This window comes from Chlorogloeopsis sp. ULAP01 (assembly GCF_030381805.1).
Lineage (GTDB): Bacteria > Cyanobacteriota > Cyanobacteriia > Cyanobacteriales > Nostocaceae > Chlorogloeopsis.
This window is the reverse complement of the sequence record NZ_JAUDRH010000003.1, coordinates 57,672-115,342: the sequence shown is the minus strand read 5'-3', so window position 1 is coordinate 115,342 and position 57,671 is coordinate 57,672. Positions and strand designations below refer to the sequence as shown.

The following is a 57,671-nucleotide window of genomic DNA, read 5'->3' as shown; positions in this document are numbered from 1 at the left end:
ACTGTAGTAGCCATACCCCTGAGTTTCAAGTGATATTTCATGAGCGTATAGGCGTATATATCCAATCATTAGCTGAAGATAAACTTAAAGAAGGAAGTAAATTTTTCCGGGCGATGGAGTCCGAATCAGATGAAGAGATAGGGCATGAAATTTTAGCTTTAAGAGATTTACAGCAATTGGGAGTTCAAAATTTTAATTCAATTACTGATATTTTTGATGAATCTAAAAACTTAATTTTTTCACAATCACAGTTATTAACTCAAAGTAATTTTCTTGGATTCTTAGGATACTCATCCTATATGGAATTTTTGTTTGCCAAACATATTGCTTATCAACTTAAGCTTTTAAGTGAAGTAGGAATCGCTAGAGATGCCCAAACATTTTTATACAATCACTATGTTATCGATTTAAGTCATGCTGGACATGATATTGAGCTACTTAACTTTTTTGTTGATAGTGATGAAATTGTGAGTGTAATCAACGAAAATATTAATGTTGTTCACTCATTGTACATGGGTATTCTTGCAAGAGCTTTCAATTAAGAATAGATTTGCCTGAAAAAGAAAATGAGTGAAAATAGCAATTCATCAAACTTGGTTGTACAAGCACATTCTTGTCACACACTGACAGTAGAGTTAGCGAATTTCAAGGACGATCGCCTAAATAATCACATGAACGCAGACATCCAGCTATCTCCATCGCTCTCAGTTGCTGAGGCAATTGTCAAGCTTTTAGAAGATTTGGGAGTCAAATACGCCTTTGGTGTTTCTGGCGGAGCAATGGCAAAGCTTTGGGGTTCGCTATCAAATAGTCAGATCCAAGTTCTTCACTTTCGCCACGAAGCTGGAGCAGCCTTTGCAGCAGTTGAAGCATCTTTAGCTAGCGATCGCCCTGTAGTTGTCTTCACCACAACAGGGCCGGGTATAACCAACGCCTTAACTGGTATAATGACAGCCCGTGGCGAAGCAGCCAAAGTAATTTTGCTATCTGCTTCGAGTTCGGCGTCACAGCGCGGCAGGTGTGCCATCCAAGAAACTAACGAGCAGACAATACTTAATGGGGGAATTTTGAAATCAGGGGCGTTGTTCCATTACGCAACTACTCTAGAGTGCGCCGAACAACTGCCACAAACTGCTCGTAGCATTGCCCTTGGCTTAACAAAACCAAATGGCTTCGTTGCTCATTTAAGTATTCCTACAGATATTCAATCAAGTTTGGTAAATCAATCTTTACCTCAACCAGATTTGTCTTTATGGCTGCCTATCCCTAGCAAAAAAACAATTAGCAAATGCATAGATTTGCTATCTGAAGGTAACTTTGTCATCTGGGTTGGTTTCGGTGCAAGAGGCGCTGCCAAAGAGATCCGCCAGCTTGCGGAAAGAACAGGAGTCGCAGTGATATGTTCGCCTCGTGGCAAAGGTATTTTTCCTGAAGAACATCCTCAGTTTGTGGGTGTTACAGGTTTAGGGGGGCATAGTTCTGTATTTACTTATATGCAGAAGCAATCTCCGTCACACATCTTAGTTTTGGGAACTCGCCTTGGAGAAGCCACTTCTTTCTGGAGTAGGCAAATGATTCCTCAGGCAGGATTTATTCACGTTGATGTCGATCCAGATGTCATAGGGATTGCCTATCCATCCGTGCCAACTTTTTCTGTCGTGTCTGATGTCAGAACTTTTGTGCAGTCACTGCTGCAATACTTGCCAGAGAAATCTCAACAATCAAAGATAAGTGTATTACCTCATCCTGAACGTCAGACTATTCAACCGAGCATCGGTGAACTAGTGCGCCCTGAAATCTTGATGCAAGAAATTCAGCAGGTGTTTATCAACAACAGCGATGCGATCGTCATGGCAGAATCAGGTAATTCATTTACTTGGGCAACCCACTTGCTGCGATTTACTCAACCCAACCGTTATCGAGTCAGCACTAGAGTAGGAGCGATGGGACATGCAGTGACGGGTGTTGTTGGTGCTGCTAAAGCTAGAAATGGAAAAGCGATCGCCATTGTTGGGGATGGGGCAATGTTGATGAATAATGAAATCAGCACTGCCGTGAAATACAAAATTCCTGCCGTCTGGATTGTCCTCAATGATGCACGCTACAATATGTGTGCTCAGGGAATGGCAATGCTAGAACTTGAGGGTGCAGATGCAACTATTCCCCAAACAGATTTTGTGATGATTGCTCGCGGCATGGGAGCTGATGGTATTCGCGTCGAAAAGGAATCTGACATTCGGATGGCGTTGGAGAAAGCCTTAGCAACATCTATCCCGTTTGTTGTTGATGTAACTATAGATCCAACTCGGCAAGCACCATCTCGTGGACGTAATCAAGGTTTACTTGCACAAGGAGTTGTAAATAGTCCTAACAAACACTTTTCATTCCCCTTGATACAGTAACCATTGGCAGAAGGCAGAGGGCAGAGAGAAGTTTGTAGGCGCGGAGCGACTTCCCGTAAGGGTGTGGAGGTTTCCTCCGAAAGCGTTGCTCCTCCACAAGGAGGCTCAAAGCTTCAAAGAGGCAGAAGGAAAGAGGAGTGGGGGAGTAAGAGATGAGGGAGATAGGGAGGATGGGGAAGAATTGACTCTTATCACTTACTCAACTCCTTGTATCCGTGTCCTCTTCTTCCCAGTACCCAATCCCCGATCCCCAGTAACCAATCCCCAATCACCAATCCCCGTAATCAATGGAGAAGCTATGAGAGTTTTTGAAAGTTTGAGAGCAACCAATCACGAGCAGATTCTCTTTTGTCACGATCGCGAAACAAATCTTAGAGCAATTATTGCCCTTCATGATACGAGTTTGGGATTAGCTATGGGCGCTACTCGTCTTTTCCCTTATAACAGTGAGGAAGATGCTTTGCGAGATGTTCTGCGCCTAAGTCGCGGGATGACATACAAAGCAGCTTGTGCCAATATTCCTGTGGGGGGTGCAAAAGCAGTTATTATTGCTAATCCAGAAGATAAAACCGATGCTTTGCTCAAATCTTATGGACGGTTTGTCGAAAGTTTGAATGGGCGCTTTGTTACAGGTCAAGATGTAAATTTGTCACCTGAAGATGTGCGGATAATCAACAAAGAGACTAATTATGTGGTGGGAGTGAAGGAATTAGGAGGAGGAGCAACATTAGCAACAGCGATCGGTGTTGTATTAGCAATCAAAGCGGCAGTAGAGTTTCATTGGCAAAGAAAAAATCTTGATGGACTAAAAGTAGCAATTCAAGGAGTAGGAAATGTTGGCAAGAATCTTTGCAAAATTCTTTATGCAAATGGTGCAAAACTTTTTGTCAGTGATTTAATTCGAGACAAAGCTGAAGAAATGGCAGACCTTTATGAGGCGACAATTATAGAACATCAAGATATTCATGCTTGGGATGTTGATGTTTTTTCTCCTTGTGCCTTAGGTGGAATTCTAAATAGTTCAACCATTCTCCAAATTAGAGCTTCTATTATTGCTGGTGCTGCCAACAATCAGCTAGAAAATGAAGAGTTACACAGTCAGCTTATTAAATCGAGAAAAATTCTTTATTGCCCAGATTATGTAATTAATTCTGGTGGATTAATTAATGTCTATAACGAAATGATAGGTAATGATGACGAGAAAGCCTTAAGCCACGTTCGTAAAATTTACGATACTGTTTTGGAGATTTTTGATAAAGCAGAGCGTGAAGAAATTACCACATATGCAGCATCTAAATTATTAGGAGAAGAACGCATTAAAAAGCAAAAACAACAGAAAAAACAGAAACATTTATTGATAGCTTAATTCAACCATCAGAACTGAAAGATATTAACCAATGGAAAGTAATACGTTTGCTACGTCTGCTTATATCGCAACCTCACCAGAAACGGCTTTTAAATTCTTGTGTCGATTGGAAACTTTAGACGAGTGGACAATTAATTGTCGAATGTTAGAGAAAGTAGATGATAATACTTGGATCGGAACTTGTGCTGGCTATCAAAATAATCTCTATTATCATCTCAAAAAAATAGAAAACCCTCTATTTATGGGTATTGAATGGTACTGTGGATTTACTCCTGATAACTACTTCCACTGGTATCCCGTTCTTCTTTTTCCGACAAACTATATAGAGCCTGAATCAAAAGAACAAGGAGTTTACTTCCATTGGATCAGCTTTGTAGATCCAAAGCGACGGACTCCTATGATTATGGAAGGAATTAGAACAGTACATATGTGTGAAAGCCGCTCTCTCAAAGCTAGTTTGGAGCGCAATCAAGGTATTAAAGAAGCAGCCCAAGGGCAATATACTGTTGATAGTGACACAATTTATATTGATGCTCCTATTGAATTAGCACTTGAATATTTAGCAGATATAAGGAACATTGAAAATTGGTCGCATATGCTGCGATCGCATGGTGAAATTGCTCACCAATCAGGTAATTTTTTGGATGAATATAACCAAACAGTAAAAATCACATTCCGAACTCATACTCTGAATAATTATTACCTAATTGAACAAGATTATTTATATCCTGATTATCAATTTTTGCAGCGTAGCCCAACTTTACTGATCCCTTGTTCGCGTGCTTTCAACGATCTATCAGCTCGTGGGTTTATTCTGCACCGAATTGCGTTCTGGCAGCTTGGCAAAGCTAATCGCCACGGCAAACTCCAAATAGAGGATTACGGGGCTGAAAACATGAACATCAAACGATTACTTGAAGCAAAAGCTGGCAATTTTGAAACCTTTGCTCGTGGTATAAGCTATATTCCAACAGTTGCTTGAGACAGCCCCTAAAACGCCTGGTACTGAAGTTCCTCTCTTACTAGCTTAAGTCCGTTAAAACAGACTGAAAATCTTACCTAGTCAATTAAAACTGACTTTAGCTTGAAGCCAAGAAATTTATTTCTTGGCGAACAAGACGTGAAAAGACAAAACTAAGAAAATAGAAGGTGCATCAGTTTATGGTGGTAGTAGCAGGAAATCCTTATTTAGAGGGAAACTTTGCTCCAGTAGATCAGGAATTAACAGTAGATCATCTCCAAGTCATTGGGGAAATACCTCCTGATCTTAACGGAATGTTGATTCGTAACGGCCCTAATCCCCTCTTTCCGTCTCAAGCTTGGTATCACTGGTTTGATGGACATGGGATGCTACACGGTGTTGAGATTAGTAATGGTAAAGCCAACTATCGCAACCGCTATGTACAAACCCAGGGATGGAAAATGGAAAAAGAGGCTGGGCGTGCAATTCATTCAGGTTTTTTAGCGCCACCTCAACAAGAAAATCCTTCTCCTCCGGTTAATACTGCCAATACAGCTGTTGTCTGGCATGGCGATCGCTTGTTAGCTCTTTGGGAAGGGGGAGAACCTTATCAAATCGAAGTACCTGAGTTAAAAACAGTCAGTCCCTATACTTATGGCGGTGACTTGAAAGGTGCTTTCACGGCTCATCCCAAAGTTGATTTTGCCACTGGCGAGATGATGTTTTTTGGCTACTCTTGGGTAGATTTGCCTTACCTGCAATATAGCGTTGTCTCACCAGAGGGCAAGCTGTTGCGAACAGTGCCAATAGACTTACCAGTAGGAGTGATGATGCACGATTTTGCTATCACCGCCCACTACACAATATTTATGAACTTGCCCCTAACATTCCGTTTGGAACGCGCCCAACAGGGAAAACCACCTTTACTGTTTGAAAAAGACATTCCCAGTCGTTTTGGTATTCTGCCACGTCACGGTGATAATAGCAGTATCCGCTGGTTTGAAGCACCTGCGTGTTATGTTGCTCATACCCTCAATGCCTACGAGGATGGAGATGAAGTAATACTCATTGCCTGTCGAATGCCAAGTACTACTATGCTTGGTCTTGCAGGCAGAGCGCAAGATACTCACAGCGATCTAGCCTTTTTGCATAAGTGGAGATTCAATCTCAAAACGGGTGCGGTAATTGAAGAACCCTTAGATAATATCCCCTCAGAATTTCCACGGGTGAACGAGCAATACTTGGGGCGCAAGACTAGATACGGTTACACTTCCCGCATGACACCTAATTCCGTACCTTTGTTCGACGGCTTAATTAAGTATGATTTTGTTAGTAATAGCTCTCAAATTCACAAATTAGGGCAAGGGCGTTATGGGGGCGAGGGGGTGTTTGTACCTCATACTCCCCATATCTCCCAGAGAGATGAAGATGACGGTTGGTTGCTTACCTTTATTTACGATGAAGTAGCAAAAATTTCTGAACTGCTTATATTAAATGCTAAGGAAATTATGGCTGAACCTGTCGCTCGTATCATCCTTCCCCAACGAGTTCCTTATGGGTTTCACGGCACTTGGATTGAGCAAACAAATCTAGAATTTAATTCATAAACAAAAAATTTAGTGGCTAATAGTCATTGGCTATTAGCCATTCCTGAGCAAACTTTTGGTAAGTAGCCTTCATAAACTGCGTACACTACGATCATAGAAAATTCCTCTTTACCTGTTTCCCATTCCCTGTCCCCTGTTCTTTTTTATGTCTAAGGCAAGATAGAAATTATTAAGATAGTAAGTTATTATATTTTATCTTCTGCTGTCTATTTAATATGCTGATTTGTTGTGATTAATCAAAATCAAGATAACTTACTCAGCAATCCAATTGAAAGGAAGTCTATTGAAGGTTATAAATTTAACTGGTTTGATTGGTTTTGTCTGTGGTATCCTCCGGGTTGGCTCATTTTATTCAATCGCCACTGGCAACATTACCATTTAGATCCAGATGGCTGGAATTGGTTTGAATATATATTATTTTTGATTCCTGGTGGTTTTTATCTAGCACTATTGATTCGTTGGTTACGTCTTGGATGTCGTTTACCGCATCAGGGAAATATTGAATTTGATCCCAACTATCAACAAGCCTTTCGACAAGAAATTATAGCTCCTATAGTTGAATATTATTTTCGTGGAGAACTACTACAAACTGAAAACTTGCCATCTACAGAGCCAATGATTGTAGCAATGAATCATGCAGGAATGTCTTTCCCGTGGGATTTTCTGAGCTTGGCTTATTTATTAAATAAAGAACGGGGATGGGTAGTAAAAGTTTTAGCTGGTGTACCTTTATTTGACCATGCTTGGATGATTTGGTGGTTACCACCTGGATGGTCAAAAGTTTTAGGTGGCGTGAGGGCAGAGTTAGAAGACTTTTCTGCTGTAGTGCAGGAGCGCAGAGTTGTTTTATACGCACCAGAAGGATTGCGAGGGCCGAGTAAAGGTTGGCGAAAACGTTATCAATTAGAGAAATTTGATCTCAGTTTTATGCAGTTAAGTCAACGTTTTCAAATTCCTATTTTACCTGTTGTTTGCATTGGCAACGAAAGCTTACATCCGTGGACAATTAATCTCCAAAAGTTACAGCAGTTATTTAATTTACCATTTTTGCCTGTATCACCTTTGATACCATTTTTTATTCTCTTTCCTTCAATGGGTGTTTGGGCAATGAGAAGTCGTCTGCATTATTTTATTCAACCACTGCAACGAGTAGTAAATAGTGAGCAGCAATCCAAGAATAAACGTTCATTTGCTTTTCAAAAAGCACAAATATTGCGAGAAAATATGCAAAGTCAGATTAATAATTTATTGAATAAAAATATTGAAAATAAAGCGTGAGCAGTTCTCATCAAGAGTCTGCACTAGCACCAAAGCGATATCCTTTACCGTATACGCTGTGAATCAGTTGTGTCTCTCCTGCAAACTCTATCTTACGACGTAATAGGCGTACCAGTGCAGCAATGACATTACTACTGGGTTGCTCATCATCTTTCCACAAATTTTGCATAATTTGAGTATGAGTAAGCAATTTACCAGTATTTCCCATAAAGTATTGCAGCAGTTGGCTTTCTTTTTCTGATAGTTCAATTACCCGTCCTTGCCGATAGGCGATTTGACTTTCACAATCAAGTTCTAAATCAGCTACCGTTAAGCGACTTGTCGGGGGGATATGCACTTGAGAACTAGAACGCCGCAACAAAGCCCTGACTCTTGCTAGTAACTCCCGCAGTTCAAAAGGTTTAACCAGATAGTCATCTGCACCCGCATCTAAGCCTTCTACGCGATCGTCAAGCGTATCTTTAGCAGTAAGAAACAGTACAGGAGTTGCAACACCTTGGCGACGCAATTCCTGACAAATCTCCAATCCCGTATTACCAGGCAACATCCAGTCTAAAATTAGTAAGTCGTAATTGCCTGTTTGTGCTAATTTGCGGCCATTTATTCCATCGTAGGCAGCATCTACACTGTATCCCTCACGAGTTAACACCCGACTCAAAGGATCGGTAAGTTCAGTTTCATCGTCAACTAGCAAAATTTTCATAATTAATTAGATTTTAAGATTTGAAAGCACCTTTTCAAATCAGCTATTTATAGAAAAATCCTACAACCAAGCATGAAAATCTAATACCCTATACCCTGTCACCCTTCGGGTTCGCCAGTCCCCTGTCATCTATTTTCAAATTTGACCCTAACAAGTAACCCCTTCAACTACAATCTAAAATCGGAAAACAAAAATTGCCATATGCTGACTGTCGCACTGCCAAAAGGGGAACTTCTCAAACATAGCATCCGCCTACTACAAACCGTGGGGTTGGATTTTAGTGCTTTTTTAGACTCAGGAAATCGACAACTGCAAATTACAGATATCAATGGTATAGCTAAAGGGCTTCTTGTGCGGGCGCAGGATGTCCCAGTTTACGTAGAGTACGGTCAAGCACAACTGGGTATAGTTGGTTACGACGTACTCCGAGAGAAAAAACCACAAGTAGCACAATTAGTTGATTTGCGCTTTGGTTATTGTCGGATGTCGGTAGCAGTCAAGCAATCAAGTTCTTACCGATCGCCTTTGGATTTACCCGCACATGGTAGAGTGGCATCTAAATATGTAAACTGTGCGCGTGAATATTTCCACAGCTTAGATTTACCTGTGGAAATTGTACCTTTATACGGTTCTGTGGAACTAGGGCCAATTACGGGTATGTCAGAAGCTATTGTTGATTTAGTTTCCACAGGGCGGACGTTGCGCGAAAATGGTTTGATGGAAATTGCGACACTGTATGAAAGTACGGCACGATTGATTGCCCATCCTTTGAGTTATCGGTTGAATACAGATAATCTCAGTAATTTGATTGCCAATGTTAGAGAGGCGATTTTGGCAGCAGTGTAAAAGAGTATTGTACATAGGAGACATTCGGCACATATCTGTTACAACCCGCCTATAAGAGCCAATTTACTGCCTTACTAACTCTACAGAGAACACTTTACAATAGAAACACTGTGGCTGGCTTACCCGAAGATGGCAAAGAAACCGATGCCTGCACTAAACCTCTACGAAACCGATTTTTACGCTTGGACACAGGAACAAGCAAGGTTGCTCCGCGACAAAAAGTGGAGCCAGATCGATCTGCCAAACTTGATAGAGGAGATTGAATCTTTGGGTAAGCAGCAACGCCAGGAACTTCGCAACCGTTTGAGCGTGTTGATTGGGCATTTGCTGAAATGGGAATACCAACCCCAACATCGTAGTCGTAGTTGGCTGGCAACCCTTCGCGTACAGCGCCGTGACACGTTACGATTACTGAAAGACAACCCCAGCCTCAAATCTTATCTTGATGATGCACTGCAAGAAGCGTATGAAAATGCTAGAGACTTAGCAATGGGAGAAGCCCTACCAGAGCAAACTTTTCCGCTTGCTTGTCCCTACAACTTAACCGAGATTATGAGCGATCGCTTTTATCCTGGTGAGCCGAGTGAATTAGTAGACAATTGGGGAGCGTGAACACCTCTAAATCAATCTATTTGCAATGCTCGCCACTCTGCTGCCTTTTTATCCATTTCTTTGATAAACCCATCTTTCCCATCCATGTAGCTCTCAATATAATCGGGATACTTCTTTGCAAGTTCGCGCTTGAGTTCGCTGTATTTCTGCGCATCTTCGGAATGGGCAATCATATAATCTCGAAACGCTAAGTGGCGCTCTATCTGTTCTGAACCAACTTCAAATGTGTGAATATGGTGTGTCCTTATACCTGCTTGATTATGCTTGCGGAAATAACGGCGTCCTGGTATACCATACTCACCCATTGCTTCATAACCCAATGCCTCTATTGCGGAACTCTGTTCATCAACTTTTGTAATATCTTTAACTTCAACCAAAATATCGATAATCGGCTTGGCATGAATTTGGGGAATGGCTGTGCTGCCAATATGATGTACAGCAACCAGATTTTCGCTCAATGCAAGTGTAATCTGCTTCGATTCAGTTGCAAATGCTTCTTGCCAATTTGGATCGTGGGGAACAACTTCTACTCTGAAGAAATTTACGTTCATTGACATGACTAATAATCTCTACAGGCTGCATTAGAAGAAAATACACCTAACACCCTCTTAATTCCAGATACTTTGCAAGGGGTACTAAGATTTCTGATGCTCCTCTGATTCCTCACAACTTCCTCAAGTTTTACTCTTAACCTTCAAAGTAGATTGGTACAAATAAAGTTGTCATTTGAAATATGCAATGTCAAAGCCACAAAGGTGATGAATCTAGCTTAGTTTAGAACTTACGCACGAGTTACGGAAGAATAAAACCACTCCAGGCACAGAGGACACGGAGGAATAAGAGTTAGAGAGGTATTTTGCGTAAGTTCTGTTAGTTATTCTACTAAATCTTATTCTCGCCAGAGTCAAAAGGCCGAGGAAAATGAAAACTAAAACTTTTGCAACCATAGATGGTAATGAAGCGGCTGCCCAAGTTGTCTACAAACTCAATGAAGTGATTGCAATTTATCCGATTACTCCCTCTTCACCTATGGCTGAGTGGGCAGATGCTTGGGCTTGTGAAGGCAAAGCTAATATTTGGGGAAATGTTCCGACAGTGGTGCAGATGCAAAGCGAAGGTGGTGTCGCAGGTGCAGTACATGGAGCTTTGCAAACTGGCTCGCTGACAACTACATTTACAGCATCACAGGGATTGTTGCTGATGATCCCAAATATGTACAAAATTGCCGGGGAATTAACGCCTACGGTTTTTCACGTAGCCGCGCGATCGCTTGCCGCCCAAGCCCTCTCCATTTTTGGCGATCATAGCGATGTGATGGCAACCCGTGCCACTGGCTTTGCCATGCTGTGTGCCGCCTCACCACAAGAAGCCCATGATTTTGCTTTAATCTCCACACGAGCAACTTTAGAATCAAGAGTGCCTTTTGTACACTTTTTTGATGGCTTCCGCACCTCCCACGAAATTAACAAACTCGAACTGTTAACTGAAGAAGATTTACGCAGCTTTATTCCAGATCAATTAGTACTGGCTCATCGGCAGCGCGCCCTCACTCCTGACAAACCCGTCTTACGCGGCACGGCACAAAACCCCGATGTTTACTTCCAAGCCAGGGAAACTGTTAATCCTTACTATTTAGCTTGCCCAGACATTACTCAAAAAGTCATGGACGAATTTGCCGCTATGACTGGGCGGCAGTACAAACTTTTTGAATACTATGGTGATGCCGCCGCCGAACGAGTAATTGTCCTTATGGGTTCTGGTTGCGAGGCAGTGCATGAAACAGTAGATTATCTTAATGCCCAAGGTGAGAAAGTCGGTGTAGTGAAAGTACTGTTGTATCGTCCGTTCGATAGCAAGCGCTTTGTCGCCGCCCTACCAGAAACAACAAAAGCGATCGCTGTTCTTGATCGCACTAAAGAACCAGGTGCAGCAGGTGAACCACTGTATTTGGATGTTGTCACTGCCCTCACAGAAAACCCGATGCCCAATGTCCAATGCCCGATACCCAAAATCGTTGGTGGCCGTTACGGTTTATCATCTAAAGAATTCACACCAGCGATGATTAAAGGTATTTTCAACAATCTTGCTGCTAGTGAACCTAAAAATCATTTCACCATCGGCATCAATGATGATGTCACCCACACCAGCTTAGATTACGATCCCAACTTCAACATTGAATCAGACAGTGTAGTTCGAGCTATTTTTTACGGCTTGGGTTCTGATGGTACTGTGGGAGCTAACAAAAACTCAATTAAGATTATTGGGGAAGAAACAAACAATTACGCCCAAGGCTACTTTGTCTACGACTCGAAAAAATCAGGTTCTATTACAGTTTCTCACCTCCGCTTTGGCCCTCAACCGATTCGTTCTGCTTACTTGGTGAATCAAGCTAACTTTGTTGCCTGTCACCAGTGGGGATTTTTGGAACAGTTGGATATACTCGCCCACATTGTTCCTGGTGGTACTTTCTTGCTCAATAGCCCCTACCAACCAGAGGAAGTGTGGAGCCGCTTGCCGCGATTAGTACAGGAGCAAATTACCCAGAAACAGCTGAAGTTCTACGTAATTAATGCCTATAAAGTCGCCCGCGAAGCAGGTATGGGTGGACGAATTAACACAGTCATGCAAGTTTGTTTCTTTGCCGTATCTGGAGTATTGCCACGAGAAGAAGCGATCGCCCAAATTAAGAAATCCATCTGCAAAACCTACGGTAAAAAAGGCAACGAAATTGTGCAAATGAACCTGAATGCTGTAGATCGGACGCTAGACAATCTCTATGAAGTCAAAGGAGAGCGTCGCGTTAATAGTAATATCGAACAGCGTCCAGCTGTACCCAACACCACACCCGCGTTTGTACGAGATGTCTTGGGTAAAATGATTGCTAAGTGTGGTGATGAATTACCAGTCAGTAGTTTGCCTGTGGATGGTAGTTATCCCACTGGCACGGCGAAATGGGAAAAACGCAACATTGCCCAAGAAATACCCGTTTGGGAACCAGATGTCTGCGTTCAGTGCGGCAAGTGTGTGATGGTATGTCCCCATAGTGTGATCCGCAGCAAGGTTTACGAAGCCTCAATGTTAGAAAATGCACCATCCACCTTCAAGAGTAGTGATGCCAAAGACCACGATTGGAAAGATTGGAAATTCACAATTCAAGTCACAGCAGAAGATTGTACAGGCTGTGGAATTTGCGTAGATGTTTGCCCAGTAAAGAATAAAGTAGAACCTCGCCGCAAGGCAATTAATATGGAACCGCAACTGCCATTACGGGCAAAAGAGCGAGAAAATTGGGATTTCTTCTTAAATATTCCCAATCCCGATCGCCGCCAGCTGAAGCTAAACCATATTAACCAGCAGCAGATGCAAGAACCACTATTTGAATTTTCTGGAGCTTGCGCTGGTTGTGGCGAGACACCGTACATTAAATTAGCTACACAGTTATTTGGCGATCGCATGATTGTTGCCAACGCCACTGGCTGTTCTTCCATTTACGGTGGCAACTTGCCGACTACTCCTTGGACGCAAAATGCTGAAGGAAAAGGCCCGGCGTGGGCGAATTCCCTATTTGAAGATAACGCCGAATTTGGCTTAGGATTCCGGATTTCGATTGACAAACAAGCAGAAATCGCCGCCCAATTACTCCAACAATTAGCAAGCGAAGTCGGCGAAGAACTAGCAAATAGTATTCTTAATGCCCAGCAAAAAGACGAAGCAGATATTTGGGAACAACGCGAAAAAGTAGAATTACTGAAGCGGCGGATAGATGAACTGCTGGATATAAAGATAGGTATTGGACTCAAAACTCAAAAATCCAAACTCCAAAATCTCAAATCCCTGGCTGATTACCTAGTTAAAAAGAGTGTTTGGATAATTGGCGGAGACGGCTGGGCATATGATATCGGCTTCGGCGGGTTGGATCACGTCTTAGCCTCAGGACGCAATGTGAATATTCTCGTTCTTGACACAGAGGTATATTCTAACACTGGCGGACAAATGTCTAAAGCTACACCTAAAGCAGCTGTGGCAAAATTTGCTGTTGGCGGTAAACCTGCTGCTAAAAAAGACTTAGGCTTAATGGCAATGACTTACGGCAACGTCTATGTTGCTAGCGTCGCAATGGGCGCACGGGATGAACACACACTCAAGGCATTTCTAGAAGCAGAAGCTTATGACGGCCCATCACTGATTATCGCTTACAGCCATTGTATAGCACATGGTATCAACATGAGTACAGCAATGCAAAATCAAAAAGCTGCTGTAGACTCAGGTCGCTGGTTGCTGTATCGGTTCAATCCCGATCGCATTAAGCTAGGCGAAAACCCACTGCAACTTGACTCGCGAACACCAAAAATACCAGTCGAACAATCGATGTATCTGGAAAACCGCTTTAAGATGCTTACCAAGAGTAACCCAGAAGAGGCGAAGCGGCTACTGGAGGAAGCACAACATGACGTGAATGTTCGCTTTTCAATGTACCAATATTTGGCAGCGCGGCACATGGAAAAACTCAACAATCATAGCGATGACATCAACAGTACAGGCAATCTCAAACAGTTGGTATCTGGATGAAAGCCATTAGTTGTTAATTGCCATTAGCCATTCTGCCTCTGGGCAGTCGCTACAACGCGCTTAACCCGACACCAGGTACCCTGCGGGAAGCCGCCCTCTGGGCGTCTACAACGCCCTTAACCCGCGCAACACACTGGCTCCTTTATGCCGGGGAAGCCTTACTTTCAGAAGCCACTTCGTGTCTACGCCAGTTGCTACAAGTCGGCAAAGCCGCCCAACGCGCTGGCTCACCACCGCACTGGCTCCGCAAGGGCGTGCTGCTCTCTGCCCTCTGCCTTATTTTCAGATTAACCATTAACAATTTTGAGAAAATTAAGATGGATTTAACTACTACTTATATGGGGATGAAATTGCGATCGCCACTTGTGCCTTCGGCATCTCCCTTATCAAAAGACACTGACAACATCAAACGTATGGAGGATGTAGGTGCGGCGGCAGTAGTAATGCATTCGCTGTTTGAAGAACAGATTACCTTGGAACGCTACGAATTGCACCATCACCTCACCTATGGTACCGAAAGCTTCCCAGAAGCCCTGACATATTTTCCTGAACCAACTAGCTTTCACATTGGTCCAGAAGAATATCTTAACCATATTCGTAAAGCAACCGAACTAGTCAAAATTCCTGTGATTGCCAGCCTCAATGGTTCTTCAGTAGGTGGATGGATTGACTATGCCAGATTAATTCAGCAAGCAGGAGCTTCGGCGCTGGAGTTGAATATTTACTATGTTCCTACAGATATGGAACTAACCAGCGAACAAATAGAGCAAAACTATATTCACATTCTCCAGGCAGTTAAAGCTGAAATTACCATTCCTGTGGCAGTTAAACTCAGCCCCTATTTCACTAACATGGCAAATATGGCAAAGCGTTTGGATAATGCAGGAGCTGATGCACTAGTATTGTTTAACCGCTTCTACCAACCAGATATTAACCTCGAAACTCTGGATGTAGAGCCTAATGTGCTTTTAAGTACTGCACAGGCGATGCGTTTACCTCTGCGTTGGATTGCCATTCTTTATGGTCGCATCAATGCCAGTTTAGCTGCTACTAGCGGCATTCACAATGCACGGGATGTCCTAAAACTGCTGATGGCAGGAGCAAGCATTACTATGCTTTGTTCCGTGCTGCTACGAGAGGGAATCGCTCACATTCGCTGTATCGAGAAGGAAATAAGTGAATGGATGGAAAAACATGAGTACGAATCTATACACTTGCTTCAGGGAAGCATGAGCCAAAAAAATTGTCCCGATCCCAGTGCCTTTGAACGCGCTCAGTATATGCGAGCGTTACAAACTTACAATCCTGAATGGGGAAGGGTTTACGAACCGTCGTATTACCTGGGGTAGTACAGTTTTTAAGAAAAAAGGTAGAGGGCAGTAGACGCGGTAGATGCGGAGCAGCTGCCGTAGGTACGGCGTATCCGTTGGTAGGCAGAAGGAAAGACAACAGAAGTGCTTCTTTCATTCGTTGCTTGCAGCGAGCCGCTAGTTAGAGGCTCACAATTTCCTCAAATTATTGTCCTATAAACTTAATTGAAGGACAAAGAGTGTGTAACAAGGATATCAAATTGGCACGCAGAAGTCTTGCTTCAAAATTTTGGAATAGCCTATTAATCAATGGTTTTCATCCAAAATCTAAAATCCAAAATTGCTATGAGAGGTTTATATGTTTAAAAAGATTTTAGTTGCATTAGATCGCTCTGACATGGGCAAGCCAGTTTTTGAACAAGGATTAGCTTTAGCAAAGATGAGTGGAGCTAGCTTAATGTTGCTGCACGTTTTATCTGTAGAGGAAGAGGGCGTTCCGTATGTACAAATAGGTTCTAGTTTTGACTACTATTCAGGAATGACGGATCAAGCCTTAGAGTTTCAACAACAGCAGTGGGAAAAGTCGAAAAATCAAGGTATTGAGATGTTGCAACGCCTGAGCGCTCAAGCAAATACAGCAGGCGTAAATGCTGAATTTACACAAAATCTTGGCAGCCCAGGGCGAGTTATCTGTGATATAGCTAGTAGTTGGGGTGCCGATCTAATTGTTGTTGGGCGTCGAGGGCATTCTGGGATGGCAGAACTATTTCTTGGTAGCGTAAGTAACTATGTCCTCCACCATGCTCCTTGTTCAGTTCATGTTGTGCATCTTGCTGCTAGTGTCAAAAAAGCTGAAACGGGAAAAGAAACTACTAGCACTTTTACCTCCAGCTAAGTACAGATTTGTGTAAATCGTAGCCTAAAGAAAAATGAAATCATCTCGCCCTCTGCCACTCTCCCATCCTAGTGGTGATAAGCGCTTTAAAATACTAGACGCAACAATGAAGCGTCATCAATATCAGCAAGATGCTCTGATTGAAATTCTCCATAAGGCACAAGAATTATTTGGCTACTTAGAAAACGATTTATTAATTTACATTGCCCAAAGTCTTAAACTACCACCCAGTCGGGTTTATGGTGTAGCTACCTTTTATCATTTGTTTTCACTTGCACCTAAAGGCAAGCATACCTGTGTGGTGTGTACAGGTACAGCTTGTTATGTCAAAGGCGCACCAGAAATTCTTGCCCATCTAGAAAAATCTGCTCGCATTCATGCTGGAGAAACAACACCAGATGGACAAGTTTCACTATTAACAGCTAGGTGTTTGGGTGCTTGCAGTCTTGCACCTGCTGTGGTTTTTGATGGTGCGGTGTGTGGCTATCAAACTGCGGAATCAGTTCAAGAACGGATTAAAGAATGGTTAAAGGAATAGAGCGATCGCCTCATTTTTTAATTCTTTCTTCCTATATGGGAGAAGAAAATATTTAATCATATTCAAAATCTGTCAATCATAATTCAAAAAAATAATTATTAATTTATAAAATTTAATTTTTTAGAACCAGAAGCCATGAAAATATATTGGCGAGTATTTATAAGCTTTACATTAGCAGTATTTTTAGTTGTTATAGTTGTCATATCTACCGATTCCCAAATAGCAACAAATTACTTTCAAAACTCTACCAAAGCATATTTGTGTTTGGACAAGTACTGTATTCAAATACCACTAGTGTTAGACACACAGCGAACACAAAAAGTACTCCAAGAGATTGCTGATAATGACTCAATTTCAATCAATTCGATTATAATTGAAGAATTTGAAAGTACTGCTAACATTATTGTCAAAGATAAAGAAGATTATAAAGTTATTCTCACTTTGAATGATGACGATGCTAAAACAGTGGGAGTAACAAAGAAAACTTTAGCAGGTGATTTATTAGAAAGAATTAAAAAAACAATTATAAAATATAGAATAACAAAACATAGAAGAAATTTATTACAAGTCATCTTCATTATTTTGATTTTCTTATCAATGTTGATACTTAGCTTTGGTATTATTTTTTTAATTAAAAATAATTTACCTGTTTCAATAAGTTTTTTGTTTAAACAAGATTTTTTAAAATTGGAATATAAATAAAGAAAAAAAGCATGGAAAAATTTTGTATTTTTTTGTGGCAAGTTACCCAGTTATATAGCGTTTATTCTTATAATAGTCTTAGGAATAAGATTAATCGTTGTAATTTTTAATGCTAATTTTTATCTAACAAATTCAGATCTAGAATAACTAAGACACCATATTATTACTTTATTAAATATTGTTGGTTTGTTCTTCATTATTGGGACTGTATTTATGTTACTTTACTGGCTCTCTAACAGTAGAGCAGGTACAGTAGTTCTTGCCTTTGAGGATACAACTCTACCATCGGAAGAAAATAATAAAACTGGAGAAAAACCTAAGCTAGGCAAAGCTATTGCTGATTCGTTAGTTGGAGAACTTCATAGAATTAGGCATATCCATACTTGTCTAACCCAAGCTATGAGAACAGGGGAAGAAGACATTCAGTTACAAAGGTTGGGAGAGTTTAACTTTCCTCCATTGACTCCCATCCAAGAAAATATAGAAAGTAATCTTACTGAAGTTGGAACTTTTGAAGTTGGTAAAACTAGTATCTCTATTGGAAGGATACTTTTAGTTCTCAAATGGTTATGGCCTTTTGGAGGTGTGAAAAGGGTAATTTCTGGAAGCGTACAAACTTACGCTTCGACAATTCGTTTGTTTGTGCGATTAGAATATCTCAATCAAGTTAAGGCTTGGGAAGTGACTTGGAAAAATGATCAGACACAGCCCATGACTGAGAAAGTAAGGGATTTAGCTTATAAAGTTGTTATGGGTTTAGTTCCTGATATTACTGCTCAAACATGGGAGGGTTTTAAGTTTTTTACTGAAGCAATTCATAACTACTACCTCTATCAACACACTGGCTTATTAGAGGATCTTCAGAATGCCGAAGAAAATTGCAAAAAAGCACGACAAGTAGAAAAAAATATCATAAGCTTGCGGATTTATTCTATAAGATTGGCGTTGCCTATCTTGAAAATCAAAAATATGATAAGACAGAAAAAGCTTTTCTAGCATCCATAGAAGTTGCTCCTCAAAGCGAGTCTTACTATTCTCACACTGGATTAGGTAATGTCTATTACGCGCAGAAAAAATTCGATGATGCTATCAATCAATATGAGCGTACTAATAGATTAAATGAAGATTTTCCCTACGCTATAAATGGTATTGGTAATATATATTTTCAGAAAGGAGAGTATCAAAAAGCGCATAAATACTATGAAGATGCTTGTACCCAAGATGATAAATACTGGCATTCTCATTTCTGGAAGCCTTACCATAATCTTGGACTAATATACTTATACGATGATGAAGAGAAGTTAACACATGAAGAGAAATTAATAAACTATAAAAAGGCTGAAAAAAGTTTAATAAAGCTATATAAATTTACAAATATTTAAAAGATGCTCAAGAATTGCATTCAATCCACAGTGGTTTAGCTTTAGCCTACCTTTTTCAAGCTACTGAAGACTTGGATAGTCTACACCAATGGACAAATAATTATCATTGTTACCCTGAGTATTTTTAGAATTTGCAAAAGATTAACAAACTAGAACTAAAGATGAAAAACTTAAAACAAGAGATTAAAAACCCAGGAAAAGAGATACGAAATATCAAACAAAAAATACTATACTTAAAACAAGATATAAAAAAAATTGAAAACAAATTGCAAGTTATTAAAAAAATAGAGCAACAAATAGAACAACAAATAAACAAAATTGACAGTAAATTAGTAGTTGCAATAAAACAGATAAAAAAAGCTGCTGATATTGCTCTGGAGAGCCAACCTTATATTTACTGGAATCTTGGTTTAATTACCCTTGCTCAAGACAAGGTAGATAAAGACAAGGTAAAGGAGGTATGTGATGCTTGGGAAAAAGCCGTAATAATTGCGTCTAATCAAAGTGATAAGCTGTGCATTGAAATCTATAAATACGCAATTAATGCTCTTCAAAAACCAAATATTCTTACACCTAAACAAGCTCTTTCAGAATGTATCGATCATCCTCTACTTCGCTTGAGGCGAGGATGGTTAAAAATTATGTTAAAGGACATGATAATTATCTCAAAAATTTTAGATGAAAAAAATGAGTCTATAAAGGCTTTAATTTCAATACTAAATAAAACTATTGAAAAAAGATGAGTAATAATTACTAGATATAGTAGTGTCTTACCATTAGAACTGATTTAAATATAACTGTAAGTTATAGTAGGTTGAGAAATTGAAGATACTTGTTTTTAATTGAGTTTATTGGGCTTGCTTTACCCCTCGCACTTCGCACCTCATATAGCTTTATGCAATAAAGAAAGCCAGTGGTATATCACCACTGGCGAATAGTATCTTGGAACAACACAGGATCGCGCCGAGATCCTGTATTATTGAGGATTCCAGAAAAATACTTTTCTGTAAACTTATATACAACTTTCATGCAACGCTGTACTGTGATATAGAAATCCGGTTTGATGACTGAAAAAAAATTAAGTGTTTGTAGGGGAGGCAGTTTGCGGTGTAGATTCTCTTCCTGCAAAACTACCGTTGTGTTATGAATTTAGTCTAACGCACCCAACCCTTTAAAACAGTACGTTATACTTTGCGATCGCACACCCTACGTTTTTTTCAAAAATCAAATATGAGTCCTATTATTGCAGAGATTATGTTTCATAAGTTAGCGATCGCAAATTTTGGAATTAGACTTATTGATTAAAATATCAATAGTTTTTTTGTGTTGTTTATTAAAGTTTAATAACTCTAAATAAGCAAAAGGAATTACTATAGGCCATAGAATACTACCTATCACTAAAATTGCGCCAGACAAAGAGCGCTGTGCTAAATTCATTTCTTCATCTTGTAAAAAGAAATCTAACCAGACAGTAAAGTAACAGTAAGCCATTACTAGATAAAAAATGATAGCTAAGTAATACAAAACTGTTTTCAGCATAATTATAATAATGTTAAGTTTATTAGCCTCAATCAAGACATCAAAAATAACTGATTTTTAGCAATTAAATAATCAATATATGCTTGTGAATCAGCTAAAATGGCTTGAATATGTTTATAAATTGATACTCAGTCACTAGATGTAAAAACAGAAAGATTTTTATAAAATCTCTGATAATAATAATTTCAAATGATTATCTGCTCGTAAATAGATATGCAACTTATATACAACATAATATATGAATTCATAACAATTATAGATTTGAAGTTTTATTATATTAAATACTACTAGTGTAATTAAGGAGAAGAATAATTAGCTATCTCACTGAAATGTATAATTTTTTTATATGCATGAGTGTTGATGTAAAATATAATTTTTCTGAAAATTTTATAGTTAGTAAGTTAATTAAATAAAAATCTCAAGTAAAAACTCTAAGTTCCGATTACTTTGATATAAATAAATTTTAATAACAGAAGCCCAACCGATTTAAAAAGTTAGGGATATTACATAGTACATTCAAAAAATAACGGATTTAAAAAATTATTGTTGAAGACTCTTGTATACAAATACTTTTCCTCACAAGTTCCTCAAGTTTTTCTCTTAACCTCAAAAATGAAGCCTAACCAGTTATGGCAGAGGAGGCAGGTAGAAGATGGATTTGAGTGAGCTACAAGAGATAGCAGAGCAAGAACGCCAGTCTCAAAAACCAGTGCAGATTCGCTGTTGTCTTGCTGCTGGTTGTCTGTCTGCTAATTCCGAAGCTGTAAAAAAGCGGCTTGAGGAAGTAGTAAAAGCATCTGGTTTAGAGAATCAAGTACAAGTTTGCGGTGTGGGTTGTATGCGCTTGTGTTGTCAGGGAGCTTTAGTTCATGTTGTAAAACAAAATGAACCAGAAAGCTTGGGCATACTCTACCAAAAAGTTACCTCAGAGAATGCACCTGAAATTATCGTTGCTCTCAATGGGAAACAGACAAAAGTTCAGCAAGGAGATCTAACACATCCATTTTTTACGAAACAATTGCCGATAGTCTTAGAAAATAGTGGCAAAGTTAATCCCGATCGCATCGAATCTTATATTGCTGCTGGAGGCTATCAAGCACTTTACCACGTGCTACGGGAGATGAGTCCAACTGAGGTAGTCGATACCATTACTCGCAGTGGTTTGCGGGGAAGGGGTGGTGCTGGTTATCCCACTGGTGTGAAATGGGCGACAGTTGCGAAAGCGAAAGGAGAACGCAAGTTTGTCATCTGCAACGCCGACGAAGGCGATCCGGGAGCATTTATGGATCGCAGTGTTTTAGAAAGCGATCCTCATCGCGTACTAGAAGGAATGGCGATCGCTGCCTATGCTGTGGGTGCAACCCAAGGCTATATTTATGTCAGAGCAGAATACCCCATTGCCATTAGTCGCCTGCAAACTGCGATTCGTCAAGCGCAACGCTTAGGCTTATTGGGCAGTCAAATTTTTGAGTCTCCCTTTGACTTTAAAATTGATATTCGTATTGGCGCAGGAGCTTATGTTTGTGGTGAAGAAACCGCTCTGATGGCATCAATTGAAGGCAAACGCGGTACACCTCACCCCCGCCCCCCCTATCCTGCTGAGTCTGGCTTGTGGGGATATCCCACCCTCATTAACAACGTTGAAACCTTTGCCAATATCTCACCGATTATTCGTAAGGGCGCTGAGTGGTTTGCCAGTATCGGCACAGAAAAAAGCAAAGGTACAAAAGTTTTCGCATTAGCAGGTAAAATACGTAACACTGGTTTAGTAGAAATACAGATGGGAACTCCACTGCGGCTGATTGTAGAACAGCTAGGTGGTGGTGTACCTAATAATGGTATAGCTAAAGCAGTGCAAACTGGCGGACCTTCAGGAGGATGTATTCCTGCCTCAGCTTTTGATACATCTGTAGACTACGAATCCTTAACTGCATTAGGTTCGATGATGGGTTCCGGCGGCATGATTGTCATGGATCACAGTACCAACATGGTAGATGTTGCCAAGTTTTTCATGGAATTTTGTATGGATGAATCTTGCGGCAAGTGCATTCCTTGTCGAGTGGGTACAGTGCAACTCTATCGGTTATTAACCAAAATTCGCCAAGGTAAGGCATCACTTACCGATTTGGAACTTTTAGAAGAACTTTGTGACATGGTAAAGAACACCAGTTTGTGTGGTTTGGGGCAATCTGCACCCAATCCGGTGTTTAGTACCTTGCGTTATTTTCGAGAAGAGTACTTGGCGCTGATTAAAAAAGCAAATTCTGGTTTCGTTCCTACACAATCACCTTAATTAGCTTTCAAATCCGATCGCATTTGATTGAGAAAGCAAATACTGAAACCATAACAGGGGTGAGGGCAATGTTTGCAAAAGTTTTTTTCAGTATCGGTTTATTGCTAGCGATCGCTTTACTCGTTTTAGTAGTTTTACAAGTCAAAAACGAACAAGAAGTTAACAGAATTTGGCGATCGCTCTTAACTGCACCCGCGCAAACTCGTTTCACTGAAGACATGGTTGCAGAATTACCCCCTCCCGTCAGGCGTTACTTTCTCCATGCCATTGCCCCAGGAACTCCCCTTGCTACTTCTGTAAGCTTGGAAATGAGCGGCAGTTTTCGGATGGAACGGGATAAACCCTGGATACCGATGAAAGCTACAGAAATTATCTCAGCCAAAGGATTTGTTTGGAAAGCAGCGATCGGTCGTGGTTTGTTTCAATTTATCGGAGCTGATTATTATGCCAACAAATCGGGACGAACGCAATTTTCCCTGGGGGGCTAATTCCGTTGGTAAATGCCCACAATCCTGATGTTACCCGCTCTAGCATTGGACGATTCGCTGGAGAATTACTCTGGCTGCCTTCTGCTTTATTGCCCCAACACGGTGTAAGTTGGCAGGCAATTGATGAGAGGACGATCCAGGCTAGTCTGAAGATTGATGGTGAACCTGTAACCCTCACACTAGTTATAGATCCTGACGGTAAAGTACTAAAGATTTCTTTTCCGCGTTGGGGAGAACACACCGATGATGGTAGTTTCACTTACATTCCCTTTGGCGGAGAAGTACAGCAAGAACAAACATTTGCAAGATATACAATCCCTTCCCAGATGAGCTTGGGTTGGTGGTTTGGCACAGACAGTTACTTAGAATTCTTCCGTAGCAAGATTGAGCGGGCAGAGTTTTGTTTAGAAGGCAGTCACTATGAAACAAGTTTCACCCCTACCCTACGGGGTACTCTGCCTTGAAGCCGCTCTGCATCTACGGCAGTCGCTCATGGGGGAAACCCCCTGTTCTGCGCGCTGCCTCACCCCGTCGGACACCCCTCTCCTTGCTAAGGAGAGGGGCAGGGGGTGAGGTGACTTTCAAGGCAGAAGGCAGAAGGAAATCCACCCTTAAAAGAATGAGATTGTAACAGCGTTTTTTCAGTTTAAGTAGAACAACAGCAATGACAGTCAAAACTTTAACAATTGATGACCAATTAATCAGCGCTCGTGAGGATGAAACTCTACTTAAAGCAGCACAGGAAGCAGGAATTCATATTCCGACACTGTGCTATTTAGAAGGAGTTTCAGAAGTTGGAGCTTGTCGCCTTTGCCTAGTCGAAATTGCTGGTAGCAATAAATTACAACCCGCTTGTGTTACAAAAGTTGCTGAAGGCATGGAAGTTAAGACTAAAAGCGATCGCCTACAGAAATACCGCCGCACGATTTTAGAGATGTTGTTTGCAGAAGGCAATCACATTTGTTCTGTGTGCGTGGCAAATAGCAATTGCGAATTGCAAGACTTGGCAATTGAGATGGGTATGGATCATGTGCGCTTAGAATACCACTTCAGCGATCACAAAGTCGATGTTTCTCACGATCGCTTTGGCATCGACCACAACCGTTGTGTACTTTGTACACGCTGTATACGTGTTTGTGACGAAATTGAAGGCGCTCACACGTGGGATATGGCAGGTAGAGGTACAAATTCACACGTAATTACCGACTTGAATCAACCTTGGGGAACCTCACAAACTTGTACTTCCTGTGGTAAATGTGTCAATGCTTGCCCTACAGGTGCAATTTTCTCTAAAGGTGCGAGTGTCGGCGAAATGAAACACGATCGCGCCAAACTCGACTTTCTTGTCACCGCACGGGAAAAACAGCAATGGAATTTTTAAGAAGTAGAAGGCAGTCCCAATGAAACAAGTTTCATCGCCAGGCATGAAAAACCTCACCCCGTCCTGTCGGACACCCCTCTCCTTAGTAAGGAGAGGGGCAGGGGGTGAGGTGACTTTCAAGCTAGAAGGCAGAAGGCAGAAGGGAATTAGCACAAAGGGACAAGGAGACAAGTAAGTAAATGTGAGTTACGTTCATTCCTAATCCAAAATCCAAAATCCTATGACTCGTTTGAAATTAGCAACAGTATGGCTTGGTGGTTGTTCTGGCTGTCATATGTCCTTTCTCGACTTAGACGAATGGCTATTTGATTTAGCAGCACAGGTAGATTTAGTATACAGTCCGTTCATGGATACCAAAGAATACCCACAACAAGTAGATGTAGTGTTAGTCGAGGGAGCGATCGCCAACGAAGAACATTTAGAAACGATTAAAACAGTGAGAGAGCGATCACACCTCCTTGTTTCCTTTGGCGACTGTGCTGTCACTGGTAATGTTACGGCTTTACGCAATCCCTTGGGCAGTGCCGAACCAGTTTTACAACGTTGTTACATCGAAACCGCAGATATCCACGGGCAAATTCCCCAAGAGCCTGGGATTGTGCCGCAGTTACTAGATCGAGTTACACCAGTTCATACAGTAGTACCAGTTGATATTTACTTACCAGGTTGCCCGCCGTCAGCTACTCGAATTCAAGCAGTCTTAGAGCCACTCTTACGCGGAAAAATACCACAACTAGAAGGACGCGAATTCATCAAATTTGGCTAAATCTTTCCCTTTGAGGATTAAAAAAGGAATGGGAGAGCGATTATGACAGTTCATTATCGAGAAAAAATTATTGCTCTTTGGATAACTTTTTTACTAGGAACACTGTTTCATACCCAACTGGGTTTGATGCCAATTTTCCATGGTTTGCCCGTTGTCGAATCTCATAAAGCCACAAGTATTAATGATATTTCTGGAATTATGTGGTTAATGCTAGGCTTTTTTGTGTTACCAATACTGGCAATAATTTTTACTGCTTTTTTTGAATCAAAACGTTATCGAATCATTCATTTTGGCTTAACAGTATTCTATAGCGTCATGAATTTACTTCACATTATTTTGGATTTATTTGTGCAGCCAATTCTCTGGTATCAAATTACCTTAATGGTGCTTTTATTCCTGGTTGGTTTGTTATTGAATCTTGTTGCCTTTCAGTGGATAAAGTTATCATCTAATCGTAATAAAGAACAAGAAATATTTACAAAAGCTCACTCTTAGCTAAGTAGTTCGGTACTAATGATTTTAAACAGTTATGGTCGTCATTTGTCTGTAGTAAGAGTTTGAAGCGTATTTACTTCTCGTGAATCGCGTTATATTTATTTCTACCCACCTACTTATCTATCACATAAATAATTTCTTTGCTCAAGCATACTTTGTGTGATTGATAAATTTCTTGCCATTATTATGATGTCCGCCAAATCACCCATAATAAATAGTTTGTAGTCAGGACTTCAGTCCTGGCTTGAGAACTAAAGTTATCACTACAAGCAAATATTTTTATTCGGTTTGATTAACCGGACATGATATTACACCATCGCAAGTCTACATCACTCCAAAAACTTTAACAATTAACCATCAACATTATCTATTAGCACCCTTCACAAGATATTCACATCTCAAACAAGAAAAATAGGGAGATTGACTATGTTAAAAGCCGCAGACATTATGACTAAAGATGTTGCTACAATTCGCAGTTCGGCAACGGTTGCTGAAGCTGTGAGGCTAATGAGGGCTAGAGATTGGAAAGCACTAATTGTGGATCGTCGCCACGAGCAGGATGCTTACGGCATTATTAGCGAGAGCGATATTGTCTATAAAGTTATTGCCTATGGTAAAGATCCAAATAGAGTGCGTGTTTACGAGGTAATGACCAAACCTTGTATCGTCGTTAACCCCGATCTAGGTTTAGAATACGTAGCGCGGTTATTTGCCGATCATCATATCCAGAGAGCGCCTGTAATTCAGAATGAACTACTAGGTATAGTTTCACTAGCTGACATTCTGGCAAATAGTACCTTTCTTGAGCAGCCCCGAACAATTCTGCTTGAGCAACAACTCCAAGACGAAATTAGAAAAGCTCGCGAAGTTTGTACTCAAAAAGGTATTCGTTCGGAAGAATGTGCTGCTGCTTGGGATGTTATCGAGGAACTACAAGCCGAAATTGCTCATCAACGAGCAGAGACAATAGACAGAACAGCCTTTGAAGAATACTGCGATGAGTATCCAGAGGCAAAAGAAATTTATGACTGCTGGTGTAGTGGCTAATACTGTTTCGCTTTAAGGTTGATACCTGCACAGCAAGTTGGAGGAGCTGGGGAGACTAGGGAAGCTGGGGAAGTGAATCGCATCAAAGTTTTCGTGAAAAGGGATAAGCTCCTCAATATATTAAGTTGCTTGCATAGATAGGGAGCAATTGGAGGGAAAGATACAACTATGACGAAAGATTTAAAAGAATCAAAAGAGTCAAGAATTTCATCTGAAACATTGACAAATTTCCAGTTAGTTGATGGGCAAATTGGCGAGATATCTTTAGTTAACGGAACGCTATATGTTCATTTTCAAACCGATGATGAAAAAGATTTGACACTTGTGTTTACAGACGTAGCTGGAGTAGAGATGTTCAATATCCAGAATGCCGAATTGAGTAAATGTACAGTTAACTTGAACGATCCTTTCATCGAACGAGCTACTAAACTATCAGAAAAACATACTGAAAAGCTCGTATGTTATGCTTTTTGGTCGCCTTGGCTAGAAGAACCACTCATGCGTATTTTAGCGAGTGATTTTGAGATTAAAACCTAATATTACCTTTGTTTAAACTTATCTCAGCTAGGCGGCAAAATTTTTATGAAAAAAGTAATCATTGATCCTGTTACTCGGATCGAAGGACACGCCAAAATTACCATTTACCTTGATGACACAGGACAAGTCAGCGATGCTCGTTTCCATGTGACTGAATTTCGAGGATTTGAAAAGTTTTGTGAAGGGCGTCCTTTAGCAGAAATGCCCGGAATTACGGCACGCGTGTGTGGCATTTGTCCGGTGAGCCACTTGTTGGCTTCTGCAAAAGCAGGCGATCGCATTCTTGCTGTTACCATTCCTCCCGCAGCAGTAAAACTACGCCGTTTGATGAACTTGGGGCAAATTATCCAATCCCATGCTCTCAGTTTCTTCCACTTGAGTGCGCCTGATTTTTTGCTGGGCATGGATAGCGATCCAGGCAAACGTAATGTTTTTGGCTTAATTGCAACCGATCCAGAACTTGCTCGTGGAGGAATTCGCTTGCGCCAATTTGGGCAAGAAATCATTGAACTTCTGGGCGGGCGCAAAATTCACCCATCCTGGGCTGTACCTGGAGGTGTCAGGGAACCCTTATCTGAGCAGGGAAGAACTCACATTCAAGCTCGCATCCCTGAAGTACGAACTACAATCCTAAATGCACTAGATCTGTTTAAGCGTTTGCTCCAGGATTACGAAAAAGAAGCGCAAACCTTTGGTAATTTTCCTAGCTTGTTTATGGGATTAGTCACTCCTGAAGGCTTGTGGGAAAACTATGACGGATACATCCGCTTTGTCGATAGTGCAGGTAATATTATTGCCGACAAACTCGATCCAACTCGCTATCAAGAATATATCGGCGAAGCAGTTGAACCTTGGACTTACCTAAAATTTCCTTATTACCGTCCTTTAGGATATCCTGATCGAGAAGATCATTGTCGCTTAGATAGTGGTATTTATCGAGTAGGGCCTTTAGCACGTCTCAATGTTTGCAGTCACATTGGTACACCTTTAGCCGATCGCGAATTGCAAGAGTTTAGAGACGCAGGCAAAGGAACAGTTAGCTCTTCATTTTTCTATCACTACGCTCGACTAATCGAAATTCTCGCATCAATTGAGCAGATTGAAATTTTGCTTAACGATCCAGATTTACTATCCAATCGACTCCGTGCCGATGCTGGTATTAATCAACTAGAAGCAGTAGGCGTCAGTGAAGCACCGCGCGGTACTTTGTTCCATCACTATCAAGTAGATGAAAACGGCTTAATCCAAAAAGTGAATTTGCTGATTGCCACTGGGCAAAACAACTTGGCAATGAATCGCACAGTCGCTCAAATTGCCCGGCACTTTATTCATGGTTCGGAAATTCCGGAAGGAATGTTAAATCGTGTAGAAGCTGGAATTCGAGCATTCGATCCTTGTCTGAGTTGTTCCACCCATGCAGTCGGGCAAATGCCTTTGCAGGTTCAATTAGTCAGAGCAGATGGCAGTGTTGTAAATGAAGTGTGGCGGGATTAAATTATGAACTGTAATATCCTAGTTATTGGTTATGGCAATGACTTACGTAATGATGATGCGATCGGACAAAGAGTAGCCGAGAAAATTGCCACTCAGCATTTAGCAAACGTGAAATCTATTGCTGTTCACCAACTGACTCCCGAACTCGCGCCAAATTTGGCAAATGTTGATTTGGCAATCTTTGTTGACGCTTGTTTTAATTCTGAAAACTCTAACGTGCAAGTAAAATCGCTCTTACCTGCCACCAATAGTTATATAGCAGGACATTTGAGCAATCCTCAAGCATTATTGGCTTTGACTAAAACTCTTTACAGTTATTATCCCCAAACTTGGTGGGTAATTGTTCCAGGAGAAAACTTTGAACTTGGCGATCACCTATCACCTGTTGCTCAACGCGGAGTAGCGATCGCCCTAGAAAAAATTACCAGTCTGATTAACCAAGCAAAAACTAACAGTATTGGTTGCAGGCACTCTTGAAATTCAACTCTTCTATTCCCTGTTCCCCGTTCCTTATTCCCTTCTATCCAAACCAATGAGAAGGTGCTAAACCAGAATCTTCTGTTTCAGGAATTTTTAAACTTAATTTTTGTTCTTGTTTATACATAATTTCCTCAATGCCCTGGTGAATAAAATCTTCAATGCAAGATCTATCCTTAAGAGAACAAGCTAGAGTTCGGAAATTAATAGATGATTGTTGACCTTCTTCTACAACTACATAACAATTTGATACTCTACTCAAAACGTGAGCTATTAATTCTTGACGTAGGTCTGGAATCGAAAACGCCTGCTGATAGGGATGATGAGGATAAGTTTCAAGAATATCCTCAATTATACTTGCTACTGTTGGCAGTGTGAGATTAAAAATGGTTTTAGTCATGATTTATGCACCCTTAGCTTCTTATTCCCTGTGTATAAAATAATTCAGTAGAGTTCAGACTACTGGAAGTAGAAAGGCTCTAGTTTTAGCTTAGAAAATAAATTTGAGGATGTTGTGAGGAACTTGCCTCAAGTTCAAAAGTAATCTTGGAACCGCCACAATACTTCACGAAAAAGCTCTTGCTAGCAAACAAAGAGTGAAAAATAATTACAATACTTATAATTTGATTGACTAACTACTGATATAGTCACAAATTCACTTCGTTTTCCAGAACCACTATTAGAAATAAGTTATGTATTAATCGATAAAATGCTTACAGATTGTCATTTTTGTGCCACCGTCAACCTAGTCAACCGATAAGATACAATATCCAAACGCATGAGATTAGAGTAAATAGAAATGGCTAATTCCCCTTTGGTATCTGTTCGCATTCCGCCTGAGATACTAGAGCGCATCGATCAACTGGCGCAGGAACTGTACCCATCTCGTCGAGCAGGAAAAAATCCGAATCGCTCTCAAGTAATTTTGGATGCGATCGCTCTATTCTTAGAGCAACATGAGTCTAGCTCTACAAGCACTCTAGATATTAATGAACAACTTGATGATCAACAAATCCAAAAAGCATTAGATGAACCCCTTGATGATGAGCCAATAAATATCGCACTCCAAAAGTACTCTAAATATATGGAACACCCTACACAATATCCTCAACCGATAGAACTTCCTACGCGAGAGTACATAGATTGGTGGTTCAATTATTTTTCATATATGAAAAAGCTCACTGATATGTGGTTCGGTGTTAAGTCATAGCAGGTAGACCAACGGCAAAAACAATTGATATTAACAAGAAAATTTAAGCAATAACTGGCTTAATATTTTTCAGTAATCAAGATAACTATTGTTGAGGGTGTGTTAGTCAATCTAACTCACCTTTTTATTTTGCCTATTTTAATTTTAAATTTTTGAAACTTGAATTTAATGTAATTAATTAAATTAGTATTTCTGATAATAATTACACTGTATGACAGTGTAAAACTCTTATATAGAGGGATATTCAACTGCTTTGCACTGTCATACACCTATTTTTGACTTCAAAAGTTATAAAGAATAAAAATTATAAATTATATACTGTGTAATGCCTGCTATCGATAGCAACTGAGAAAAAGGTAAAATCATTACCTTGTATTTTTAATAAATTAAAAAATGTAAATTTTACTTTTATCTTGTTTTACATATATTTTTGGATAAAAAACTTTTATATAATAAGACTTAGTTCCAAAAACTATTGGCTTTGGTATGTATATATCTAAAAACTAAAGTCAACAAATGTTGGAAAAATATTTTGTTATTTTGGGTGGGATCAAATATTAGCAAAGTAAAACAAAAGACTATAATTCATTAGTTCAGAATTATTTTCTAGTGAATTTTCGGTTTAGCACTATATTTTGCAACTGTTAAAAGACGCTCTTAAATGATTCGGTTGAGTGAACAAGAAATTAATCTATTCAATAATTTTCACATCCTCCTTTACGTCCAGCTTTTATTTATCCAAAGTCATTTATTAACTAAATTTGTGTAAATCGGCTGCCGCAGTGGGGATAAGTAAGTAGGATAAAAGGCTTTTCCATTTTGACTTGAAAAAGGCAGTCCCAATGAAGTCCCAATAATACAAGTTTCATCGCCAAGAATGTAAGTGGAATTTTTACTGTTAAGAGTTCTCGACTTTAAAGTCAGAGGGCAGAAAGCAAAAGGCAGAACGAATAAATAGGCACTGGGAACTAGGGCAAGGGGCATAGGAAAAATACAATCTCCAATGCCCACTCCCCAATCCCCTATCACCAATACCCTTGTTGTATACGCAGTTTATGACAGCTACTTATACCAATTTTGGATTCAAACCATTGATTAATAGGCTAGTTCAGAATTTTGAAACAAGACTCCCTACGCCAATTTGGTATTAGTACTCAAAAAAGCAAAAAAGCGAGAATTTATATGACTACTAGCTTCAGTGTACAAACAAATAAATCAACTAAAAATGTAATCAAGATTCGTGGCAAACTTTCTGCACAATATGCTGAAATTTTGACTCCACAGGCGCTAGAGTTTATTGCCATGCTACAACGCCGCTTTGGTGCTGAACGAGAGCGTCTGCTGCAACTGCGAGAAACTATCCAGCAACAACTTGATGCAGGATGGCAACCCGACTTTCCCTCAGAAACGGAAGCGATACGCAATGATGACTGGAAAGTTGCTCCAATTCCCCCAGATTTGCAAGATCGTCGCGTTGAAATTACCGGGCCGTGCGATCGCAAAATGGTCATCAATGCCCTTAACTCTGGGGCGAATGTGTTTATGGCAGATTTTGAAGATGCCAACAGCCCCACTTGGGATAACATGGTATCCGGACAAATTAATCTGCGCGATGCTGTCAACCGCACGATTGAATTTAGCGATTCTACAACTGGCAAAACCTACAAACTTAATGAAAAAACAGCCGTTTTGATTGCTCGTCCTCGTGGTTGGCATCTCCTCGAAGAACATATTCTAGTGGACGAGCAGCCCATATCAGCCTCATTATTCGATTTTGGACTGTATTTCTTCCATAATGCCCACAAGCTCCTAAAACAAGGCTCTGGCCCCTATTTCTATTTGCCCAAATTGGAAAACAGGCATGAAGCCAAGTTGTGGAATGAGGTATTTGTTGCAGCTCAAGCAGCCTTTGGCTTAAAAGTTGGCACGATTAAGGTTACAGTCTTGCTCGAAACCATCCTTGCCGCTTTTGAGATGGATGAGATTCTCTGCGCCCTGCGCGATCACATTGTCGCTTTAAATTGTGGTCGCTGGGACTACATTTTTAGCTTCATTAAAAAATTCCGCGATCGCGCTGATTGCGTCTTACCCGATCGCCAGCAGGTAACCATGACGACTCATTTTCTGCGTTCCTACAGTCTGCTGACAATCAAGACTTGTCACCGCCGGGGTGCCTTGGCAATGGGAGGTATGGCGGCTCAAATCCCGATTAAAACAGATCCCGTTGCTAATGAAACAGCCCTTGCCAAAGTAAAAGCTGACAAAGAGCGGGAAGCCGGAGATGGGCATGATGGCACCTGGGTTGCACATCCTGCCCTCGTTCCCATAGCCCGCCAAGTGTTCGACAGCAAAATGCCCACTTCTAATCAGCTGTCTGTATTAAGAGACGACATCACCATCACCACAGCAGATTTGCTCAGTGTACCAACAGGAACCATCACCGAAGCCGGACTGCGCAATAACATTCGGGTTGGCATTTTGTACATGAGTGCTTGGCTGAGTGGTTCTGGTTGCGTCCCCTTGTATAACTTAATGGAAGATGCAGCTACAGCAGAAATATGTCGTGCTCAGATTTGGCAATGGCTCCATCATAACGCCACCTTAGAAGACGGTCGTAGCATCGATCGCCTCCTTTTCCAAGCTCTTCTCAACGAAGAAATTGCAGCATTACGCCAAGAAATTGCTGCTTACAGCCTTTGGCAAAAAACCTTTGACATAGCGATTGATTTGTTTACCAAGCTTGTGATTGCAGAAAACTTCGAGGAGTTCCTGACACTGCCAGCCTATCGATATCTTGTCAGTTTGTAAGATGATTTCTAGGCAAAAATTACACAATCATCACTACAGGAAAATTCCAATAAATACTTACAAAATCTGCAATCAGAGATTTTGCCACTTAATTTTTTCGCTTTCTCAATGAATTACAGGAGACTATTAGCATGAGTGAATGTACTTTTGAAACCCTAGTTCCAAGTGCTCCTAAAGGTCGCTTTCAGGGAATTCAACGCGCATATACTCCTGAAGATGTGCTCAAACTGCGTGGTTCAATGCAAATCCGCTATACCCTTGCCGAAATGGGTGCAAACAGACTTTGGGAACTACTGCACAACGAAGACTATATCAATGCCCTTGGTGCAGTCACAGGGAATCAAGCAATGCAGATGGTGCGTGCTGGCTTGAAGGCAATTTACCTGTCTGGTTGGCAAGTTGCAGCAGATGCTAACTTAGCAGTAACAATGTATCCCGATCAAAGTCTGTATCCATCTAATAGTGGGCCAGAATTATGCCGTCGCATTAACCGGACATTGCAACGAGCCGATCAAATTCAGCATTTGGAAGGAAAAAACAATATTTACTGGTTTGCTCCCATCGTTGCTGATGCCGAAGCTGGGTTTGGTGGCTCTTTAAATAGCTTTGAAATTATGAAAGCCTACATTGAGGCGGGTGCGGCTGCGGTGCATTACGAAGATCAATTGGCTTCAGAGAAGAAATGCGGCCATCTCGGTGGCAAAGTGCTAATTCCAACATCTGCCCACGTTCGCAATTTGAATGCAGCACGGCTAGCGGCTGATTTAATGGGCATACCAACGCTAATTGTTGCCCGTACTGATGCAGAGAGTGCCAAATTGATTACTAGCGATGTTGATGAGCGAGATTTACCGTTTATCACGGGAGAGAGGACTGCTGAAGGGTTTTATCGCTTAAAAGCGGGTACAGGGCTGGCAAATTGCATTGCCCGTGGGTTAGCCTATGCACCGTATGCAGACTTACTGTGGTGGGAAACTTCCAAACCAAATCTCAAAGAAGCTCGACTATTTGCAGAAGCAATTCATCGAGAGTTTCCGGATAAATTGCTAGCTTATAATTGCTCTCCTTCTTTTAACTGGAAGGCAAACCTGGATGATGCCACAATCGCCAATTTCCAGAAAGAATTGGGAGCGATGGGCTATAAATTCCAGTTCGTAACCTTGGCAGGATTCCACTGTTTGAATCATGGCATATTTGAGCTAGCTCGTAGCTATTACCAAACAGGGATGAGCGCTTATGCCCAATTGCAGGAAGCGGAATTTTTGAGTGAGTCCGATGGATATACAGCAGTGCGCCATCAACGAGAAGTTGGCACGGGATATTTTGATGCCGTTGCAGTTGCAATTTCTGGCGGAAAATCATCGACAACAGCGCTAGCCGCCTCTACCGAAACGCAGCAATTTCACTCTCCGACAGAATATAAAGCTACTCATTTGAGCATTGACTATAAAAATCAGCAAGGTACTTTTCACGCCGAGTTTGACAATGCTGTTTACAAAGATGGGAGACAAGCATTAGAGGAGTTTGCCAAAGAAGCTTACTACGCCCGTATGAAGGAGGCTTACAAAGAAATCGAAGAATTTACCCGCATGGATGATGAATAGGGGATAGGGGCTAGGGGCTAGGAAATAGACGCGGGGACACGGAGACAACGAGAAAGGGAGTTGAGGGAGGTGATGGAGATGAGGGAGTGATGGAAGTAAATTCTTCCCCATCTTCCCTATCTTCCCCATCTCCCCTCTGCCTCCTCCAAAGAATTGTCACCTTTTTGCAATTAAAAATTAGAAGTGAGTAAAAATATTTATGCGTAACGTGTACATTGTTTCAGCACTACGAACACCTCTCGGTCGATTTGGAAGTGTGTTGGCAGATTTTTCACCGACTGATTTAGGTGCTCACGTGATGCGATCTGCTTTAGAACGGGCAGGCATCACAGGAGAGGCATTAGACCTGTATATTATGGGCAATGTACTCAGAGCTGGACACGGACAGTTACTACCCCGCCAAGCAGCATTCAAAGCTGGTATTCCGGAGACGGTAAATGGATACTCTGTTGATATGGTCTGTTCGTCAGGAATGATGAGTGTAATTAATGCTACTCTAGCAATTCGGGCTGGAGAAGCAGACATCGTTCTGGCTGGGGGAATGGAGTCGATGTCCCAAACAGGCTTTTTCCTCTCTCACAGAGCTAGGTGGGGTTACAAATTTCTTCTGGGTGCGCCAGAGCAGTTAACGGATTTATTACTCCGAGATGGGTTGATGGATGCAACCAGAGGAGAAGGCATGGGAGAGCAAACGGAGCGGATCGCAGAATACTATGGATTTAGCCGCAAAGATTTAGATGAAATCGCTGTTGATTCCCACTGGCGGGCAGCCGCCGCAACGCAGCGAGGCTGTTTCAAAAATGAGATTGCCTCGATTGAAGTTACTACCAAAAAAGGCACACAAATAATAGATACTGATGAGGGAATTCGTCCGGATACATCACTGGAAACTCTGACAAAACTGCGCCCGGCTTTTAATAAGAATGGTGTTCTGACTGCGGGAAATAGTAGTCAGATCAGTGATGGGGCAGCAGCCTTGATTTTAGCCAGCCAAGTAGCAGTGGATAGGTATGGATTGAAGCCCATTGCTAAGGTACTTGGGGGAAGTTGGGAAGGCGGCGAGAGTTGGCGTTTTGTAGAAATGCCAGTTGGGGCAGCCAAGAAGTTATTGGATAAACTCAACCGGAAAATCTCAGATTTTGACTTGTTCGAGAATAACGAAGCTTTCGCGCTCAACTCTTTGCTTTTTCACCGGATGCTAGGAGTGCCTATTGATAAGTTGAATGTTAATGGCGGGGCGATCGCCCTCGGACATCCGATTGGTGCTTCTGGAGCCAGAATTATCGTCACGCTGATTAATGCCTTACAGGAGCGGCAGCAAAGTCTCGGCATGGCGGCACTTTGCCACGGTACTGGCGGTGGTACAGCGATCGCTATCGAACAAATATAAAGAATACAAAGGAGAATTGGTAATGGTATCTTTAGGATTGGAAGATAAAGTCATTGTTGTTACAGGCGGCGATCGAGGAATTGGCGCTGCAATGGTGGCCTTATTTCAAGAATTAGGAGCAAAGGTTGCTTATACCGACATCAAAATCAGCGAAGGCAAAAGTGGAGCTTTGGCGATCGAGGCAGATGTAACTAGCTTGGCATCTATGGAAGCTGCTGCTGCCAAAATAGAAGAGAAGTTGGGGCCTGTTTATGGAGTAGTTGCTAATGCTGGGATTACCCGCGATAACTTTTTTACTAAATTGACACCGGAAGACTGGGATGCAGTCATTAACGTCAACTTAAAAGGTGTGAATCACACCATTCAACCTTTTATTTCTGGGATGTATGAACGAGGAGAAGGTTCAGTCGTCTGTATCAGTTCAATTTCCGGAGAACGGGGTAATGTCGGACAAGTAAACTATGCTGCCACCAAAGCTGCTGTAATTGGTCTAGTGAAATCTCTTGCGAGAGAAACTGCTCGTTATGGCGTGCGGGTAAATGCTGTAGCGCCGGGCTTCATCGATACAGAAATGACTAGGGCAATCCCAGATAAAGTTAAAGAAAAAATCACCGCAGAGATTCCTTTCCGTCGCTTTGGTAAGCCAGAAGAAATTGCCTGGGCAGTAGCATTTCTTCTTTCACCCGTTGCCAGTAGCTATGTCACAGGTGAAGTGTTGCGAGTCAATGGTGCGCATCACACTTAGTATCCCTTAAAACTTAGCTTTCAAGATGCGTGTCAGTTGTTCGTTAACTTCTGCCGTCCTACACTAGTGCAAAGGCAGGCAACCATTTTGAGATTTTCCAGATTTTAAAAAATGATTAAGGGCAGATGTATTCACGAAAACCCAAGACACCAAGGTGATTTCCAATTCCATTTTCTAAAATCCAAAATCCAAAATGGAATTAGCTAGTGTATTGTTGGGGGATTGTTTTCCCCAATTCCCCTTAAGAAAAATAGTCTGATCAAATTTTCAATCAAGGAATGACAAATGCAAAAAGAAACAAATTCCTGGAGTGGAATGGCAGATCAAGTTATGAAAACTTGGACTGATGTAGGCACTCAAGCTTGGAAAAGCTGGTTTGATATGCTGGCATCAGCAGCTCGCAATCCGATCGCAGATACCAAACCAGGAGTAGAGTCTATTAATCAGCGATTTGTAGAAAATCAAGAACTGCTGCTCCGCTTACTCAAACTTTCATTTAATACCTGGCAAGATCTCTTTCCCAAAGTTGAATCTGGAGAAGATTGGCAACATTCCCTCAAAAACTACACAGAACAACTGCGCGCTCAAGTTGAGGATTTTTCTCAAGGAACCCTTAAAGTCAATCAAAATGCAGCTGAGTTATGGCAGCTCTATCTTAAAGAAACGCAAAAGTTTAGCCAACTTTGGGCGAATGCCCTGGGGGCGACTGTTGATCCGCTAAGTCAGGCAACAGTTAGCGGCACCAGCCAACCCTGGATTGAGTTAAATAATCTCTACTGGAATCTGCTATACGAGCAAAGCTTTGGCAGTTTGATGCAAATTCCCTTGTTGGGGCCTAGCCGTGAAATTAACGGCAAATTACTGCGAGCTTTTGACGGTTGGACGACACTATATCGAGCAAGTGTTGATTATCAAATTTTGTTAGCCGAGATCCAGGCACAATCCTTTGAAGAGCTGATGCGAGAGTTGATCTCCCTCGCAGAAAAGGGCGAAAAAGTTAAAGACTGGCGGCAATTTCAGGAACTTTGGGGCAGGATTGCTGATGATGTGTTTGAGAAGGCATTTTGCTTAGAAGACAATCTCAAGGTTCGAGGTAGATTCTTGAATGCTCTCAATAACTACCGACTCGATCAGCAAGAGCTAACGGAGGTATGGATGAAAATGATGAATCTGCCCCTACGCAGTGAAGTGGACGAGGTTCATAAAAGCATCTACGAACTGCGCAAAGAGGTTAAGAACCTGAAAAAAGCCTTAGCTAAATACGAAGCTCAAGCGCAAACAACTCCGCCAAAACATGAAGAACAGTAGTTAGTAACGGCTACTGCCCTCTGCCTTATTTTCAAGACAGACAATCATGTAATAAATCACACAATTAGGGAATGAAAATCTCTTTTCTCTAGCCCCTATTTTCAAGACAGATTCAACATTTGCAAGGAGTACACAGAAAGCCATGCTGCCATTTTTGATGCAAATGCGTCTTGATGATGCAACAGAAGAGTATACCGAACTCACCAAAAAGGTAATTAAAGGTATTGAAAATTTGAGCCGCCTGCGAGAAGAAGATATTGAAATTGGAGTTACCCCCAAGGAAGTAGTTTATCGCGAGGACAAATTAGTTCTGTACCACTTTCAACCAATGGTAGAGGAGCGATTGAACATTCCTGTTCTCATTGTCTATGCCTTGGTTAACCGTCCTTTTATGGTTGATTTACAAGAAGACCGATCGCTTGTTGCTAACTTACTCAAGTTAGGTTTGGATATCTACTTAATTGATTGGGGTTATCCTACTAGAGCCGATCGCTGGCTAACTTTAGATGACTACATTAACGGCTATATAAATAACTGTGTTGATTTCATTAGGACAAAGCATAGTTTAGACAAGATTAATCTACTAGGAATTTGTCAGGGCGGAACATTCAGCCTCTGCTACAGTTCCATTTATCCAGAAAAGGTCAAAAACCTAATTGTGATGGTTGCTCCGGTGGATTTTCAAATCTCAGATGCGCTCTTGTATATGCGCGGTGGCTGCACTCTGGGAGCGGAAGCTTTAGACATCGACCGAATGGTAGATTCTTTAGGCAATATTCCCGGCGATTTTCTCAATTTTGAATTTTTGATGTTGAAACCTCGGCAGTTGGGAATTCAAAAATATCTAGACTTTCCAGAGATCATGCACAGCGAAGACAAGCTGCTGAATTTTCTACGTATGGAAAAATGGATCTTTGACAGCCCAGATCAGGCAGGGGAAGCCTACCGACAGTTCCTCAAGGATTTCTATCAGGCAAATAAGCTCATTAAAGGTGAGCTGATGATTGGAGACAAGCGAGTCAGTTTAAGTAATATTTCCATGCCTGTACTGAATCTATATGCTGAAAAGGATCACTTAGTACCACCTACATCTTCTATTGCCTTAGAGAGGTATGTTGGTACAGAAGATTACACTGTCAGGTCTTTCCCTGTTGGACATATCGGTATGTATGTCAGTGGTAAAGTGCAACGGGATTTACCACCAGCGATCGCCGATTGGTTGAAGACACGCGCCGATTAAGTCAGAGGGGAGATGGGGAAGAATTTACTTCCATCACTCCCTCATCTGCATCACCTCCCTCAGCTCCCTTTCTCGTTGTCTCCCTTCGGGTACTCTAACGAGAACCCGCTTCGTGTGTACGCAGTCGCCTGCGGAGGAGGACAGTCCGTTGGAAACCCTACCAACAGCGCTGTCTCTCCTTGTCCCCTTCCGTATCCCCGTGTCCCTAGCCCCTATCCCCTATTTAGGGGTATTTTTTTCTAGACATTCATCAACCTATCCCTCTAGTGGGAGGTTTGGGAAAAAAGTAGCAGTTACTTTGCTAAGAAGGCTGTAAAACCTCTAAGTTAACTGCTCTGTTGCAGGTAACGCTCTAATGGATAAAAACTCGAATTCAGATTGAGAGTAAATATGACGCACGAACTCAAGCCAATCGATCAGCAAGTGGTTGCAGTCGTTGGGTCTTCCAGTGGCATTGGGCGCGAGGCAGCACTTCAGTTTGCAAGGCAAGGGGCAAAGGTGCTTGTCTCTGCTCGTAGTGAACCGGGGCTGACGTCCTTAGTCGATGAAATTAAACGCTTTGGTGGTGTAGCAACTGCTGTAGTTGCTGATGTGACAGTATTCGATCAAGTTAAAGCGATCGCAGACAAAGCAGTGGAAGAGTATGGACAACTTGATACGTGGGTACATACTCCTGCTGTCGGTCTTTTTGCCACTGTCGATAATATCAATCCAGAAGAATTTCAGCGTGTTATCGATATTAATCTACTTGGGCAAGTCTACGGTGCAATGGCAGCTTTACCTCATCTCAAGCGTGAGGGGCGAGGGGCGCTGATCCACATTTCCTCAATGTTGGGTAGGCGATCGCTTCCACTTCAAAGTCCCTACTGCACTGCCAAGCACGCTCTAGAGGGTTTTCTTGAATCCCTGCGTGTAGAACTGCAACATGAAAAAATACCCATCAGTGTTACAAATGTGATGCCTGCGTCGATTAATACACCCTTTTACAACAATGCTCTCACAAAGCTAGGTGTAAAGCCGTCAGCGCCACCGCCCTACTACCAACCCCGTTTAGTAGCTGATGCCATTCTCTATGTTGCTTCTCACCCCACCCGTGACTTTATTGTTGGGGATGCAGCTAGGGCAATAGATTTGCTCCAACGGATTTCGCCATCACTCCTAGATTACTTATTGCTGCTCGTTAGCTTCCAGCTCCAGCGTACCAATGAGCCAAAGTCCAAAGATGCCCCACATAATCTTTATGAATCAATCCCCGCCCACGACAAAGTTCAAGGAGACTTTAGCAAGCTAGTCATACCAAGCTTTTTTGATTGGTTAGATATGCATCCGCTCATCAAATGGAGTGCGATCGCAAGCTCAGTAGGATTAACTTTACTGGCTTTACAAAACTTGTCTTTTGGAGTTACATAGAAAGTGCAATCACGCGATCGGTTGAGTTAATGTGATCGGCAGCCCAAGGATTCCCAAACGAATAGTGAATTTTAAGCGACTTTTTATACTGCGAGATATCAAGTTAACGCAAATTGGATCTTTTCCTACTGCCTCCTGCCCCACCGAACTTCTGAGCCTTGCTCCGCGAGGAGCTAACGCTAATGGCGGTAGCAAAGCGGCTTCTATTAAGTAGCCGCCGCACCCTGCGGGAAGCCGCAGAAGCGTCTACAGAGTTCTCTCTGCCTTCTGCCTTTCAAGACCGATGTGAATATGCAAACTTCGTAACACAAGTATTATATGCACTTTATCAATGCGAGTGGAGCAAAGTGTGAAAACAACTGTTGAAGAGGGGCGACTCAATTTAGGTGGTTTAACTATCCACTACCTTACAGCAGGCAATAGTAATGATGACGAGCCACCTCTACTACTACTGCATGGAGATGGTGAAAGCGCCCTTGATTGGGCTTGGGTAATTCCCATACTGGCGGCTACCCATCGTGTTTATGCACCAGACTTTCCAGGTGCTGGTGATAGTTCTAAACCCGATGTTGTCTACTCACCTGAGTTCTATACGCAGTTTGTAGCTGATTTTCTCGATACACTTGGGCTGAGGCGGGTGGTGGTAGTTGGCAATTCTTTGGGTGGACAGGTTGCCCTACGCTTTGCACTGTCATATCCTGAAGCAGTGGCGGCGCTAGTTTTGGTAAGTAGTTCCGGATTAGGTGAGTTGGTTAATCCGTTTCTGTCCCAGTTAACCCTACTTTGGTACGGAGAAGCTGCCATTGCTTGGAGCAAAACGCCTTTAGGCGCGAAGCAACGGGCTTGGTCGCGAGCAGCGCTGCTTTTCGCTGATCTTAAAAGGATTCCTGCTGAATGGCTGACAGAGCAGGAACGGATGGCACTGATGCCAGGCTTTCTTGAGGCTAACCTATCCTCGCTACGTACCCAGCTAAATTTATTTGGACAGTATAAGATTTTGCTCGACTTTCTACCACAGTTGCAGATGCCGACTCTTGTCATTTGGGGTACTCGTGACCAGATTTTACCAAAAGCACAAGCAGAAAATGCCATCAAACGACTACAAAAAGGACAACTCGTTTTAATACCTGACTGTGGTCATTTACCCCAAATCGAACTTCCCGGACTCTTTGCCTCCGCGTTGCTAGAGTTTCTTGACAAAATTACTTGTTGAAGGGTGATCTGCGATATTGATTTTGAAAAGTCGCAGGTATTTAGATCCCCGACTTTTTGAACAAGTCGGGGATCTATGACTTCTCATAACTTACATGGCGAACTAGTAGGTCAAACACATCAAAATTATAAGAACTGAATTTTTGGCTCAGACCAAAATCAAGTAGGAAACCTTATTTAGTACTTATCAAATTCTTATTTCTTTGTTGTATTGTTAATCCCGCTAATCAGGAAAAATCAATAAGCTAATTGTTTCTGTGCATCTCACCTTCGGTGGAATGTAGCAGTGTGGAATGCAGACATCTTAAATTATGCCCACCCCAACTCCCAAGAAAATTCTCCGCTTCCTCTGCTGTTTTCGATATTTACTAGTATTTTAGCTCTACGTAACTGGCAAATAAGTTAGAAGTTCAGAACCTGTGTCTTTTTCAATATAGATGAGACGAGATTTACCACTCTGCTTCACAAAAATTTAAAAGATATAAGTATCCTGTCCCATATTTAATTGCCATGACGATCGCACGTATATTCAAGCGTCAAGGCTGGAAAAGAAGCAATCGGCTACGTCAATTTGTTATGTATGGCATAATGATACTCATTGTGCTAATGAGTCCCGCCATTGATAAATCAATCGTCTTGGGACAATTGCCATCCTTAACAACTCCCAGTAATACACAACCACCTCCTGTTGGCGTGGAACGACGAGGCACTTTAGAATCTACTTGGGTACACCTTGATGGCAAAGAACTGTTCCGAATTGCATCTCCAGCTGTACTCAACCGCAGCGAACCCAATAACCAGATACCAGTTGAAGTTCGCGCCAAACAAATAGAAGCGAATCTTGCGTTAGTTGTTGCCAGTGGTGGTTTATCGGACGAGGATATACTAGACCCCAAAACATTGCAGGTTTTAATTGAAACTGTGAATGAGCAGCCTGTTTTATTTGTTAAAGATGAAACTCTGGCTGAAGCGAAGGTTTTGCTAACAGTGACGGATACAGATGCCCAATATGCTTTGGTTAGCAAAGACCGATTAGCAGCAAAATGGAAAAAGATTTTGGAGCAAGAACTTCGACAGGCACTCGAACTGCGCCAACCCGAAGCCTTACGACGACAAATTTCCACTGTAGTTAAAGCCCTGGTTACAACTGCGATATTGACTTTGATATTAGGAATAACCTGGGCGTTTTTTGGACGAAGCAAACAACAGCTTGAGCAACGGCAAGCAGCAGAATCTGCATTGATACACACCCCAGAACTTGCAACTGTGGAGCCATTGGATGTAGAGTCGGGGCTACAGCTGTTTGAAAGACTCCACTATCATTTTGGGCTACAAGAAAGATCTCAGATTGTCCGCTTTGTACGATGGTTGTTGTTTTGGGCAATAGCCTTTGTTTGGATGATTGGAATTGCCTACAGTCTCAATGCTTTTCCCCAAACGCGTCATTTTGCCCAGAAGGTCGTTGTCATTCCAATTGTAATTTTGATTGCCTGGTTTTTGATGGGGCTAATTAATCGCTTAACCGATTTTGGCATTGATCGCTTTATCTGGCGTTGGGAGCAAGAGCAGTTATTGACTGGAGCGAATCTCCAACGGATTGCCACGATCGCTAACGCGCTGAAAGGATTAAAAAAGGTTTTGATTTATACACTTGGCATCTTCTGGGTTCTTCAGTGGCTTGATTTAGTACCAGTATCTATCTTGGCATTAGGAGCATTATTTGCTCTAACTGTTTCGTTTGTAGCACAAAGCCTGCTCAAAGATTTGGTGAATGGGTTTTTGATTTTACTAGAAGACCAGTTTCGGATTGGTGATTACATCAGAGTTGGTGAGGTTTCTGGCAAGGTAGAAAACTTGAACTTGCGGGTTACCCAAATCCGTAGCGATGCAGGCAATTTAATTACCTTGCCTAATAGTCTGATTGCTCAGGTGGAAAATATGTCACGGATTTGGGCAAGAGCAGATTTTCGGATTGAAGTTGCTTACAATACCAATGTTGACCGTGCCTTGGCAGTGGTTCGAGAAACTGTTGATCAACTAGCACAAGATCCACAGTGGCAATCTATGATCCTGGATACTCACGAACTGTTTGGAGTGGATCAAATTTCCCACACCGGAATCACGATCCGGATCTGGATTAAAACAGCTCCACTCAAACAATGGAGAGTTGCACAGGAATTACGTCGTCGGCTCAAAATAGCCTTTGATCGCCACAATATTCAAATTGGCATCCCTGTGCAAGTTATTCTGGAAAACGGTTTTGGCAAGCCCAGTACTATTGAAGATTCACGAGCAATTGATTAATCTTTCCAAAATTGGTATTACGTAGGTTGGGAAACAAGAATAGGTTTTTCTTCCAAAAGTTCTAAAAATTCATCCGTTTGAGCTTTTCCATGCTCTATAAGTTTTGTAATGAACTCATAAGAGCGGTCTAGCTTGGATGCATAGTCAATGGTGTTAGCAAATTTGTTATCCATACTAATCCAACGGATATAAATTGTTTTCAGGTCTGCATATTCGGGATTTATATATCCTTTTTCAATCAATGCATTGATGGTGTTTACAAACTTAACTTCTTGAAACAGCGAGAGGTTACCTGTCAATTCATTACGACGGTTAATTATGGCTTGGGCTGTTGCTGGTTCTTCATCACAGGTTTTTGGGTTAATCTGAATTATCCAAATCTCATCAGGTCGCTTTTCAATTCTGGTTTGTTTAACAAAGGCACTAATGGGCGGATTCTGCGAAAATAAGCCATCCCAATAAACTCCATCGCCAATTTTGATGGCTTGGAAGATAGTAGGAATACCCGCAGAAGCCATGATTGCTTCTACTGTAATTTCTCCTTTGTAGGAGTCGAAGGCTTTGAATTCTCCAGAGATAACCTCAACTGCCCCTAGCAATAACCGAGGGCTTAAAGGGAAAACCAGTTGCTCAAACTCTTTAAAGTTAATGTGGTTTTCCAAGATTATTCTTAAATCTAGATATTCTTTGCGAGGAGAAAGCGCTTCCAAGCAGCTAATAAACCATTGTGTTGAATAAGGATCAGTCGCGATCGCAGGCATAACGCCTTTGTTTTGTAAGCGAGCTGTCCAAACAGTCAGAAAGTTAAGATATTGCTCCCAGGGAAGTATGGCTGAATTATCCTCCCAAAATTTGACTAGCCAGTGGTAAGGTTCTTCGGTAGCTCCTTGGGCTTTTTTTAACAAGCCATACCAAACAGCAGTGGCACAAATTGCACCACCAGAGGTGCCGCTTAATCCGACAATGTTGTAACGCTCATGTATACCTCTCTCCAGGAGCCTTTTAAGAACTCCAGCAGTGAAAGCAGTATGGCTACCGCCTCCTTGGCAAGCGATCGCTATCTTTTTCCGTTCGTCCATAGTTATTAATTCACAGGATTTAATTTTGTTTCTAAAATCAGGCAGAAATTACGCAGAAGCGATCGCCAAAATATCAGCCACCAGTTACTCCAAAGTACCAAACCCCAGCGTTCTGGATAGCTGTTTAATAAGGGGAAAACCTTCTCCACAGATAATCCTAATGCTGCTACATCCCGTTCATCTTCGACAAACCACTTCATTGGCGCTCCAACATTAGCGGCTTTATACGCGTTCAGTTGTTTAAAAACTATTCCCCCAACATCCAAAGCCAACTTGGCATCCGCAAACTTTTCTCGCAGGCGCTCAACTAACTGCTTGACCTCTGACTTTTCAAAATAATAAAACAATCCCTCAGCAATAAACAAGATATTCTCAGGCTCAATCGCTGGAATTTCATTCATCCAAGTCTGATCTAGGACTGAAGTTGCTAAAAATCGATGCTCACTTGTTTGGCTATCAATACTCAAGCGAATGTCAATAACTTCTGGTAAATCTAGCTCAATCCACTGGGTTTTTCCTGCTCCCACACGATAATAACGAGAAGATAAACCTGCTCCCAATTCTATAACGAGGGAATTTGGATGAATTGCAATGTGTTGTGCCGCAATATTATCTAATAGCTTTGTCCGCACACTAATGCAGACTTGGTATCTCCAGTCATACCAAGTTTCTAATTCAGCATCCCACAACAGAGATTGAAACCAATCCCACGCTTGAGGATCTCGAAATAAGGCATCCGCACGGACGTGTTCCTCAGCTCTTGCTCGCAGGGGAATTAGCAATGTGCGCGGCACTCCAGTCAGTAGATTGCTGCTTGCCATTTGTTAATTTCAGATTACAGACTTCAGAAGCGATCGCTCCTCTCCTGAAGCCTGTTGTTAAAGCTTACCAACTAGCTGTTGTTGTGCTTGGTGTCTCCTGTGCAGTCTTCTGTGTCATTTGGAAATAGCTATCCCAAAATTGCTTTTGAGTTTCTATTGCCAACTGCATTGCCACCTGTTGGCTATGGAGGGCAACATTCACACACTCTCGTTGAAAATTGAGAGTTTTCTGGAAAGTATCAGATAAATTTACCTGAATCATTCCAGTGGGAAGGTTGTCAATCCAAGTTTCAACCAGCTTTTTCTGTGATTCGCTCAACTGTTTTTGTGACTCATCCCAGACTTCAGCGAGCTTTTTTTGCGACTCACTAAACTGTCTCCGGGAATCTGTAAAAAAATTAGTATTAGTAGTAGTTGTCATTAGAACTTTTACCGCTAGATTCCCCACCATATATATATGTTAGGTGAAGAGGAAGTGGGGCGGAGATTATAACCACTTCCTAGTGAATCGAGGCTTATTGTCGTCCCTTATTGTAATCTGGGGATCGATATCTAATCACACTTCTGTCATCAAAATATTACCTAACTATTCAACCTTTTGCTAAAAATTTTTCTACAACAATGTTAAGTAGGCAATATTATCAAATCACTATTATTTACTATAATCAGCACTAGTAATGTAATTTTTTTTACTATCGTATTTTAAAACAAAACTGACAAAAGAAGTAAATATTCTATATCTCAGATTTATAAAATAAGTATTAAATTGAATCACTATGTAAATTTGATACAATAAAAGTAAATTTTCTGAATCTATTTTGTCCTTATAGTTTAAACAAAACTTAAATTTATTTTTACTGGGAATTAACAGTGTTATATATATTTTTACTAATATATTTAGTTTGAATAATTAAAACTTTTAATGAGGAATACTAATGAATTATATACAGAAAACCAAATATTCTGATTAATGAATATTCATTGGGTTGAGAATGATACTAAATTGGCACGCGGGAGTCTTGTTTCAAAGTTCTGGACTAGCCTATGAATAAAATGTTTTTAATCCAAAATCCACGCATTGGTATGAAAGCCTATATAGTTAAAGTACAGATCCCCGACTTATCTTAAGAAGTCAAGGATCTGAGCAAGGCATATGTGATGTTGAATTTGGTTATTCTGCTTAATTAAACTGTGAAATTGATATCTATTGTCCAGACTTTTGCATTAGTTTAAAATAGTTATCCCAAAATTGCTTTTGAGTTTCTATTCCTAATCTAGCTGTTGTTTCTTGAGCTTTTAACGTTGTGTTTATTAGTTCTTTTTGAAAATTTAGATTTTTCTGCACAGTTTCAACAATTTTTTCCTGAATTATTCCATCAGTGGAAAGACTATTTACCCAGGTGTAAGCAAGCTTTTTCTGTGACTCGCTCAACTGCTTTTGGAATTCATTCCAGATGTCAGTAAGCTTTTTCTGAGACTCACTAAACTGTCTTTGAGATTCTTGGTAAATTTCAGCTTTGAGTGGTTTATAGATCAACTCATACCAGTATTGACCTGCCTGCGAATCAAAGTCTTTCTGTGGGCAACGCATAAATAAATGCAAGGACTTAGCAGATTTACCTGGTAATAATTGCCAGGTAAATCGCTTGTCATTCACATCATGAGAATACCCAATTGAGTCCACATGGACATCTGTTGCAAATCCGTAGCCAGCATAAGGCTCAAAAGAGGAACCCACCGCAAACCAATCAGGTACGTTGGGATTCTGATAGATTTGTGGCTCTTGGCTCATGTCCATGTAGGCGTAGTAGCGAGCCGCAAAGTCGAGGTTGATCGCCTCTGTAGCAGCATCAGTTCCGCTCTGCCCTTTGGACTTTCCTTTAACGAAGAGTTCCTCTATCACGTAATCTGCACCAGCATACAGACTAAGTACGCGATACAGTTCACATGATAAATGACGTTCCTTGCCCGTACGCGGATCTATATCGCTATAATCGAATGGTTCTGAGGCAATTGTAATGCTTGCTCGCACCGGGCCGCAGGAATGAGATACAAGCCGATAGGAGCGATCGTACACACTAACTGAATAGTGAGGCGGGGTTGAATCACAAAGCCCTGTTAACTGAAGTTCATCTATCTGCATACAGCGCTTTTCTGGATCTTGGTTTATCCACTCACCCATTGCTGCTTGGAACTGATCGAGAATCTCCTGATGCTCAAGCTGCACACTAGTTGCTGAACCAGCAAACCAATTGCGCCCGTCATTTTCTGGTGCCGGAACTAGATTAAACCAGATGATCAGGCGGCTATTCATTAATCTGACTCCACGCTCCCGTCCATCGGAACCGTAAACTATCTCTAAAGATGGTTCGCTGGATTCTTGGGATATAGGCTTGCCACGCTCTACTTTAATAACAGCTGAGGTAATTGAGTAATCTTCCGCTCCAGGTGAAATAGGCTCAGGCAGCGAAAAAACTAGGGTATCGCGAGATGAATCTTCTGGATCAACTCGATCAATCTGCGCCAACAAAGGCGTAGCTGAGGAATCCTTCACATGGTTTAGTATTAGTTCTTCAGGTGGAATCTGGAACTGCTGATAGATCGGCTGCCAAGATATTGTGACATGACCACTTCGCCAGTAATTTGAAGGGTTGAAAATAGCTAGTAAGTTAGAGGATAGCATGAGACATCTCCAGAAATCCTCAAAGGTTGGCTATGACTAGGCTTAGGAAGATTTATTAGATTACTAATTTTTCTCAGAGGAACAGCACTTTTCCCATTAGAAGAGGAAGCAGAAACTAGAAACCCCTCCTTAGTAATAGGGGAAGGGGTTGTAGAATGAGAGTGGTAGTAGCATCCCACTTCAAGTCGTTAAATTGCATCGCATGGCAGTAGTTCCTACTTTTCATGTAACTGTCTGCATATTAGAAGCCATTATCAATACTCTAACTTGATCAGAGTTGCTATGCTTAAGTGTCTACAATCCAGTTATTAAGTCAATGGTTAATAGCTCCTAATTTAGTGATCCCCCAGAGCTATTTTCTCTGTCTTAGGGATGAATGCCACAAAGCGATCGCTCCCCGATTTAGTTACTGCTTAACTGATCAACCATTTTCATGATGGCAGAAGCCTGAACACTATTCTTGAAAGCATAATCGCCGTTAGTGTAGCCCCACCAGTCCCAGCAACCTTTCGGATTCTTGAGTCTAATGCGGTGAGCTTGAGGATAAAGCACAACTATGTTGTTGCTATCAGCCCACTGATTATAACCAGTGTGAGCATAATATTCATCACCAATATCTTCATAAGACTGCTCACAGCCATGCAGGGCAATATGTAATCTGCAAGCCTCACCATCAGCGCAAGCTTGAGGAATGTAGATATAACCTTTTTGTGCCATGCCGTGGGCGCGTGGATTGCGGACAAACTTATCTTGCTTAAACTCAATCAACTGCCCGCTAAGAGTCTTTGTCGGTGGGTTTAACTTGCCGAGCAAGTGTTTGAGGATTTCTCCAGCTTGATCGTAGTCACAATCGTTGATAAACGGCGACTGACTGAGACTACACTGTTTTCCCCAATCGGGAGTAATAAAGCCATGTCCAGCCGGAATATTCTTGATGTATTTAATATGATTATTGCCAACACCTAGTGCTCTATAAAATTTCTGAGTAGCATCCATCACTGAGGTGTAGACAATGGAATCCTTCGTACCACTGAAAAGATAGACGTTGTCATCCCTCAAGTTAGAGATGGGATCAGTTTTACCCTCATTAGAGAATTCCCGTGCTATAGCAGCCAGTTCTTTCCCATTCGGCGGCTTGAGTGGGTTGGCGGCTATTGGGATCGGTTTCATACAGGTAGTTAGAGCCTTTGTTAAGGTGTCTTGAGCGCAGTAGAATGGCCCACCAGCAACCACACCAGCCCCTTGGATGCGGTTTGAGAAAGCTGTATGCATCTGTACTGCCATATATGCACCCGACGACAAACCAGAAACGGTGATATTGTTTCTATCTATGTTGAGCGATCGCAATTCTTGGGCGCTGACAGGCTGCACAAATACCAATGTCAAACCGAGCATAGCCGTTAAGATAACGAACACAAGCACACCCAATACAGCTTTCAGGCGTTGTAGAAAAGTTGTTACTACTTCATTAACCATTGTTTATACTTACTAGTTAGCAACAAACAAAGATGAACCTACTAAGCTTGATTTCTAGATTATTTGCTTTATTTCCTTAAATTCTGGAATTATTCAGCCAGTTACACTCATCAAGAAGTGAATTTGATTTTCGTTCAGTGCCTCGCTGTCTAGTTGTACAACTTAATCAAAAGCAAACCTTTTATTTACCTAGTTTTAATTTTGGCACCTGAAATTAGTTAGCAATCAGTTTTAGTATTCAAATCAATACAGGTTTGTGTTCTAATCTCTGAAATAACCACATCTCATACTGTATATTATATTTAGTGTGCGCATTCCCAAACTTATAATTATTTTCAAATCTATTCCAGTTTACTCTTAATCATTTAATTATCGGAAATAAGAGGTCAATACTCACTGAAATTCTCTAGTTTTAAAGCCATGAGCAAAATATTAAAATATTTAATATTCCTAACCCAGGCTGAGTTAAAAATATTGAGTATATATTCCTCCTTAGGATAGAGGATAAAATTAATATAGTGATTCAAGATAATTCTTGAGATAGATAACTTGAAACTAAGCTGAAATAAACGCTTAAATGCCTGTTATAACTGTATACGTCAATACATACTTAGCTAGAAATATCTATCTGCCGTATTTACGGAACTTGTTCCATATCAATTTTCATCCTACCCTTTACCTTTTTACTTACACAAAAAGCCTTCACGAGTTATTAGTTACCACACTCGTGCTCAAGATATTTTTACACAGTTCTCTATTATCAAACTATATGAGTTGAAATGAGTCAGTTTTAGATGGAGTATGTGGCTATTGAGGAAGTTTGTTTGCTCTTAATTAAAAAGCCCCCAATAAACTTACTTAGGGGCTTATTAGTGTTTAGAGATTGCTTAATCGGTAGCAAATTCAAACTTTTGTTTCTACTTGGCAAGCACACTCTATCAATTGAATGAAATCTACTAAGTTTTTTCGTTTAATAGTTGTACCAGTTGCGCAAAATATTGAAATACCCTTGCAAAAATTGCTTCTGGGTATCTATATACATACGGCTTAATTGAGCCTGTACTTCCAAAGAATTACTCAGTAAAGATTCTTGAAAACTCAAAGCTTTATTCAAATTATCACGATAACTTGACATACTAAAGTTTTGTGTTCCAGGAAACATCGATGACCAATTTTCAAAAGTAGTTCTTTGGAAATCATTCATTTGTCTCATGAATTGCTCGGATGTATTGTACCACTCCATTTTTTAACTCCTTTGACTTAATCATTAACATACATAAATAATTATGCTAAAGATTTTTGTGACTAATCATTTGATTAAATAATATAATTAATCGAAAATTACACTATTTTCTAATACTTTTCTAATATTCAGAATAGATTTTTAATGTATAAAGATAGGTAAATGAATACAAGTAGTTTCCATCAAGTTTTTACAAAAGTATGGAACAAGCCTACATAATTTCAGCAGTACGTACCCCACTCGCTCGCTTCGGAGGAAATCTTGCGAATTTCTCTCCGGTGGATTTAGGTGCAACAGCTATGCGTGCTGCTCTAGAAAGGGGAGGAGTGTCTGGGGAAATGGTAGACCTGTATATCTTTGGTAATGTACTCCGATCAGGTCATGGACAATTATTGCCTCGGCAAGCAGCTTTTAAGGCTGGTATTCCGGAGACAGCAAATGGATATGCAGTGGATATGGTGTGTTCGTCAGGAATGATGAGCTTGATGAACGCAAACTTAGCTATTCGCTCAGGCGAAGCAGATATCGTGCTGGCTGGAGGAATGGAATCCATGTCTGGGGCAGGCTTTTCACTTTCTCATAGAGCTAGGTGGGGTTATAAATTCCTTTTAGGCGCACCAGAACAGTTAACAGATATCCTGCTCCGTGATGGTTTAAGTGATGGAACAACAGGCGAAGGCATGGGAGAGCAAACAGAGCGAGTCGCACAAATTCATGGATTCGCCCGTAAAGATTTGGATGAGATTGCACTTAATTCCCATCAGCGTGCAGCAGCAGCAACAGAGAAAGGAATATTAAAAAAAGAGATTGTTCCCATCGAAGTTAGTACCAAAAAAGGAACGACAGTAATAGATACTGACGAGGGAATCCGTGCAGATACATCGCTAGAGGCTCTAGCCAAACTACGCCCTGCTTTTAATAAAGATGGTGTTTTGACGGCAGGAAATAGCAGTCAGATTAGTGATGGAGCAGCCGCACTAATTTTAGCTAGCCAGTCAGCTGTAGACAAATATGGGTTGAAGCCGATCGCGAAAGTGCTTGGTAGCAGCTGGCATGGTGGGGAAACTTGGCGGTTTGTGGAAATACCCGTCTTAGCAGTTAAGAAATTACTAGAAAAACTAAATCTTAAGATTTCTGATTTTGACCTGTTCGAGAATAATGAAGCTTTCGCAGTAAACTCACTGCTTTTCCATCAGATGTTGGGAATACCTCTGGAGAAGTTGAATCCTCACGGAGGAGCGATCGCCTTAGGGCATCCGATTGGCGCTTCTGGAGCGCGAATTCTCGTGACACTGCTCAATGCTTTGGAACACAAAGATGGGCAACTAGGATTGGCAGCAATCTGTCATGGTACTGGTGGCGGTACTGCAATTGCCATCGAGCGATTGAAATAAAAGAGCAGGCAGAAGTAAGAAATCTTCAAATCTTTCTTGTCTTCTGATATTTTCCTGCTCTTCGTTTTGTAATATACATTCTAATTTCACTGTAGCATATGAACCATCTTGGACTTGGATTAGAAGATAAAGTCGTCTTAGTGACTGGCGGCAATCGGGGAATCGGAGCAGCAATCGTCAATCTCTTAGAACAGATGGGGGCTCAAGTAGCTTACACATACCGCAGCGATCCCAATATTGAGAGCAGCGCCTTAGCAATTTCGGCAGATGTCACCGATCCAGAAGCGATGGCAGAAGTAGCAGACAAAGTAGAACACAAGCTAGGGCCAATTTACGGAGTTGTCGCCAATGCTGGAATTACCAAAGATAACTTTTTTCCTAAACTGGTGATCGATGATTGGAACGCAGTCATAGAAACTAACTTGAAAGGAATATATAACACACTCAAGCCCATCATCCCCAATATGTATGAGCGACGAGAAGGTTCAGTCGTCTGTATCAGCTCGATTTCTGGTGAGCGGGGCAACATTGGTCAAACCAACTATGCAGCATCAAAAGCAGGTGCGATCGGTTTGACTAAATCTCTGGCTTTAGAGGGAGCACGTTATGGAGTGCGAGCCAATGCTGTAGCGCCTGGATTTATCGAAACTGAAATGACTCAAGCAATCCCAGATAAAGTCAAAGAAAAGATTACCGCAGAGATCCCGTTGCGTCGCTTTGGTAAGCCTGAGGAGATTGCTTGGGCAGTAGTGTTTTTGCTTTCACCAATAGCTAGTAGCTACGTGAGTGGAACTGTTCTCAAAGTTAACGGTGCTCATCACACTTAAAGGGACTAGGGATTAGGGACTAGGAATAAGTGACTAAGGACTCGGTACTAGGGATTAGGAATTAAGAAATCCTAGTACCCAATCACCAGTACCCAGTACCCGATACCCAATCTCTGACAAATTGCAGTAGCTCAGAGGACAAAAGATGAATAGTTTAGTATCAGTTCCTCAACAAACTCGCCTTGGTCTGAAAGTGATTGCTCTTGGTGATAGCCTCATTTATGGCTTTGGCGATCCAATCGGCGGTGGTTGGATAGAGCAACTGCGACGTCGATGGATGTGTGCTGATCATTCTGGTCATGCTCTTTATAATTTAGGTATTCGAGGAAACGGAGTGGCTCAAGTTCAAGCAAGATTAGAGCAAGAATTTCGCCGACGGGGTGAATTGCGAAATCGTTTTCCAGACTTAATCATTCTTTCTGTGGGCGTTAATGACTCGGCTCGCTTAGGACGTTTAGACGGACGTTTAGCAACTGAATTTAAGCAGTTTCAAACACAGTTAGCTAACTTATTAGACCAAGCACGGCAGTTGTGTAATGTTGTGTTTGTGGGCATGGTGCCAGTAGATGAAAGCAAGATGCCCTTTATGAACTGCTTTTATTACAATCATACCGACCAGTACCGTTACAAGGAAGCAACCAAGCTCGCCTGTGCAGCACGTCAGATTCCCTATCTAGATATTTTTGATCTTTGGCTGGCAAGAGGTACAAATTGGGTGCGATCGCATGTTTGTTCTGATGGGCTACATCCTAATTTTCAGGGCTATCAAGTCTTACTGCAAGATGTTCTGAATTGGGAACCGATCGCACAACTAGGATAATAGCTGATTAGCGATTGCTTGTTCTAGTTGGCAAAGCTTTTGAAGAAACTGCGATCGCAACTCAAGAAGATGATACTTATGATTATTTGATTGCAATACAGTAGTTTAATTTGATCAGACACTAAAAGCTTTTCTATCTTATATAGTTTAGTTATAAATTTTAGTTTACTGTGTTGTTTTCAATTGAAATTGAAGTCAACTAATTTAGTACTTATTACGGATTTTTTTAAAATTTAATATTTGAAAGTCCCCAATGCCTATATGCTTAAAATCATGAATAAAGTTTTTTCTCAGTCAAAACTACTACTATAACCAGATGAAATTCACTTGATTAATAGCAAGACAAGATAATAATATCTCCATAGACTCTGTCTGATTTTGAGGTAGAGTTTATCAAGGTTTTTCACAATGAGTACTTTTGTAGCTGAAGACGATTAATCGACTGATGCATAGCGCTCATAAGCTTTCTGTACCCATTATTTATCGATGCGATCGCAGATAGGTTAGCAGGGTTATCTCTGGTTATTTAATGGACTTACAATCTAATCAATCCTGTTAGACTTTTTGATTCCAAATCTCAAGAGAATTGAAAAGTAATTTAGTAAATTCTTGAGCGCTTTCGATTACTACCGAAGTAACTAATAGCTGTGTTAAAAGCAGCAGAGATGAGCATTGCAGATGTCATCGATAAGTGCCTTGCTCCAAAAATGCAGAAATATTAGATTAGGAAGGATAAAAATCTCCTTTCATATCATCTTCATATCTTTTTCTTATCTTTTTGTTCTAATCTAAAGAACGAATCATCTCAGTAGCTTTTATCTTCCGCTCTGTTCAGTGACGATGCTTCTAAAAGCAACGGTCTTGAAGTAGCACTTAATGTTTGAAACCAAACCTGACAAAAGCTACATGAGCATGATTATACTTCTGCACAGGTTATGGTAAGGCTCGCCAAATAAGTGTGAAAAGAGCTTTAACAGGACTTCGACAATTGTTTTTCGGTCGAAAGAATATTTAAGCAACTTCACCAAATAGGATTTGCCTGAGCAATCACTAAACCGTTTGACCACTTTACCCTGCCTGATGAAATGGAGTCATCAGATCCGCAGCTAGCCAATTTGAAAAGATGAGGAGCCAAATTAGCTAGTTGGGAAGATTCTCAAAGAAAAATTAAACTAGGGGGATAATATGTCAACGTTAACCGTTTGGAAATTCAATACTGCTGATGGCGCAGATCATGCTTTAAACAAGCTAGAAGACTTACAAAAACAGCAATTAATTCAAGTTTTAGATGCCGCAATTGTATCCTGGCCACGAGGACGGCAACGCCCTAAAACCTATCAGGCAATGAATACTGTAGGAGCTGGCGCACTAGGTGGTGCATTCTGGGGACTATTGTTTGGTCTCATCTTTTTCGCTCCATTGTTAGGGGTAATAGTGGGTGCTACAGCAGGCGCAATTTCAGGACGATTAACTGACTACGGAATCAATGACAATTTCATTAAGGATCTACAAAGCAAAGTCACAGAAGGAACATCCGCCCTATTCTTGTTAACAGGTCAAGTCACATTAGACAAAGTAGAAGCGGCTTTCGCCCCAGACGAAAAGGGTGAATTACTTCAATCAAATCTATCCACCGAGCAAGAGGCAAAACTGCGGGAAGACTTTGGCGCAGAGATGTAGAGAAGTAACTTAAACACCTCGTAAATACTATTAAGCATAGAAATTAAGCCGTGTAACTTCTCCTCTATATATCTGCAACTTCTGCCTTGACCTATCAAACCACTCTGGAATCAGCCCTCAATTGCCTGTTAAAACTTGTAGAGTGACTAAACGCACCAAACAACTGTTTCCAGGTACTGCTGTGGGCTGCCAGTGGTGGTATCAGCGACGGGTCAAATACCATCTAAACGATTGGAGGTTATTATGACTAGCGCCAAGGATACCAAGGCCGTTACCTACGGGGTACACTCAGAAGTTGGCAAATTGCGAAAAGTTATGGTGTGTTCACCAGGCTTGGCACACGCTCGTTTGACACCTACTAACTGTGATGATCTGCTATTTGACGATGTCCTATGGGTGGATCAAGCCAAGCGAGATCATGCTGACTTCGTTTTAAAAATGCGCGATCGCGGTGTCGAAGTCGTCGAAATGCACGAACTATTGGCGCAAACCCTTGATGTTCCAGAAGCGAAAAAATGGATCTTAGATCAACAAATCGTACCTAATGAAGTCGGGCTGGGATTGATTGATGATGTTCGGGCATTCTTAGAAAGCTTGAGTTCGAGGCAACTAGCTGAATATCTGATCGGTGGGCTTGCCGCTGTTGATATCCCTCAAGAGTTTGGTAGCGACTTACTGAAGATGGCTCAACAAGCAGTTGGCATTACCGGATACCTACTACCGCCACTA

General features: G+C 41.3%; 52 protein-coding genes and 1 pseudogene (2 of these 53 cut by a window edge). 42 read left to right on the top strand and 11 right to left on the bottom strand.

The window, feature by feature from the left end:
* The 6 genes from QUB80_RS06770 to QUB80_RS06745 all read left to right on the top strand — a co-directional run.
* Positions 1-542: the 3' portion of a hypothetical protein gene (locus QUB80_RS06770; RefSeq protein WP_289788744.1), read on the top strand. It extends 301 nt beyond the left edge of the window; only the last 542 of its 843 coding nucleotides appear in the window; its start codon lies off the left edge, out of view; it ends in the stop codon at positions 540-542.
* Positions 543-671: 129 nt separating this feature from the next.
* A complete protein-coding gene (locus tag QUB80_RS06765) occupies positions 672-2,402 on the top strand; it encodes a thiamine pyrophosphate-dependent enzyme (RefSeq protein ID WP_502875285.1) in 1,731 nt (576 codons plus the stop codon).
* 298 nt (positions 2,403-2,700) lie between these two features.
* Entirely contained in the window at positions 2,701-3,768 is a 1,068-nt protein-coding gene (locus tag QUB80_RS06760; RefSeq protein WP_289788742.1) for a Glu/Leu/Phe/Val dehydrogenase dimerization domain-containing protein, read from the top strand.
* 31 nt (positions 3,769-3,799) lie between these two features.
* Positions 3,800-4,750 (top strand): scytonemin biosynthesis cyclase/decarboxylase ScyC, encoded by a 951-nt coding sequence (scyC, locus tag QUB80_RS06755; RefSeq protein ID WP_289788741.1) that lies wholly within the window; start codon positions 3,800-3,802, stop codon positions 4,748-4,750.
* Between the two features lie 179 nt (positions 4,751-4,929).
* Positions 4,930-6,336: a carotenoid oxygenase family protein gene (locus tag QUB80_RS06750; protein ID WP_289788740.1), complete on the top strand. Its 1,407-nt coding sequence runs from the start codon at positions 4,930-4,932 to the stop codon at positions 6,334-6,336.
* Positions 6,337-6,564: 228 nt separating this feature from the next.
* Positions 6,565-7,614, top strand: a complete 1,050-nt coding sequence (locus QUB80_RS06745) for a 1-acyl-sn-glycerol-3-phosphate acyltransferase (protein WP_289788739.1) — start codon at positions 6,565-6,567, stop codon at positions 7,612-7,614.
* Positions 7,615-7,624: 10 nt separating this feature from the next.
* On the opposite strand, the gene rppA is transcribed toward QUB80_RS06745, so the two are convergent.
* A complete protein-coding gene (gene rppA / locus QUB80_RS06740) occupies positions 7,625-8,317 on the bottom strand; it encodes a two-component system response regulator RppA (protein ID WP_289788738.1) in 693 nt (230 codons plus the stop codon).
* 201 nt (positions 8,318-8,518) lie between these two features.
* Here rppA and hisG point away from each other — a divergent pair, with 201 nt between their 5' ends.
* Both hisG and QUB80_RS06730 read left to right on the top strand, forming a co-directional pair.
* The gene (hisG, locus tag QUB80_RS06735) at positions 8,519-9,163 is read left to right on the top strand and encodes an ATP phosphoribosyltransferase (RefSeq protein WP_289788737.1); all 645 of its coding nucleotides are present in this window, start codon (positions 8,519-8,521) and stop codon (positions 9,161-9,163) included.
* A 129-nt stretch (positions 9,164-9,292) separates the two neighbouring features.
* On the top strand, positions 9,293-9,775 hold the full coding sequence (locus QUB80_RS06730) for a DUF29 domain-containing protein (RefSeq protein ID WP_289788736.1): 483 nt from the start codon (positions 9,293-9,295) through the stop codon (positions 9,773-9,775).
* Between the two features lie 11 nt (positions 9,776-9,786).
* On the opposite strand, the gene QUB80_RS06725 is transcribed toward QUB80_RS06730, so the two are convergent.
* Positions 9,787-10,332, bottom strand: coding sequence for a GrpB family protein (locus QUB80_RS06725; protein WP_289788735.1), 546 nt, complete (start codon positions 10,330-10,332; stop codon positions 9,787-9,789).
* Positions 10,333-10,696: 364 nt separating this feature from the next.
* Here QUB80_RS06725 and nifJ point away from each other — a divergent pair, with 364 nt between their 5' ends.
* From nifJ to QUB80_RS06685, 8 genes are all read left to right on the top strand, one after another.
* Positions 10,697-14,344, top strand: a complete 3,648-nt coding sequence (gene nifJ, locus QUB80_RS06720) for a pyruvate:ferredoxin (flavodoxin) oxidoreductase (protein WP_289788734.1) — start codon at positions 10,697-10,699, stop codon at positions 14,342-14,344.
* A gap of 317 nt (positions 14,345-14,661) precedes the next feature.
* Positions 14,662-15,693, top strand: a complete 1,032-nt coding sequence (locus QUB80_RS06715; protein WP_289789091.1) for a dihydroorotate dehydrogenase-like protein — start codon at positions 14,662-14,664, stop codon at positions 15,691-15,693.
* A 319-nt stretch (positions 15,694-16,012) separates the two neighbouring features.
* Positions 16,013-16,549 (top strand): universal stress protein, encoded by a 537-nt coding sequence (locus QUB80_RS06710; RefSeq protein WP_289788733.1) that lies wholly within the window; start codon positions 16,013-16,015, stop codon positions 16,547-16,549.
* 34 nt (positions 16,550-16,583) lie between these two features.
* Complete coding sequence (hoxE, locus tag QUB80_RS06705; protein ID WP_289788732.1) at positions 16,584-17,087, top strand: bidirectional hydrogenase complex protein HoxE; 504 nt, start codon at positions 16,584-16,586, stop codon at positions 17,085-17,087.
* A gap of 135 nt (positions 17,088-17,222) precedes the next feature.
* Entirely contained in the window at positions 17,223-17,789 is a 567-nt protein-coding gene (locus QUB80_RS06700) for a DUF8459 domain-containing protein (protein ID WP_289788731.1), read from the top strand.
* A gap of 213 nt (positions 17,790-18,002) precedes the next feature.
* The gene (locus QUB80_RS06695) at positions 18,003-18,785 is read left to right on the top strand and encodes a hypothetical protein (protein ID WP_289788730.1); all 783 of its coding nucleotides are present in this window, start codon (positions 18,003-18,005) and stop codon (positions 18,783-18,785) included.
* On the top strand, positions 18,668-19,171 hold the full coding sequence (locus tag QUB80_RS06690) for a tetratricopeptide repeat protein (protein ID WP_289788729.1): 504 nt from the start codon (positions 18,668-18,670) through the stop codon (positions 19,169-19,171). The genes QUB80_RS06695 and QUB80_RS06690 overlap by 118 nt, the downstream gene beginning before the upstream one ends.
* A gap of 161 nt (positions 19,172-19,332) precedes the next feature.
* On the top strand, positions 19,333-19,914 hold the full coding sequence (locus QUB80_RS06685) for a hypothetical protein (RefSeq protein ID WP_289788728.1): 582 nt from the start codon (positions 19,333-19,335) through the stop codon (positions 19,912-19,914).
* 523 nt (positions 19,915-20,437) lie between these two features.
* On the opposite strand, the gene QUB80_RS06680 is transcribed toward QUB80_RS06685, so the two are convergent.
* Positions 20,438-20,710 carry a hypothetical protein gene (locus QUB80_RS06680; RefSeq protein WP_289788727.1) on the bottom strand — a complete coding sequence of 91 codons (273 nt, stop codon included), beginning with the start codon at positions 20,708-20,710 and terminating at the stop codon, positions 20,438-20,440.
* Between the two features lie 652 nt (positions 20,711-21,362).
* Between QUB80_RS06680 and nuoF the strand changes: the two genes are divergently transcribed.
* From nuoF to QUB80_RS06630, 10 genes and pseudogenes are all read left to right on the top strand, one after another.
* The gene (gene nuoF / locus QUB80_RS06675; RefSeq protein WP_289788726.1) at positions 21,363-23,003 is read left to right on the top strand and encodes an NADH-quinone oxidoreductase subunit NuoF; all 1,641 of its coding nucleotides are present in this window, start codon (positions 21,363-21,365) and stop codon (positions 23,001-23,003) included.
* A 68-nt stretch (positions 23,004-23,071) separates the two neighbouring features.
* A pseudogene (locus QUB80_RS06670) lies at positions 23,072-23,955 on the top strand (DUF6544 family protein).
* A 200-nt stretch (positions 23,956-24,155) separates the two neighbouring features.
* The gene (hoxU, locus tag QUB80_RS06665; protein ID WP_289788725.1) at positions 24,156-24,872 is read left to right on the top strand and encodes a bidirectional hydrogenase complex protein HoxU; all 717 of its coding nucleotides are present in this window, start codon (positions 24,156-24,158) and stop codon (positions 24,870-24,872) included.
* 19 nt (positions 24,873-24,891) lie between these two features.
* Positions 24,892-25,047 (top strand): hypothetical protein, encoded by a 156-nt coding sequence (locus QUB80_RS06660; RefSeq protein ID WP_289788724.1) that lies wholly within the window; start codon positions 24,892-24,894, stop codon positions 25,045-25,047.
* A 45-nt stretch (positions 25,048-25,092) separates the two neighbouring features.
* Positions 25,093-25,638, top strand: coding sequence for an NADH-quinone oxidoreductase subunit B family protein (locus QUB80_RS06655; RefSeq protein ID WP_289788723.1), 546 nt, complete (start codon positions 25,093-25,095; stop codon positions 25,636-25,638).
* Between the two features lie 42 nt (positions 25,639-25,680).
* The gene (locus QUB80_RS06650; RefSeq protein WP_289788722.1) at positions 25,681-26,133 is read left to right on the top strand and encodes a hypothetical protein; all 453 of its coding nucleotides are present in this window, start codon (positions 25,681-25,683) and stop codon (positions 26,131-26,133) included.
* 426 nt (positions 26,134-26,559) lie between these two features.
* Positions 26,560-27,180 (top strand): CP12 domain-containing protein, encoded by a 621-nt coding sequence (locus QUB80_RS06645; protein ID WP_289788721.1) that lies wholly within the window; start codon positions 26,560-26,562, stop codon positions 27,178-27,180.
* Between the two features lie 168 nt (positions 27,181-27,348).
* The gene (locus QUB80_RS06640) at positions 27,349-27,717 is read left to right on the top strand and encodes a hypothetical protein (protein WP_289788720.1); all 369 of its coding nucleotides are present in this window, start codon (positions 27,349-27,351) and stop codon (positions 27,715-27,717) included.
* 45 nt (positions 27,718-27,762) lie between these two features.
* Positions 27,763-29,211: a Ni/Fe hydrogenase subunit alpha gene (locus QUB80_RS06635; RefSeq protein WP_289788719.1), complete on the top strand. Its 1,449-nt coding sequence runs from the start codon at positions 27,763-27,765 to the stop codon at positions 29,209-29,211.
* A 3-nt stretch (positions 29,212-29,214) separates the two neighbouring features.
* Entirely contained in the window at positions 29,215-29,688 is a 474-nt protein-coding gene (locus QUB80_RS06630; protein ID WP_289788718.1) for a hydrogenase maturation protease, read from the top strand.
* A gap of 43 nt (positions 29,689-29,731) precedes the next feature.
* On the opposite strand, the gene QUB80_RS06625 is transcribed toward QUB80_RS06630, so the two are convergent.
* Positions 29,732-30,088: a hypothetical protein gene (locus QUB80_RS06625; protein ID WP_289788717.1), complete on the bottom strand. Its 357-nt coding sequence runs from the start codon at positions 30,086-30,088 to the stop codon at positions 29,732-29,734.
* A gap of 399 nt (positions 30,089-30,487) precedes the next feature.
* Here QUB80_RS06625 and QUB80_RS06620 point away from each other — a divergent pair, with 399 nt between their 5' ends.
* From QUB80_RS06620 to aceA, 3 genes are all read left to right on the top strand, one after another.
* Entirely contained in the window at positions 30,488-30,898 is a 411-nt protein-coding gene (locus QUB80_RS06620; RefSeq protein ID WP_289788716.1) for a ribbon-helix-helix domain-containing protein, read from the top strand.
* 1,182 nt (positions 30,899-32,080) lie between these two features.
* Positions 32,081-33,706 carry a malate synthase A gene (gene aceB, locus QUB80_RS06615; RefSeq protein ID WP_289788715.1) on the top strand — a complete coding sequence of 542 codons (1,626 nt, stop codon included), beginning with the start codon at positions 32,081-32,083 and terminating at the stop codon, positions 33,704-33,706.
* Positions 33,707-33,837: 131 nt separating this feature from the next.
* Positions 33,838-35,310 carry an isocitrate lyase gene (aceA, locus tag QUB80_RS06610; protein ID WP_289788714.1) on the top strand — a complete coding sequence of 491 codons (1,473 nt, stop codon included), beginning with the start codon at positions 33,838-33,840 and terminating at the stop codon, positions 35,308-35,310.
* Between the two features lie 10 nt (positions 35,311-35,320).
* Here aceA and QUB80_RS06605 read toward each other — a convergent pair whose 3' ends face one another.
* Entirely contained in the window at positions 35,321-35,470 is a 150-nt protein-coding gene (locus tag QUB80_RS06605; protein WP_289788713.1) for a hypothetical protein, read from the bottom strand.
* Between the two features lie 39 nt (positions 35,471-35,509).
* Here QUB80_RS06605 and phaA (QUB80_RS06600) point away from each other — a divergent pair, with 39 nt between their 5' ends.
* The 8 genes from phaA (QUB80_RS06600) (at position 35,510) to QUB80_RS06565 (ending at position 44,919) form a co-directional block, all read left to right on the top strand.
* Positions 35,510-36,700 carry an acetyl-CoA acetyltransferase PhaA gene (gene phaA, locus QUB80_RS06600; protein ID WP_289788712.1) on the top strand — a complete coding sequence of 397 codons (1,191 nt, stop codon included), beginning with the start codon at positions 35,510-35,512 and terminating at the stop codon, positions 36,698-36,700.
* Positions 36,609-37,445 carry an acetoacetyl-CoA reductase PhaB gene (gene phaB, locus QUB80_RS06595; protein ID WP_289788711.1) on the top strand — a complete coding sequence of 279 codons (837 nt, stop codon included), beginning with the start codon at positions 36,609-36,611 and terminating at the stop codon, positions 37,443-37,445. The genes phaA (QUB80_RS06600) and phaB (QUB80_RS06595) overlap by 92 nt, the downstream gene beginning before the upstream one ends.
* A gap of 285 nt (positions 37,446-37,730) precedes the next feature.
* Positions 37,731-38,753, top strand: a complete 1,023-nt coding sequence (phaE, locus tag QUB80_RS06590) for a class III poly(R)-hydroxyalkanoic acid synthase subunit PhaE (RefSeq protein WP_289788710.1) — start codon at positions 37,731-37,733, stop codon at positions 38,751-38,753.
* Positions 38,754-38,895: 142 nt separating this feature from the next.
* Positions 38,896-39,993, top strand: a complete 1,098-nt coding sequence (gene phaC / locus QUB80_RS06585; RefSeq protein WP_289788709.1) for a class III poly(R)-hydroxyalkanoic acid synthase subunit PhaC — start codon at positions 38,896-38,898, stop codon at positions 39,991-39,993.
* 390 nt (positions 39,994-40,383) lie between these two features.
* Entirely contained in the window at positions 40,384-41,403 is a 1,020-nt protein-coding gene (locus QUB80_RS06580; protein WP_289788708.1) for an SDR family oxidoreductase, read from the top strand.
* A 182-nt stretch (positions 41,404-41,585) separates the two neighbouring features.
* Positions 41,586-41,756: a hypothetical protein gene (locus QUB80_RS06575; protein WP_289788707.1), complete on the top strand. Its 171-nt coding sequence runs from the start codon at positions 41,586-41,588 to the stop codon at positions 41,754-41,756.
* Positions 41,753-42,616 (top strand): alpha/beta fold hydrolase, encoded by an 864-nt coding sequence (locus QUB80_RS06570; protein WP_289788706.1) that lies wholly within the window; start codon positions 41,753-41,755, stop codon positions 42,614-42,616. Before QUB80_RS06575 ends, QUB80_RS06570 begins: the two co-directional genes overlap by 4 nt.
* A gap of 509 nt (positions 42,617-43,125) precedes the next feature.
* Entirely contained in the window at positions 43,126-44,919 is a 1,794-nt protein-coding gene (locus QUB80_RS06565; protein WP_289788705.1) for a mechanosensitive ion channel family protein, read from the top strand.
* Positions 44,920-44,936: 17 nt separating this feature from the next.
* Here the strand turns inward: QUB80_RS06565 and QUB80_RS06560 are convergent, their stop codons facing one another.
* The 6 genes from QUB80_RS06560 to QUB80_RS06535 all read right to left on the bottom strand — a co-directional run bounded on the left by QUB80_RS06560 (position 44,937) and on the right by QUB80_RS06535 (position 52,221).
* Positions 44,937-45,998, bottom strand: a complete 1,062-nt coding sequence (locus QUB80_RS06560) for a patatin-like phospholipase family protein (RefSeq protein ID WP_289788704.1) — start codon at positions 45,996-45,998, stop codon at positions 44,937-44,939.
* A gap of 5 nt (positions 45,999-46,003) precedes the next feature.
* A complete protein-coding gene (locus QUB80_RS06555; protein WP_289788703.1) occupies positions 46,004-46,819 on the bottom strand; it encodes a class I SAM-dependent methyltransferase in 816 nt (271 codons plus the stop codon).
* Positions 46,820-46,883: 64 nt separating this feature from the next.
* On the bottom strand, positions 46,884-47,240 hold the full coding sequence (locus QUB80_RS06550) for a hypothetical protein (protein WP_289788702.1): 357 nt from the start codon (positions 47,238-47,240) through the stop codon (positions 46,884-46,886).
* Between the two features lie 783 nt (positions 47,241-48,023).
* Positions 48,024-49,502, bottom strand: a complete 1,479-nt coding sequence (locus QUB80_RS06545) for a hypothetical protein (RefSeq protein ID WP_289788701.1) — start codon at positions 49,500-49,502, stop codon at positions 48,024-48,026.
* Between the two features lie 402 nt (positions 49,503-49,904).
* A complete protein-coding gene (locus QUB80_RS06540) occupies positions 49,905-50,978 on the bottom strand; it encodes an extracellular catalytic domain type 2 short-chain-length polyhydroxyalkanoate depolymerase (RefSeq protein WP_289788700.1) in 1,074 nt (357 codons plus the stop codon).
* A gap of 970 nt (positions 50,979-51,948) precedes the next feature.
* On the bottom strand, positions 51,949-52,221 hold the full coding sequence (locus QUB80_RS06535) for a hypothetical protein (RefSeq protein WP_289788699.1): 273 nt from the start codon (positions 52,219-52,221) through the stop codon (positions 51,949-51,951).
* A 200-nt stretch (positions 52,222-52,421) separates the two neighbouring features.
* Between QUB80_RS06535 and phaA (QUB80_RS06530) the strand changes: the two genes are divergently transcribed.
* The 5 genes from phaA (QUB80_RS06530) to arcA form a co-directional block, all read left to right on the top strand.
* Positions 52,422-53,615, top strand: a complete 1,194-nt coding sequence (phaA, locus tag QUB80_RS06530; protein WP_289788698.1) for an acetyl-CoA acetyltransferase PhaA — start codon at positions 52,422-52,424, stop codon at positions 53,613-53,615.
* A gap of 98 nt (positions 53,616-53,713) precedes the next feature.
* The gene (gene phaB, locus QUB80_RS06525) at positions 53,714-54,442 is read left to right on the top strand and encodes an acetoacetyl-CoA reductase PhaB (RefSeq protein ID WP_289788697.1); all 729 of its coding nucleotides are present in this window, start codon (positions 53,714-53,716) and stop codon (positions 54,440-54,442) included.
* A 145-nt stretch (positions 54,443-54,587) separates the two neighbouring features.
* Complete coding sequence (locus QUB80_RS06520; RefSeq protein ID WP_289788696.1) at positions 54,588-55,262, top strand: GDSL-type esterase/lipase family protein; 675 nt, start codon at positions 54,588-54,590, stop codon at positions 55,260-55,262.
* A gap of 1,185 nt (positions 55,263-56,447) precedes the next feature.
* Complete coding sequence (locus tag QUB80_RS06515) at positions 56,448-56,942, top strand: DUF1269 domain-containing protein (protein WP_289788695.1); 495 nt, start codon at positions 56,448-56,450, stop codon at positions 56,940-56,942.
* A gap of 243 nt (positions 56,943-57,185) precedes the next feature.
* Positions 57,186-57,671, top strand: the start of a protein-coding gene (gene arcA, locus QUB80_RS06510; protein ID WP_289788694.1) for an arginine deiminase. It continues 780 nt past the right edge of the window; 486 of the gene's 1,266 nt are visible here — the first part of the coding sequence; it begins with the start codon at positions 57,186-57,188; its stop codon lies off the right edge, out of view.

Excerpts from the sequence above, each read along its gene's own strand:
- QUB80_RS06765 (WP_502875285.1), top strand. The coding sequence starts at position 672 with ATGAACGCAGACATCCAGCTATCTCCATCGCTCTCAGTTGCTGAGGCA.
- QUB80_RS06760 (WP_289788742.1), top strand. The coding sequence starts at position 2,701 with ATGAGAGTTTTTGAAAGTTTGAGAGCAACCAATCACGAGCAGATTCTC.
- scyC (WP_289788741.1), top strand. The coding sequence starts at position 3,800 with ATGGAAAGTAATACGTTTGCTACGTCTGCTTATATCGCAACCTCACCA.
- QUB80_RS06750 (WP_289788740.1), top strand. The coding sequence starts at position 4,930 with ATGGTGGTAGTAGCAGGAAATCCTTATTTAGAGGGAAACTTTGCTCCA.
- rppA (WP_289788738.1), bottom strand. The coding sequence starts at position 8,317 with ATGAAAATTTTGCTAGTTGACGATGAAACTGAACTTACCGATCCTTTG.
- hisG (WP_289788737.1), top strand. The coding sequence starts at position 8,519 with ATGCTGACTGTCGCACTGCCAAAAGGGGAACTTCTCAAACATAGCATC.
- QUB80_RS06730 (WP_289788736.1), top strand. The coding sequence starts at position 9,293 with ATGGCAAAGAAACCGATGCCTGCACTAAACCTCTACGAAACCGATTTT.
- QUB80_RS06725 (WP_289788735.1), bottom strand. The coding sequence starts at position 10,332 with ATGTCAATGAACGTAAATTTCTTCAGAGTAGAAGTTGTTCCCCACGAT.
- nifJ (WP_289788734.1), top strand. The coding sequence starts at position 10,697 with ATGAAAACTAAAACTTTTGCAACCATAGATGGTAATGAAGCGGCTGCC.
- QUB80_RS06715 (WP_289789091.1), top strand. The coding sequence starts at position 14,662 with ATGGATTTAACTACTACTTATATGGGGATGAAATTGCGATCGCCACTT.
- QUB80_RS06710 (WP_289788733.1), top strand. The coding sequence starts at position 16,013 with ATGTTTAAAAAGATTTTAGTTGCATTAGATCGCTCTGACATGGGCAAG.
- hoxE (WP_289788732.1), top strand. The coding sequence starts at position 16,584 with ATGAAATCATCTCGCCCTCTGCCACTCTCCCATCCTAGTGGTGATAAG.
- QUB80_RS06700 (WP_289788731.1), top strand. The coding sequence starts at position 17,223 with ATGAAAATATATTGGCGAGTATTTATAAGCTTTACATTAGCAGTATTT.
- QUB80_RS06695 (WP_289788730.1), top strand. The coding sequence starts at position 18,003 with ATGTTACTTTACTGGCTCTCTAACAGTAGAGCAGGTACAGTAGTTCTT.
- QUB80_RS06685 (WP_289788728.1), top strand. The coding sequence starts at position 19,333 with ATGAAAAACTTAAAACAAGAGATTAAAAACCCAGGAAAAGAGATACGA.
- QUB80_RS06680 (WP_289788727.1), bottom strand. The coding sequence starts at position 20,710 with ATGCTGAAAACAGTTTTGTATTACTTAGCTATCATTTTTTATCTAGTA.
- nuoF (WP_289788726.1), top strand. The coding sequence starts at position 21,363 with ATGGATTTGAGTGAGCTACAAGAGATAGCAGAGCAAGAACGCCAGTCT.
- hoxU (WP_289788725.1), top strand. The coding sequence starts at position 24,156 with ATGACAGTCAAAACTTTAACAATTGATGACCAATTAATCAGCGCTCGT.
- QUB80_RS06660 (WP_289788724.1), top strand. The coding sequence starts at position 24,892 with ATGAAACAAGTTTCATCGCCAGGCATGAAAAACCTCACCCCGTCCTGT.
- QUB80_RS06655 (WP_289788723.1), top strand. The coding sequence starts at position 25,093 with ATGACTCGTTTGAAATTAGCAACAGTATGGCTTGGTGGTTGTTCTGGC.
- QUB80_RS06650 (WP_289788722.1), top strand. The coding sequence starts at position 25,681 with ATGACAGTTCATTATCGAGAAAAAATTATTGCTCTTTGGATAACTTTT.
- QUB80_RS06645 (WP_289788721.1), top strand. The coding sequence starts at position 26,560 with ATGTTAAAAGCCGCAGACATTATGACTAAAGATGTTGCTACAATTCGC.
- QUB80_RS06640 (WP_289788720.1), top strand. The coding sequence starts at position 27,349 with ATGACGAAAGATTTAAAAGAATCAAAAGAGTCAAGAATTTCATCTGAA.
- QUB80_RS06635 (WP_289788719.1), top strand. The coding sequence starts at position 27,763 with ATGAAAAAAGTAATCATTGATCCTGTTACTCGGATCGAAGGACACGCC.
- QUB80_RS06630 (WP_289788718.1), top strand. The coding sequence starts at position 29,215 with ATGAACTGTAATATCCTAGTTATTGGTTATGGCAATGACTTACGTAAT.
- QUB80_RS06625 (WP_289788717.1), bottom strand. The coding sequence starts at position 30,088 with ATGACTAAAACCATTTTTAATCTCACACTGCCAACAGTAGCAAGTATA.
- QUB80_RS06620 (WP_289788716.1), top strand. The coding sequence starts at position 30,488 with ATGGCTAATTCCCCTTTGGTATCTGTTCGCATTCCGCCTGAGATACTA.
- aceB (WP_289788715.1), top strand. The coding sequence starts at position 32,081 with ATGACTACTAGCTTCAGTGTACAAACAAATAAATCAACTAAAAATGTA.
- aceA (WP_289788714.1), top strand. The coding sequence starts at position 33,838 with ATGAGTGAATGTACTTTTGAAACCCTAGTTCCAAGTGCTCCTAAAGGT.
- phaA (WP_289788712.1), top strand. The coding sequence starts at position 35,510 with ATGCGTAACGTGTACATTGTTTCAGCACTACGAACACCTCTCGGTCGA.
- phaB (WP_289788711.1), top strand. The coding sequence starts at position 36,609 with ATGCCTTACAGGAGCGGCAGCAAAGTCTCGGCATGGCGGCACTTTGCC.
- phaE (WP_289788710.1), top strand. The coding sequence starts at position 37,731 with ATGCAAAAAGAAACAAATTCCTGGAGTGGAATGGCAGATCAAGTTATG.
- phaC (WP_289788709.1), top strand. The coding sequence starts at position 38,896 with ATGCTGCCATTTTTGATGCAAATGCGTCTTGATGATGCAACAGAAGAG.
- QUB80_RS06580 (WP_289788708.1), top strand. The coding sequence starts at position 40,384 with ATGACGCACGAACTCAAGCCAATCGATCAGCAAGTGGTTGCAGTCGTT.
- QUB80_RS06575 (WP_289788707.1), top strand. The coding sequence starts at position 41,586 with ATGGCGGTAGCAAAGCGGCTTCTATTAAGTAGCCGCCGCACCCTGCGG.
- QUB80_RS06565 (WP_289788705.1), top strand. The coding sequence starts at position 43,126 with ATGACGATCGCACGTATATTCAAGCGTCAAGGCTGGAAAAGAAGCAAT.
- QUB80_RS06560 (WP_289788704.1), bottom strand. The coding sequence starts at position 45,998 with ATGGACGAACGGAAAAAGATAGCGATCGCTTGCCAAGGAGGCGGTAGC.
- QUB80_RS06555 (WP_289788703.1), bottom strand. The coding sequence starts at position 46,819 with ATGGCAAGCAGCAATCTACTGACTGGAGTGCCGCGCACATTGCTAATT.
- QUB80_RS06550 (WP_289788702.1), bottom strand. The coding sequence starts at position 47,240 with ATGACAACTACTACTAATACTAATTTTTTTACAGATTCCCGGAGACAG.
- QUB80_RS06545 (WP_289788701.1), bottom strand. The coding sequence starts at position 49,502 with ATGCTATCCTCTAACTTACTAGCTATTTTCAACCCTTCAAATTACTGG.
- QUB80_RS06540 (WP_289788700.1), bottom strand. The coding sequence starts at position 50,978 with ATGGTTAATGAAGTAGTAACAACTTTTCTACAACGCCTGAAAGCTGTA.
- QUB80_RS06535 (WP_289788699.1), bottom strand. The coding sequence starts at position 52,221 with ATGGAGTGGTACAATACATCCGAGCAATTCATGAGACAAATGAATGAT.
- phaA (WP_289788698.1), top strand. The coding sequence starts at position 52,422 with ATGGAACAAGCCTACATAATTTCAGCAGTACGTACCCCACTCGCTCGC.
- phaB (WP_289788697.1), top strand. The coding sequence starts at position 53,714 with ATGAACCATCTTGGACTTGGATTAGAAGATAAAGTCGTCTTAGTGACT.
- QUB80_RS06520 (WP_289788696.1), top strand. The coding sequence starts at position 54,588 with ATGAATAGTTTAGTATCAGTTCCTCAACAAACTCGCCTTGGTCTGAAA.
- QUB80_RS06515 (WP_289788695.1), top strand. The coding sequence starts at position 56,448 with ATGTCAACGTTAACCGTTTGGAAATTCAATACTGCTGATGGCGCAGAT.